At 60.7% G+C, this 55,938-nt stretch carries 54 protein-coding genes and 2 pseudogenes (2 of these 56 running past the window's edge); 23 read left to right on the top strand and 33 right to left on the bottom strand.

Annotated features, from left to right (window positions below; translation table 11 throughout):
* On the top strand, positions 1-714 hold the 3' portion of the coding sequence (locus tag HKK53_RS32115) for a MurR/RpiR family transcriptional regulator (RefSeq protein WP_169374087.1). 195 nt of this gene lie to the left of the window's left edge; only the last 714 of its 909 coding nucleotides appear in the window; the start codon falls outside the window, past its left edge; its stop codon occupies positions 712-714.
* Between the two features lie 3 nt (positions 715-717).
* On the opposite strand, the gene HKK53_RS32110 is transcribed toward HKK53_RS32115, so the two are convergent.
* Together HKK53_RS32110 and HKK53_RS32105 are read right to left on the bottom strand one after the other, a co-directional pair.
* Positions 718-936: a VOC family protein gene (locus HKK53_RS32110; RefSeq protein WP_442962275.1), complete on the bottom strand. Its 219-nt coding sequence runs from the start codon at positions 934-936 to the stop codon at positions 718-720.
* Positions 887-1,618 carry an SDR family NAD(P)-dependent oxidoreductase gene (locus HKK53_RS32105; RefSeq protein ID WP_169374085.1) on the bottom strand — a complete coding sequence of 244 codons (732 nt, stop codon included), beginning with the start codon at positions 1,616-1,618 and terminating at the stop codon, positions 887-889. The genes HKK53_RS32110 and HKK53_RS32105 overlap by 50 nt, the downstream gene beginning before the upstream one ends.
* 137 nt (positions 1,619-1,755) lie before the next feature.
* Here HKK53_RS32105 and HKK53_RS32100 point away from each other — a divergent pair, with 137 nt between their 5' ends.
* Together HKK53_RS32100 and HKK53_RS32095 are read left to right on the top strand one after the other, a co-directional pair.
* A complete protein-coding gene (locus HKK53_RS32100; RefSeq protein ID WP_169374084.1) occupies positions 1,756-2,643 on the top strand; it encodes an AraC family transcriptional regulator in 888 nt (295 codons plus the stop codon).
* A gap of 26 nt (positions 2,644-2,669) precedes the next feature.
* Positions 2,670-4,076 carry a M15 family metallopeptidase gene (locus HKK53_RS32095; RefSeq protein WP_169374083.1) on the top strand — a complete coding sequence of 469 codons (1,407 nt, stop codon included), beginning with the start codon at positions 2,670-2,672 and terminating at the stop codon, positions 4,074-4,076.
* Positions 4,077-4,100: 24 nt separating this feature from the next.
* Here the strand turns inward: HKK53_RS32095 and aepX are convergent, their stop codons facing one another.
* From aepX to HKK53_RS32060, 7 genes are all read right to left on the bottom strand, one after another.
* The gene (aepX, locus tag HKK53_RS32090; RefSeq protein WP_169374082.1) at positions 4,101-4,991 is read right to left on the bottom strand and encodes a phosphoenolpyruvate mutase; all 891 of its coding nucleotides are present in this window, start codon (positions 4,989-4,991) and stop codon (positions 4,101-4,103) included.
* A 48-nt stretch (positions 4,992-5,039) separates the two neighbouring features.
* Positions 5,040-6,428 (bottom strand): class II fumarate hydratase, encoded by a 1,389-nt coding sequence (gene fumC, locus HKK53_RS32085; protein ID WP_237150818.1) that lies wholly within the window; start codon positions 6,426-6,428, stop codon positions 5,040-5,042.
* Positions 6,429-6,483: 55 nt separating this feature from the next.
* Positions 6,484-7,329 carry a hypothetical protein gene (locus HKK53_RS32080; protein WP_169374080.1) on the bottom strand — a complete coding sequence of 282 codons (846 nt, stop codon included), beginning with the start codon at positions 7,327-7,329 and terminating at the stop codon, positions 6,484-6,486.
* Positions 7,330-7,384: 55 nt separating this feature from the next.
* Entirely contained in the window at positions 7,385-8,614 is a 1,230-nt protein-coding gene (locus tag HKK53_RS32075) for a pyridoxal phosphate-dependent aminotransferase (protein ID WP_169374079.1), read from the bottom strand.
* Positions 8,615-8,676: 62 nt separating this feature from the next.
* Entirely contained in the window at positions 8,677-9,912 is a 1,236-nt protein-coding gene (locus HKK53_RS32070) for an MFS transporter (protein WP_169374078.1), read from the bottom strand.
* A 53-nt stretch (positions 9,913-9,965) separates the two neighbouring features.
* Entirely contained in the window at positions 9,966-10,790 is an 825-nt protein-coding gene (locus tag HKK53_RS32065; RefSeq protein ID WP_169374077.1) for a hypothetical protein, read from the bottom strand.
* 34 nt (positions 10,791-10,824) lie between these two features.
* The gene (locus HKK53_RS32060) at positions 10,825-12,045 is read right to left on the bottom strand and encodes an MFS transporter (RefSeq protein ID WP_169374076.1); all 1,221 of its coding nucleotides are present in this window, start codon (positions 12,043-12,045) and stop codon (positions 10,825-10,827) included.
* 95 nt (positions 12,046-12,140) lie between these two features.
* On the opposite strand from HKK53_RS32060, the gene HKK53_RS32055 reads away from it, so the two are divergent.
* On the top strand, positions 12,141-13,043 hold the full coding sequence (locus HKK53_RS32055) for a LysR family transcriptional regulator (RefSeq protein WP_169374075.1): 903 nt from the start codon (positions 12,141-12,143) through the stop codon (positions 13,041-13,043).
* 27 nt (positions 13,044-13,070) lie between these two features.
* Here HKK53_RS32055 and HKK53_RS32050 read toward each other — a convergent pair whose 3' ends face one another.
* The 8 genes and pseudogenes from HKK53_RS32050 to HKK53_RS32020 form a co-directional block, all read right to left on the bottom strand.
* Positions 13,071-14,513, bottom strand: coding sequence for a SulP family inorganic anion transporter (locus HKK53_RS32050; RefSeq protein ID WP_169374074.1), 1,443 nt, complete (start codon positions 14,511-14,513; stop codon positions 13,071-13,073).
* Positions 14,514-14,706: 193 nt separating this feature from the next.
* A pseudogene (locus HKK53_RS32740) lies at positions 14,707-14,838 on the bottom strand (diaminopimelate epimerase); the annotation flags it as partial.
* A 43-nt stretch (positions 14,839-14,881) separates the two neighbouring features.
* The gene (locus tag HKK53_RS32045; RefSeq protein ID WP_169374073.1) at positions 14,882-15,511 is read right to left on the bottom strand and encodes a hypothetical protein; all 630 of its coding nucleotides are present in this window, start codon (positions 15,509-15,511) and stop codon (positions 14,882-14,884) included.
* Between the two features lie 130 nt (positions 15,512-15,641).
* Positions 15,642-16,100: a GNAT family N-acetyltransferase gene (locus tag HKK53_RS32040; RefSeq protein WP_169374072.1), complete on the bottom strand. Its 459-nt coding sequence runs from the start codon at positions 16,098-16,100 to the stop codon at positions 15,642-15,644.
* 278 nt (positions 16,101-16,378) lie between these two features.
* Positions 16,379-17,776 (bottom strand): purine-cytosine permease family protein, encoded by a 1,398-nt coding sequence (locus HKK53_RS32035; RefSeq protein ID WP_169374071.1) that lies wholly within the window; start codon positions 17,774-17,776, stop codon positions 16,379-16,381.
* A gap of 290 nt (positions 17,777-18,066) precedes the next feature.
* Entirely contained in the window at positions 18,067-19,938 is a 1,872-nt protein-coding gene (locus HKK53_RS32030; RefSeq protein WP_169374070.1) for an amidohydrolase, read from the bottom strand.
* A 130-nt stretch (positions 19,939-20,068) separates the two neighbouring features.
* On the bottom strand, positions 20,069-21,061 hold the full coding sequence (locus tag HKK53_RS32025) for a helix-turn-helix transcriptional regulator (protein ID WP_169374069.1): 993 nt from the start codon (positions 21,059-21,061) through the stop codon (positions 20,069-20,071).
* Between the two features lie 3 nt (positions 21,062-21,064).
* A complete protein-coding gene (locus HKK53_RS32020) occupies positions 21,065-21,799 on the bottom strand; it encodes a helix-turn-helix domain-containing protein (protein WP_169374068.1) in 735 nt (244 codons plus the stop codon).
* Between the two features lie 115 nt (positions 21,800-21,914).
* Here HKK53_RS32020 and HKK53_RS32015 point away from each other — a divergent pair, with 115 nt between their 5' ends.
* The 3 genes from HKK53_RS32015 to dapF all read left to right on the top strand — a co-directional run bounded on the left by HKK53_RS32015 (position 21,915) and on the right by dapF (position 24,966).
* Entirely contained in the window at positions 21,915-22,541 is a 627-nt protein-coding gene (locus HKK53_RS32015; protein ID WP_202027618.1) for a YebB family permuted papain-like enzyme, read from the top strand.
* Positions 22,538-24,001 (top strand): FAD-binding oxidoreductase, encoded by a 1,464-nt coding sequence (locus HKK53_RS32010; RefSeq protein ID WP_237150632.1) that lies wholly within the window; start codon positions 22,538-22,540, stop codon positions 23,999-24,001. The genes HKK53_RS32015 and HKK53_RS32010 overlap by 4 nt, the downstream gene beginning before the upstream one ends.
* A gap of 146 nt (positions 24,002-24,147) precedes the next feature.
* Complete coding sequence (gene dapF / locus HKK53_RS32005) at positions 24,148-24,966, top strand: diaminopimelate epimerase (RefSeq protein ID WP_169374067.1); 819 nt, start codon at positions 24,148-24,150, stop codon at positions 24,964-24,966.
* A gap of 9 nt (positions 24,967-24,975) precedes the next feature.
* Here the strand turns inward: dapF and HKK53_RS32000 are convergent, their stop codons facing one another.
* Together HKK53_RS32000 and HKK53_RS31995 are read right to left on the bottom strand one after the other, a co-directional pair.
* On the bottom strand, positions 24,976-25,371 hold the full coding sequence (locus HKK53_RS32000; RefSeq protein WP_169374066.1) for a cupin domain-containing protein: 396 nt from the start codon (positions 25,369-25,371) through the stop codon (positions 24,976-24,978).
* 73 nt (positions 25,372-25,444) lie between these two features.
* Positions 25,445-26,188, bottom strand: a complete 744-nt coding sequence (locus HKK53_RS31995) for an SDR family oxidoreductase (RefSeq protein WP_169374065.1) — start codon at positions 26,186-26,188, stop codon at positions 25,445-25,447.
* Positions 26,189-26,433: 245 nt separating this feature from the next.
* On the opposite strand from HKK53_RS31995, the gene HKK53_RS31990 reads away from it, so the two are divergent.
* Positions 26,434-27,075, top strand: a complete 642-nt coding sequence (locus HKK53_RS31990) for a TetR/AcrR family transcriptional regulator (RefSeq protein WP_169374064.1) — start codon at positions 26,434-26,436, stop codon at positions 27,073-27,075.
* A 342-nt stretch (positions 27,076-27,417) separates the two neighbouring features.
* On the opposite strand, the gene HKK53_RS31985 is transcribed toward HKK53_RS31990, so the two are convergent.
* Together HKK53_RS31985 and HKK53_RS31980 are read right to left on the bottom strand one after the other, a co-directional pair.
* On the bottom strand, positions 27,418-28,437 hold the full coding sequence (locus HKK53_RS31985; RefSeq protein ID WP_169374063.1) for a lysozyme inhibitor LprI family protein: 1,020 nt from the start codon (positions 28,435-28,437) through the stop codon (positions 27,418-27,420).
* A 157-nt stretch (positions 28,438-28,594) separates the two neighbouring features.
* Positions 28,595-29,128, bottom strand: coding sequence for a cysteine hydrolase family protein (locus tag HKK53_RS31980; protein WP_169374062.1), 534 nt, complete (start codon positions 29,126-29,128; stop codon positions 28,595-28,597).
* 483 nt (positions 29,129-29,611) lie between these two features.
* On the opposite strand from HKK53_RS31980, the gene HKK53_RS31975 reads away from it, so the two are divergent.
* Entirely contained in the window at positions 29,612-33,769 is a 4,158-nt protein-coding gene (locus HKK53_RS31975; RefSeq protein ID WP_169374061.1) for a beta strand repeat-containing protein, read from the top strand.
* 207 nt (positions 33,770-33,976) lie between these two features.
* On the opposite strand, the gene ggt is transcribed toward HKK53_RS31975, so the two are convergent.
* On the bottom strand, positions 33,977-35,704 hold the full coding sequence (ggt, locus tag HKK53_RS31970) for a gamma-glutamyltransferase (protein ID WP_169374060.1): 1,728 nt from the start codon (positions 35,702-35,704) through the stop codon (positions 33,977-33,979).
* Positions 35,705-35,852: 148 nt separating this feature from the next.
* On the opposite strand from ggt, the gene HKK53_RS31965 reads away from it, so the two are divergent.
* On the top strand, positions 35,853-36,368 hold the full coding sequence (locus HKK53_RS31965; protein ID WP_169374059.1) for a methylated-DNA--[protein]-cysteine S-methyltransferase: 516 nt from the start codon (positions 35,853-35,855) through the stop codon (positions 36,366-36,368).
* Between the two features lie 72 nt (positions 36,369-36,440).
* Here the strand turns inward: HKK53_RS31965 and HKK53_RS31960 are convergent, their stop codons facing one another.
* From HKK53_RS31960 to HKK53_RS31945, 4 genes and pseudogenes are all read right to left on the bottom strand, one after another.
* Positions 36,441-37,034: an NUDIX domain-containing protein gene (locus HKK53_RS31960; protein WP_169374058.1), complete on the bottom strand. Its 594-nt coding sequence runs from the start codon at positions 37,032-37,034 to the stop codon at positions 36,441-36,443.
* Positions 37,035-37,178: 144 nt separating this feature from the next.
* Positions 37,179-38,180 (bottom strand): annotated as a pseudogene (locus tag HKK53_RS31955) (chitinase); the annotation flags it as partial.
* A gap of 41 nt (positions 38,181-38,221) precedes the next feature.
* Positions 38,222-38,857 (bottom strand): lytic polysaccharide monooxygenase auxiliary activity family 9 protein, encoded by a 636-nt coding sequence (locus tag HKK53_RS31950; RefSeq protein WP_169374056.1) that lies wholly within the window; start codon positions 38,855-38,857, stop codon positions 38,222-38,224.
* 220 nt (positions 38,858-39,077) lie between these two features.
* Positions 39,078-39,515: a hemerythrin domain-containing protein gene (locus tag HKK53_RS31945; RefSeq protein WP_169374055.1), complete on the bottom strand. Its 438-nt coding sequence runs from the start codon at positions 39,513-39,515 to the stop codon at positions 39,078-39,080.
* 144 nt (positions 39,516-39,659) lie between these two features.
* Here HKK53_RS31945 and HKK53_RS31940 point away from each other — a divergent pair, with 144 nt between their 5' ends.
* Positions 39,660-40,088: a GNAT family N-acetyltransferase gene (locus HKK53_RS31940; protein ID WP_169374054.1), complete on the top strand. Its 429-nt coding sequence runs from the start codon at positions 39,660-39,662 to the stop codon at positions 40,086-40,088.
* A 121-nt stretch (positions 40,089-40,209) separates the two neighbouring features.
* Here the strand turns inward: HKK53_RS31940 and HKK53_RS31935 are convergent, their stop codons facing one another.
* Complete coding sequence (locus HKK53_RS31935) at positions 40,210-40,560, bottom strand: hypothetical protein (RefSeq protein WP_169374053.1); 351 nt, start codon at positions 40,558-40,560, stop codon at positions 40,210-40,212.
* 151 nt (positions 40,561-40,711) lie between these two features.
* Here HKK53_RS31935 and HKK53_RS31930 point away from each other — a divergent pair, with 151 nt between their 5' ends.
* The 9 genes from HKK53_RS31930 (at position 40,712) to HKK53_RS31890 (ending at position 45,708) form a co-directional block, all read left to right on the top strand.
* Positions 40,712-40,957: a hypothetical protein gene (locus HKK53_RS31930; protein ID WP_169374052.1), complete on the top strand. Its 246-nt coding sequence runs from the start codon at positions 40,712-40,714 to the stop codon at positions 40,955-40,957.
* A 21-nt stretch (positions 40,958-40,978) separates the two neighbouring features.
* A complete protein-coding gene (locus HKK53_RS31925; protein ID WP_169374051.1) occupies positions 40,979-41,308 on the top strand; it encodes a DUF6388 family protein in 330 nt (109 codons plus the stop codon).
* A gap of 35 nt (positions 41,309-41,343) precedes the next feature.
* Positions 41,344-42,048 carry a YoaK family protein gene (locus HKK53_RS31920; protein ID WP_169374050.1) on the top strand — a complete coding sequence of 235 codons (705 nt, stop codon included), beginning with the start codon at positions 41,344-41,346 and terminating at the stop codon, positions 42,046-42,048.
* A 188-nt stretch (positions 42,049-42,236) separates the two neighbouring features.
* A complete protein-coding gene (tusD, locus tag HKK53_RS31915) occupies positions 42,237-42,629 on the top strand; it encodes a sulfurtransferase complex subunit TusD (protein WP_054614132.1) in 393 nt (130 codons plus the stop codon).
* 1 nt (position 42,630) lies between these two features.
* Positions 42,631-42,993 carry a sulfurtransferase complex subunit TusC gene (gene tusC / locus HKK53_RS31910; RefSeq protein ID WP_169374049.1) on the top strand — a complete coding sequence of 121 codons (363 nt, stop codon included), beginning with the start codon at positions 42,631-42,633 and terminating at the stop codon, positions 42,991-42,993.
* A complete protein-coding gene (gene tusB / locus HKK53_RS31905; protein WP_169374048.1) occupies positions 42,993-43,286 on the top strand; it encodes a sulfurtransferase complex subunit TusB in 294 nt (97 codons plus the stop codon). Before tusC ends, tusB begins: the two co-directional genes overlap by 1 nt.
* On the top strand, positions 43,283-43,618 hold the full coding sequence (locus HKK53_RS31900; protein ID WP_169374047.1) for a TusE/DsrC/DsvC family sulfur relay protein: 336 nt from the start codon (positions 43,283-43,285) through the stop codon (positions 43,616-43,618). The genes tusB and HKK53_RS31900 overlap by 4 nt, the downstream gene beginning before the upstream one ends.
* Complete coding sequence (locus HKK53_RS31895; RefSeq protein WP_169374046.1) at positions 43,615-44,616, top strand: glycosyl transferase family protein; 1,002 nt, start codon at positions 43,615-43,617, stop codon at positions 44,614-44,616. Before HKK53_RS31900 ends, HKK53_RS31895 begins: the two co-directional genes overlap by 4 nt.
* Positions 44,617-44,706: 90 nt before the next feature.
* Complete coding sequence (locus HKK53_RS31890; protein ID WP_169374045.1) at positions 44,707-45,708, top strand: glutathione S-transferase family protein; 1,002 nt, start codon at positions 44,707-44,709, stop codon at positions 45,706-45,708.
* 129 nt (positions 45,709-45,837) lie between these two features.
* On the opposite strand, the gene cysG is transcribed toward HKK53_RS31890, so the two are convergent.
* From cysG to ftsK, 6 genes are all read right to left on the bottom strand, one after another.
* Positions 45,838-47,232, bottom strand: coding sequence for a siroheme synthase CysG (cysG, locus tag HKK53_RS31885; protein ID WP_169374044.1), 1,395 nt, complete (start codon positions 47,230-47,232; stop codon positions 45,838-45,840).
* Positions 47,233-48,513 carry a serine--tRNA ligase gene (gene serS, locus HKK53_RS31880; RefSeq protein WP_169374043.1) on the bottom strand — a complete coding sequence of 427 codons (1,281 nt, stop codon included), beginning with the start codon at positions 48,511-48,513 and terminating at the stop codon, positions 47,233-47,235. It lies immediately after the preceding gene.
* Positions 48,514-48,528: 15 nt separating this feature from the next.
* Positions 48,529-48,903 (bottom strand): fluoride efflux transporter CrcB, encoded by a 375-nt coding sequence (crcB, locus tag HKK53_RS31875; RefSeq protein WP_169374042.1) that lies wholly within the window; start codon positions 48,901-48,903, stop codon positions 48,529-48,531.
* Entirely contained in the window at positions 48,903-50,225 is a 1,323-nt protein-coding gene (locus HKK53_RS31870; protein WP_169374323.1) for a replication-associated recombination protein A, read from the bottom strand. The genes crcB and HKK53_RS31870 overlap by 1 nt, the downstream gene beginning before the upstream one ends.
* A 19-nt stretch (positions 50,226-50,244) precedes the next feature.
* A complete protein-coding gene (gene lolA / locus HKK53_RS31865) occupies positions 50,245-50,868 on the bottom strand; it encodes an outer membrane lipoprotein chaperone LolA (protein WP_169374041.1) in 624 nt (207 codons plus the stop codon).
* Between the two features lie 66 nt (positions 50,869-50,934).
* Positions 50,935-53,343 carry a DNA translocase FtsK gene (gene ftsK / locus HKK53_RS31860; RefSeq protein WP_169374040.1) on the bottom strand — a complete coding sequence of 803 codons (2,409 nt, stop codon included), beginning with the start codon at positions 53,341-53,343 and terminating at the stop codon, positions 50,935-50,937.
* Positions 53,344-53,649: 306 nt separating this feature from the next.
* Between ftsK and trxB the strand changes: the two genes are divergently transcribed.
* The 3 genes from trxB to HKK53_RS31845 form a co-directional block, all read left to right on the top strand.
* On the top strand, positions 53,650-54,609 hold the full coding sequence (gene trxB / locus HKK53_RS31855; RefSeq protein ID WP_169374039.1) for a thioredoxin-disulfide reductase: 960 nt from the start codon (positions 53,650-53,652) through the stop codon (positions 54,607-54,609).
* Between the two features lie 64 nt (positions 54,610-54,673).
* Positions 54,674-55,354, top strand: a complete 681-nt coding sequence (gene aat / locus HKK53_RS31850; protein ID WP_169374038.1) for a leucyl/phenylalanyl-tRNA--protein transferase — start codon at positions 54,674-54,676, stop codon at positions 55,352-55,354.
* Positions 55,355-55,411: 57 nt separating this feature from the next.
* On the top strand, positions 55,412-55,938 hold the 5' portion of the coding sequence (locus HKK53_RS31845; protein ID WP_169374037.1) for an arginyltransferase. It continues 181 nt past the right edge of the window; only the first 527 of its 708 coding nucleotides appear in the window; its start codon is at positions 55,412-55,414; its stop codon lies off the right edge, out of view.

Genomic DNA, 55,938 nt, shown 5'->3' with positions numbered 1-55,938 from the left:
TTGGCCAAAGCCATGGACCTCGGTGGCTACACCGGGATGAAGGCCGAGCTGGTCGCGACCTTGCAGCAGATGGTGTCGCCGGTGGACAAGCTGCGCAACGAACTGGCCCATCGCACTGGCGGCGCATTTGGCCTGCACGAGCAAATCCACAGCGCCAGCAGCAACCTCGCCACAGCAGCGACCAACAACCACGCTGACACCTTCGAGGCCTTCGTCACCTGCCTGATCAATGCGCGCAAGATCTACATCCTCGGCTTTGGCAACAGCGTCTACTTCGCCGGCCTCGCCGCCTCGACCCTGATGCCGTTCTGCGCCGACGCCACGGCAATCAGCATGGAAGGCGGCAACGAAAACGCCGCGTACCGTTTGGCCGCGATCACCGATCAGGACGTGTTGCTGGCGATCTCTCTGCCGCGCTATTCCCTCGACACCCTGCAACTGGCGCGCTTCGCCAGCGAACGTGGCGCCACGGTGCTGGCGATCACCGACTCCCCCGCTTCGCCGCTGACCAGCATCGCCGAACACACATTGTTTGCCCCGGCCGATCATCCAGTGCTGACCAGCTCCAACATCGCCGTCCTCGCGTTGATCGAAGGTCTGGTCGCGGGGGTGATGGCGCGGAACAAGGAAGCGGTGAAACTGGCGACTGAGCTGACGGAAAGCGTGATGGCTTACCTGCATATTCCCAGCAGCGGCAAGGTGCCGAAAAAATGATGTTCACGTTGACGGCGAGTGCTGCCAGCTCTTGTAGACAAACTCGAGACTGTACCCATCTGGGTCGAACACATTGGCGGCGTAGTAGCGTGGGTCGTAATACAGCCGTACGCTGGGCGCGCCATTGTCGGTAGCGCCGGCCGCCATTGCCGCAGCATAGGCGGCGTCGACTTCAGCGGTGCTGTTGGCGACGAACCCGACATGCGCGGCTCGGCCCTCCACCCCCCCTTCGCGCAACCAGAAAAACACCCGTCCCTGCGCGCCGAAGCCCTTGAGGTCCGGGTGGCCCGGCGAGCAGGGCTTCGAATTCGTCGTTCAGGCCGCCGCCCAACTCCGTGCGGATCGCGCCGGGCGAGACGGCATTGGCGCGGATGCGCCGCTCGCCGAACTCCTTGGCCATGTAGCGGGTCAGCACGTCCAGGCCGCCCTTGAACGCGGCATACGGTGCGACGCCAGCGGTGGCCACGCGGGTGGTCGCGCTGGTCAGGTTGACGATGCTCGCGCCCTCCTCCATCAACGGCAACAGGGCCTGGGTCAGGAAGAACGGGCCTTTGAGGTGGACGCCCAGCAGGCTGTCGAATTGCGCCTCGGTGACGGTCGCGATCGGGTTGAACAGACCGTGTCCGGCGTTATTGACCAAGCCTTTCAGGGTCGTCGTTTGCCAGGTCGATTGCAGCGCCTGCTGCACCGATTCGACAAACCCGCCGAAGGAACCGACATTGCCCACGTCCAGTTCAAGCGCCGCTGCCTTGCCGCCGTCAGCATGGATACTTTCCACGACTGACTCGGCCGCCTGTCGTTTGCTCTGGTAGGTCAGGATGACGCCCATGCCGCGCCGGGCACATAGGCGGGCGGTGGCGGCGCCAATGCCGCGGCTGCCGCCGGTGATCAGGATAACGTTCATGTGCTGCTCCGCTGTGAATGAAGTGAGTCACCACGGTAGCGATTGACCTGCGGATGGGCGCAGCCGTTTCTACTCGAAACCTGCCTGTTTCTGCTTTTTGCTTGCGCCGTGAGTAGTCATGGGATCAGATGTCCCCCATGAACAATCAGCTGAATGAACTTAGATCCCTCGCCGCCAGGGCTGAAAACCGCCGCACCGAGACCGGTATTCCACGGGTGGCGATGGTCCAGGGTGCGATCCCGGAACACCTGCTGGCTGCGGTCTACGACCCGATGATCAACCTGATCCTGACGGGCAGTAAGTCGATGACCGTCGGCGACCAAACGTTGCGCTATGACCCGGCGACGTACTTCGTCATGTCCATCGAGCTGCCGGCGGTGGGCCAGGTGCATCCAGCGGCGACCGGCGAGCCGTACCTGGCCGTCAGCCTGACCCTCGACCCTACCGTGGTGGCGAACCTGCTGGCCGATCTGCCCCCGGCAGTCGACCGTCACGAACAGGGTTTTTCAATTGCGGCGGTCACGCCGGAGCTGATGGATGCGTGGGTGCGGATGCTGCGCTTGATGGACCGGCCTGCGGATATCGCGGCGTTGAGCCCGGTCTACGAGCGGGAGATTCTCTATCGGGTGTTGCAAGGTCCCCACGGTGGAATGCTGCGGGAAATCGCCGCGCCGGATTCGGCGATGACCCGCGTGAGCCTGGCTATCCAGTGGATCCGCCGCGACTTCGCCGAGCCATTGCGAGTGGACGCCTTGGCGCAGAAAGCGGCGATGAGCGTGTCGGCCTTCCACCGCCACTTTAAAGCCGTGACCAACTTCAGCCCCTTGCAGTATCAAAAACGCGTTCGCCTGCTGCATGCCCGCACGCTGCTGGTGGCCAGCGCCCACAGCGTCACCAGCGCCGCGTTCGACGTCGGTTATGAAAGCGCCACCCAGTTCAGTCGCGACTATGCTCGCGTATTCGGTTTGCCACCGGCGCGGGACGCGGCGCGGATCCTGGCGGATACCCGAGGCGCGCCCCGGTGAATATGGACACTCTCTGGAGGCATCGCATGAACGTTCCAAGCAAAATTCTGGCAAGCCTGTGCCTTATCGTGCCGAGCATGGCCAGCGCCGAGTCTCGGCCCGAGCACATGGTTTACCTGCGTTCGATCGCCCCGAGCATCGAGCAAGACATCCGCTACGCCACGGCCCACAACTTCACCGGCCACCCGCTCGACGGTTACGAGGCGCCCGAGTGCCTGTTGTCAGCGGACGCGGCCAAAGCCCTCGCCCGGGTGCAAACCGCGCTGCATGCGCAAGGCTACGGGTTGAAGGTCTTCGATTGTTATCGCCCTGCTCGTGCGGTGGCCGACATGGGCAATTTCGCCAAGGTCCCGGGCGATCCGACCAAAGCCGAGTTCTATCCGCGCGTGAACAAGCAGGACTTCTGGCGTTTGGGTTATGTGGCGCGGGTCTCTGGGCATTCCAAGGGCAGCACGGTGGACCTGACCCTGACCGGCCCCAGTGCCCTACCCGCCGACACCTGGACGCCCGCGGCCAAACAAGTCGATTGCACCGCCCCTTATGGTCAGCGCTGGCACGACGGCGCGCTGGACATGGGCACCGGTTTCGACTGTTTCGACGAACCGGCGCACACCGACAGCAGCGCGATCAATGCGACCGCCAACGCCAATCGCCAGCGACTGACCAGCGCCATGGCCAAAGAAGGGTTTGTCGGTTATTCGAAGGAGTGGTGGCACTTCACCTGGAACGGCAATCCAGCGTTGAACCAGGTGATGGATTTTCCGATTACCCCGCTGGAACTCAGCAGCAGTCATCAGTTAATCATCGTCACCACCAAAAACTGGACCGACATCCAGGGCACCGCCCAGCGCTATGAGCGCCACGGGCAGACCTTTGAAAAATCCGGCGCGCCGTTTGCGGTGGTGGTCGGTAAAAGCGGATTGGCGTGGGGCAAAGGATTGACCGTCGTTGAGCAACGCAACGGGCCGATCAAGCACGAGGGCGACGGCAAGGCCCCGGCCGGGATCTTCAAACTGGGCTCGGCTTTCGGCTACGACAACAGCGCCGATACCCGACTGCCTTACCTGCCGCTGACCCCGACCGTCGAATGCGTGGATGACAGCCAGTCCACACGCTACAACCAACTGGTTGACGGCGCGACGCTGGCCAAGGACTGGAACAGCTCCGAAACCATGCGCCGCGACGATGACATGTACCGCCGAGGTATTTTTATCGAGCACAACACCCCGGCGGCGGCCGGTTCAGGTTCGTGCATTTTCTTTCATATCTGGCGTGGCCCGACTGCGCCGACGCTGGGATGTACAGCCATGGATCCGGCGGACATTGCGCGGCTGTTCGCCTGGCTGGACCCGCGCCAGATGCCGCTGCTAGTGCAATTGCCGGAGGCGGAATATGCGCAGTTGCGTGAGCGTTGGGGGCTTCCGGAGCGGTGATCCGCAGGCCCCCTCGCCACAGAACTACCGGGTGCCAGGCACCAGATCGAGTATTTCTTCGATCCCCAAGCAATGGTTTTCCATCTCCAGGGTGCGACCGTTGGCCAATATGCCGTCCGCCATATCGCGCATCGCCAGGTACGCGCTGCGCAACATGTGATTGGCGTAGATCACCGCGTTAAACCCGGCTTTCTCCAACACCTCAAACCGCAGATGCGCGTAACTGGTGGGCACACAAATCAGCGGCACGTGCGCACATTGGCGGCGAAACAGCCGGGCAAATTCGAGGATTTCCAGGCCGTCCTTTTTGCGGCTGTGGATCATGATGCCGTCGGCGCCGGCCTCGACGTAGGCCATGCAACGGGTGATGGCGTCGTCCATGCCGCGGTCGAGAATCAGGCTTTCGCAGCGCGCAATAATCATCAGCCCCTGACTGTCGCGACTGGCACAGCCGGTACGAATCTTCTCGCAGAACTCGTCGATGGACTCTTGCTCCTGGCTGACGGCATTGCCAAACAACGAGTTCTTCTTCAGCCCGCATTTGTCTTCGATGACCACCGCCGAGACGCCTGCCCGTTCGAGCATTTTGATATGAATCGCAAAGTGCTCGGATTTGCCGCCGGTATCGGCATCGAATATCAACGGCATCGAGCACACATCAAAAATCTCGCGAATGCCGTGCAAGCGGTTACTGGGAGACAGAATCTCGATATCCGGCAAACCGCGCTGGGTCGAGTCCGTCAGCGAACTCGACCAAATGGCGTCGTAGGTCACGCTTTGCCCTGGGCTCACTTCAAGTTTGGCGCGCTGTGCCAGTAAGGCGGAGATCGGGCTATGGGCTTCAAGTACGCGCAGGCAACGCTTGCTCTCGAACAGCGCTGCCAGGTGACTTCGGCGGGTTTCAGTATCCTTCATGAAAATCCAGCTCCTTTTTTTATTGTCAGGCGAGCGACTGCGCAGCGGTTACGGGTGGGTCATGTCCAGGGGCACAACGTAGCGGTCGAAATCCGCCGTGGACACCAGGCCCAGCTGTTCGGCCACCTCGCGCAACGACTTGCCCTGGTGATGGGCAGTCTTGGCGATGACCGCCGCTTTGTCGTAGCCGATGTGCCGGTTGAGCGCGGTGACCAACATCAGGTTTTTCTCGAGGTTGTCGTTGATCTTTTGAAGGTTCGGCTCGATACCGACGGCGCAGTTATCGTTGAAGGCCCGGCACGCGTCCGCCAACAAGGTGATGCTCTCCAACACGTTGTGCACCATCACCGGCTTATAGACATTGAGCTGGAAGTTGCCCTGGCTGCCGGCAAAGGCCACCGTCGCATCGTTGCCGAAGACTTGAGTACAGACCATGGTCAGGGCCTCGCACTGGGTCGGGTTGACCTTGCCCGGCATGATCGACGAACCCGGTTCGTTCTCCGGAATATCGATTTCGCCAATACCGCATCGAGGCCCGCTGGCCAACCAGCGCACATCGTTGGCGATCTTGAGCAAGGCCATGGCCAGCGTGCGGATCGCAGCAGAGGTGTTCACCAATGCATCGTGGGCCGACAGAGCAAAGAACTTGTTGGCGCAGGACTTGAACGGGTAACCGGTCAACTCGGCAATGGCCTGCGCGCACTCGTCACCAAACGCCGGATGGGCGTTCAGGCCGGTGCCGACTGCCGTGCCGCCAATGGCCAGGTCGTACAGGCCGGTCAGGTTGTGCTTGATCGACGCCAACGCATAATCGATCTGCTCGACCCAGCCACCAATCTCCTGCCCCAGGGTGATCGGCGTCGCGTCCTGCAAGTGGGTGCGCCCGACTTTCACCACTTCGCAAAACTGCAGCGATTTTTCGGCCAGGGTGTCGCGCAAACGGGAGACGTCCGGCAGCAGCGTTTCGAAGACCTCGCTGACCACCGCCATGTACATCGCGGTCGGAAAGGTGTCGTTTGACGATTGCCCGCGATTGACATGGTCGTTGGGGTGCACGGGCGACTTGCTGCCCATCACCCCGTCCAGCATCTCGATGGCGCGGTTGGAAATGACCTCGTTGGCATTCATGTTGGACTGGGTGCCGGAGCCGGTCTGGAACACCACCAGAGGGAAGTGTTGGTCCAGTTGCCCGGCAATCACTTCCTCCGCGGCCGCGACAATCGGCAACGCGATGGACTCGGGCAATTCACCCAGTTTCAGATTGGCCAGCGCCGCGGATTTTTTCAAAATCCCCATCGCCTTGATCATCGGCGTGCCCCATTGAAAACGGGCGCGACCAATCGGGAAATTGACGATGGAACGTTCGGTTTGAGCGCCCCAATATTTGTCGGAAGGCACCTCGATGGTACCCATTGAATCGGATTCGACACGCATGATGAATTCCCTGTGGAAAGCCGCTGACGGCGGGATCGGTAAATGACCGGTATGGACGTCAATCCCAGGCAGGCACTTCGCTGCGCAACACGGACGCCATCTTGCCCAGGTGCTCACAGGCCTTGGCCACGTAGTCCTTGGACAGACGCTCGATGCGCAGGTAGTTGATCGGCTGCCCGGTGGCGCTGGCGTAGAGTTCCAGCGCCTGTGCCGCATGCTTGAAATGACGGGCCTCGACGCTGCCGCAATGGACGCTGAGGAACGCGGCGACGCGATTGGCCTCACCCGACGGATAACCCCGCACTTCGCGCAGCCACTTTTTCCACATCGGGGTCATCAAGTTGTATTCGCCGGTGTTGAACAACTCGGTCATGGCCATCATTTCCAGCGCTTCGATCAGGTCCGGTGCCAGCGGTCTTTTTTCCCCGACCCAACTGGAAAACTCTTTGGTGACCGGGTCCAGGAAGCGGTCCTGGAGGCGCCAGTCATCGGAGCCGCAAATGGCCGACGCCATGCGGTAATACAACTTCGAATGGTGCGGATGCCCGTGCATTTCGCCGAGCCCCACGTCTTCAATGATGATTTCCCCGCAGTGCCGCGCCGCTTCCAGCATCTTCAACTTGGCCTCGTCGGTTAACGACTCGGACTCCTGCAGGATCCGCACAATAATGCTGGAGACCGCATGGGCCGCGCCATCCGGGCTGCGCCAGCCACAAAAGAACGTACACAGCGACGACTCGGTCCAGTTGCTGGACGTCATGTCGACATAGGTCTCGCAATACTTATCCAGCTTGTCGGGGTGGCGGTGAAAACCACTCAGCAGCGCTTCAACAAGATTTCTGTCCTCGACATCAACCAGTGCCTGTTTGACGTACCCGATAAAATTCCAGCTCAACTGTTCCACGGCTTATCTCCTTATTAGGTGGTTCATTGCTCTACGACAAGATGAATACCCGCCGTCAATCCGCGACGACTTCTGCCATGAACTGACCGAAGCGCGTCATGCCCTCGATCAACTCGTCACGCTCGACGGCGTAGGAAATCCGGATGCTGTTGGGGTCGCCACAGCCTGAGCCGGGGACCACGGCAATATGGGCCTCGGTCAATAACAGATCGGCGAGATGATCGACGTCGCGGATTTTCGTGCCGAGGTAACGGCAACCCAACTTTCGGGAGACGTCGATATAGAGGTAAAACGCCCCTTCCGGTGGCGCGCAGGTAATGGCATCGACATAACCGAGACAGGTACACGCCGCCTGCAGTTGGCCGTCGAGGAAGGTATTGACCTGGCGGGCAAAGTCCGGTGAGTCGGCGATCAAGGTGTTCAGCGCGGCATATTGGGCAAGGCTGCTGGGGTTGGACGTGGTGTGGCCCTGCAAGTTGTGCATGGCCGCAATGACCTCGGCCGGGGCACAGGCGTAACCCACGCGCCAGCCCGTGACGGCCTGGCTCTTGGAGAACGAATCGACCAACACCGTCTGGTTTTTCAGGGCTGGAAACAGCGACACGATGTTCTGATGTTCATGGGGGTGACGTACCAGTTTGCGGTAGCACTCATCGAACACCACCCAGAGCTGATGATCGAAGGCGAGCTGAGCAATCTTGCGCAACTCCTCCCGTTGATACACCGTGCCCGTGGGGTTGTTCGGGGTGTTGATCACGATCATTTTGGTGCGGGGCGACAAGGCTCTTTCGACGGCTTTGCAGGTCAGGCGATAGTCGTCTTCCTTGGTATCGACAAACACCGGAGTGGCGCCGGCCAACAGGATCTGTGTGGGCGAGGTTTCCCAGTACGGCGTCGGAACAATGACCTCGTCGCCGGGATTGAGCAGCACCATCGCCGCGTTGTAGAGCGCCTGTTTGGCGCCAGCGGTCACGGCCACTTCATTGGCCGCGTACGGGACGCCGCAACGCTGGCTGACCTGTTGCGCCAGGCGTTCCCGAAGCTGGGGCAAGCCAATGGGTGGCGTATAACGATTGCGCCCGCCGTTGATGGCGTCGATGGCGCCCGCCTTCATGTCCTCGCAGGCATCGAACGATAATTCACCCGCTGCAAAGTTGATGACCTTGATGCCGCTTTCTTTCAAGGCATTGGCTTTGCTGCGCATGCTGGAGGTGCCGGGCGCCTTGAGAATCAGGGCGCGATGGGATAACGACAATCGGCGTGCAGAGGGCTCACTGTTATTCATTCTTCTACCTGCGAAAACGACTTGAAAACCAAGCGACCTGGTCACGGGCGGTGGCCCGTCAACTATTCGCTCTGATACAACCGTGCATCCGCGTCCAGACCGCGTTGTACACACCAGGACAACGGCAGCGTCAGCAACAGGGTGGCGGCCAACAGCATCACCGCGACGGGCACACTGGTGATGTCACCGAGGCTGCCGAACAACACCGGCGCCAGTGCGCCAGCGCCGATGGTGCCGGTGTAAAACACCGCAAACGCCTGCTCGCGCTTACCCGGCCCGGCCAGATCGGGCACGGCGCCGTACAACACCGACGAGGTGCCGTTCAACGCCAGCCCCAACAGCGGCAACATCACCATCAGGCCGAAAAACGGCAGGTACACCGCCATGACGATCAGCACCGCCGTGGTGAACTCGGTCAGCCACACGGTCTTGACCATGCCGATGCGCGCGCCCAGGTAGCCGCACAGCAACTTGCCGAACGCGCCGCCCACAAACAGCATCGTCAAGGCCAGACCGATGCCCGCGGTGCCGGCGCCCTTGTCTTTCAGGAGAAAGGGCAAGAAGGTGAGAAAGCCCATGCGCACTGCGCTGTCCAGGGTGCCGGTCAGGATCAGGGCGCGCAGGCCGCTGGCGGAACCCTGCCCATGTATCGCCTTCGACGCTTTGCTTTTTGCCGACACCGACCCAGTACGCGCCGGGATCAACCACCACAGCAAAGCCGCGGCGGCCAGCCCAAGCAGCCCCAGCAGCGTGACACTGGCGCGCCAGCTGATGACCGTGAGCAACAGACCGATCAACCCCGGGATCAACGTTTTGCCGATATCGCCGGAGAAGTTGTACTGCGACAACGCTTGCTTGACCCCACCACCCGCCTCGTAACTGTCGGTGATCAACGACGAGGCCAGTGGATGTTGCGTACTGGCGCCCAATCCGCCCAACAGCAGCGCCAGCAACAGCACCGTCAACCCGCCCGCCTGCCCGGCCAGCAAATAGGCCAGGCCGGCGAGTGCCGTTCCGCCGACCAGCAGGCGCTCGCGCCCCCAGCGTTTGGCGGCGCGGCTGGCCAACAGCTGGAACCCGGCCATCATCCCGGCATAGGCCCCGCGCAGCAGGCCGATCTGGGCAAAACTCAGGCCGAACTGCGCCTGCCAGATCGGCAACAGCACATAAATAACGTCGGTCAACCCGTCATGCACCGCATGCGCGCCACAACCCGCCACCAGTGAGCGGCGACGCACAGAAGCATCGGCCGGTGGCGCGGCGCGCGGGGAAACTACTTCGTGTGTCAGATCGTTCATCGTCTTGTGCGGCTGGAAAGTGGATATTGATAGTCAAGCAGGCTGAGCCACCGTCACTGCAACAGCTGTGCGCAATCCTTCATCACCGTGGCTTTGCGGCGCAGGTACTCGGCGAAAATCTCCCGTGCGGTCTGGTGGTCAACGGCGATTTGCATGGCCTCGACAAACTCACTGACCGCCGCCACGGCATGGGCGAAATGGTTACTCTCGGTGCCGCCGGTGTGCACGGTGACCCAGGCGACGGTGGCGCGGGCCTTGGATTCCGGCACGCCCATGTCGCGCACGAACCACTGCTTGTACAACGGGTGGATAAATTCCACTTCACCGTGGGTGTACACCTCGTGGATCAAGGTTGTCAGCAAACCCTGCAACAAATCGCGATCGCGCAGGCGGCGGGTGTCGGTCCAGTCCTTGAAGGCCTGGGCCGAAGGCAGGCAGTTTTCCTTCAGCAGCCACTGGTCATCGCCGCACAACGGCGTGGCCATGTTGTAGAACAGGTCCGAGTGCACGATGTTACCCAGCGCACCCAGGTCTTCATCGGTGATCCGTTGCAGACTGCCGCAGGCCCGGTACAGCTGCTCGGCGCACTCGGAACCTTGCTCGGAGCGCGCCAGCAAGGTAATGCGGTTGGCCAGGCCGGACACACTGGTGGCCGAGTTGTTGGTCTTGGACCAACTGGCGAAAAACTTGCGCAAGGCGACCGGTGAATGACGACGCGAGGTGAGTTGCTCGAACGCATGTTCAATGTCCACCAACGCCTCTTCTTCACTCCAGAAGGCCTCGAACAGCGCATGCTTCAACACACTGGCAGGCATGTCGTTCAGCACCGGCTCGACGATCTTCAACAACTGGCTGTGGCGGGTCATTACGTTACTCATGGTCACCTCTTCTATTCCCTTATTGGATGATGAATCAGGCAGGTTCACCGGTTCGGCCGGAACCGTTGTGGCCGCGTGCGACCGGTGTATCGGGTGTTTCGGGTTTGAGGGGTTTCCAGCCAGTCAGGGCGATCAGCAGCGACAACAGCTGGAAGCCGATGATCAGCGCCACGCAGCCTTGCCAGCCCCAGCGACTCCAGATCATTGCCGGGACGATGGCGCCGAAACTGCCGCCCAGGTAATAACCGGTCAGGTACAGGCCGACAGCCCCGGCCTTGTTGTGCCGGGCGGTGGCCGTGATGAAAGCATTCGCCGACGCCTGGGCGAGAAACACCCCGGTCGAACTCAGGGCCAGACCCAGGACGATCAGCCACAGCGAAGGCATCAGGGTCAGGATCGAGCCGCAGACCCCGAGCAATACGGCGCCCGTGAGCAATTCGGATTGCGGTCGCAATTTGCTCAAGCGGCCGGCAATCGGGATGACCACCAGCGCCAGCAGGAACACCGCATAAATCGTCCCCAGCGCCGCCGCGCCCAGGTTGAACGGCGCCTGGCTGAGGTACAGCCCGGCGTAGGTAAAGGTCGCCACTTGGGAAAACAGCACACAAAAACCGACGCCATACGCCGCCAGCAAAGGCTTGTGGCACAGGTCGCGAAAGGTGTGCCGACGAACAGGCGATGCCTTGGCCGCCAGCACCGGATTGGCCGGCAACAAGACGTGGATGGCGATGCCGACCAGCAAGCTGATGATCGCCAACAGTTCAAAGGCCTCACGCCAGCCCACGTATTGCGTCATGATCCCCGCCACGAAACGCCCGGCAAAACCGCCCAGCACCGTCCCCGCCACATACAGGCTGGTGATTTCAGTGACGGTGCCGCCGCGCCAGCGGTCGCCGATGTACGCTACGCTGGTGGCGAAGACCACCGGGATGAGCATGCCTTCGATAAAGCGCCAGACCAGCAACTCGGCAAAGCTGTCGGCACGCGCGGCCAGCAACGCCGGCACCGCCAGTAGCAACGCCGCGACCACGATCACCGAGCGTTGCTCGAAGCGACCGGTCAAGCGGCTGATAAACGGGGCCGTGATAGCGACTGCCAGGGTGGTGACAGTGATACTCCAACCGGCCTGGCGAGCGCTCACCTGAAAACTCAGGGCAAACTCCTGGAGAATGCTCTGGGTTGAATAGAGGTTGAGAAAAGCCGCACAGCCACACAGAAACAGGGCGACGCGAGCACTGTGCAGGCGCAAATTCATGAGACCTCTCGTTTTAATACCGGAGGTCTTTATAGAATACGCAGCCGGCTGAACACCAATACCGAATTCGGACCGATCAATACCTAGGGATCAGGATGCTTGACCTACGCAAGTTACGTTACTTTTTGACGGTCGCCGAAGAGCTGCACTTTGGCCGCGCGGCGTTGCGCCTGCACCTCGCCCAGCCACCCCTGACCCGCCAGATTTCGGCGCTGGAAACCGAGCTGGGCTTTCGCCTGTTCGATCGCACCAGCCGCACGGTTACGCTCACGGCCCAGGGCCGGCATTTCCTGCCTTACGCCCAGGCCGTCCTCGATCAGGCCAGCCTGACCGAAGTCATTGCTGGCAAACTGGCCGCCGGTTCGGCCGGTCAGTTGGCCCTGGGTTACGCCAGTTCGATTGCGCTGTCGGACCTGTTCAGCCACACCCTGCAAGCCTTTGCCCAGCGCTTCCCGGACGTGCAACTGACCCTGGTGGAAAGTGCGTCCGGCAGTCTGTATTCGCAAGTGGTCGATGGCCGCATCGATATCGGCCTGAGCCGCCTGCTGCCTGAGCGCGGGCAAACCGAGGTTCAGGCCCTGTCGCTGGGCGGCGAACCGCTGGTGGCGGCCCTCTCCAGCGACAACCCGCTGGCCAGCCAGGACGAAGTCACCCTGGCCCAACTCAGCGCGCACCCCTTGATTCTGTTTCCGGCCGATTATGGCTCCGGGCTCAATGAATCCATCGAGCACCTGTACCGCAGCAACGACCTGCCCATCCGTCCGGGTCCGTCGGGGCGGCAAATCACCTCGATCATCGCCTTAGTGGCCGCCGGCCAGGGCGTCGCCCTGGTTCCCGAGTGCGCCAGGACCCTGGCCAAAAAAGGCGTGACTTACCGGCCACTGGCCGACCCCGCAGCCCGCGCGGAACTGCTGATACTCACGCGAACCCAGGGCCGCAGCCTGCTCGTCGAGGCCTTTATGGGCGTGGTCGAGGAACTGCTGCAGCGGGATCGATGAACCCGCTGTGCTCGATCGTCTCGGTGATCAGTAATCCCCGCCCGCCCGCTTGAGCATTTGCTTGCAGCGCTCCGACAAGTGAAACACCCGCAGATGCTTGCCGGCCTTGTCGTAGCGTTCGCGCAGGGTCTTCAGCGCAGCGATGGCCGAGTAGTCGACGAAGCTCAGGTGGCGGCAATCAAGCGTCACTAGGGCGGGATCGTTAGCGGGATCAAACTGATTGAGAAACGGCGCGGTTGAGGCGAAAAACAAGGTGCCGTGCAGGCGGTAGAGTTTGCTGCCGTCGGTTTCCAGGTAGGTATCGGCGTACAGCTCGCGGGCCTGCTGCCAGGCGAAGTTGAGCGCGGCAATGATGATGCCGCAGAGCACCGCGGTGGCGAGGTCGGTGAACACGGTGATGGTGGTCACGGCAATGATCACCAGCACATCGTTGAGCGGCACTTTGTTGATCACCCGCAGCGAGGCCCAGGCGAAGGTCTGCTGCGACACCACGAACATCACCCCCACCAGCGCGGCCAGCGGAATACGCTCGATCAGCGGCGACAGAAACAGCACGAACAGCAGAATCATCACCCCGGCGATCCCCCCAGAGAGCCGACCACGCCCGCCGGAGCTGAGGTTGATCACGGTCTGGCCGATCATCGCGCAGCCGCCCATGCCACCGAACGCACCCGACACCATATTCGCCGCGCCCAGCGCCACGCACTCGCGATCCGGGTAGCCGCGGCTTTCGGTGATTTCATCGGTGAGGTTCAGGGTCAGCAGGGTTTCCAGCAGGCCGACCAGCGCCATCAAAATCGCGTAGGGCGCGACGATGCGCAGAGTGTCCAGGTTCCACGGAATGTCCGGCAACGCCAACGTCGGCAAGCCGCCGGCGATGTGCGCCATGTCGCCCAGTGTGCGGGTCGGCAGGCCGAGCAAGTACACCGCCAACCCAACGCCGAGGATCGCCACCAAGGCGGGCGGCACGGCGCGGGTCAGGCGCGGCAGCAGGTAGACGATGGCCATGGTCAGCGCCACCAGCCCGCTCATCACGTAAAGCGGCGTGCCGCTGAGCCAGGTGTCGCCGCTCTTGAAATGCTCCAGTTGCGCTAACGCAATGATGATCGCCAGACCATTCACGAAACCGAGCATCACCGGGTGCGGCACCATGCGCACCAGTTTGCCCAGCCGCAACAGCCCGAACGCCATCATGATCAACCCACCCAACAGCACCGTCGCCAGCAAATACTGCACGCCGTGCTGCACCACCAACGCCACGATCACCACCGCCATCGACCCGGCAGCACCGGACACCATGCCCGGCCTCCCGCCGAACAGCGCGGTCAATGTGCAAATGATGAACGCGCCGTAGAGGCCCATCAGTGGATTGAGATGCGCGACCAGTGCGAAGGCGATGCACTCGGGCAGCAACGCGAAGGATGTCGTGAGCCCGGCCAGGGCATCGGCGCGTAGGCGTTGTGGTTTCATGGCTTACCTGAAAATGCGGGCCGGTGGGGTTGGCCGCGGGAGTTGCGGGGAATGAGGGGTGGGGATGTTACGGAAATGAGGGGGGTTGGGCCAGTGGTTGAAGGTGACCGATAGACCCGACGAAGGTCTCTTGCTGGATTGCTTGAGCCCGCAGTACCGGTTGTCACGGACATGGCTGCGATGAAACCTGCAATCAGTTGTCCGTGATTGCTCCTGAAAAAACGACCTCTACCTGTCCGATGAGAAAGACAGGTCCCGCTCTATCCCACCGAGCCGTTACGGTTCCGCCATCACATTCAACCTCGACGCGATTGTCTAACAAGCCCGACGAATTCCGTTAAATCCGACCAACCTGCGCCGGTCAAGACTTACTGATCGTCCAAAACGTAGATTGGATAGCTTTCAGGGTAGGGGCCGTACTGGGCTGCCCATTCGTCCTTACCGATCAGCGTATTGGAAACGCCATACTGGTAGACCTGCGATACCTTCCAGTCATTGAGAGTCTTTTCGACGAGGTATCTGAGTTGTACACCCTTATTTCGGACTTCCTCATCCTCTTCAGTGTGGCTCACAGACGATGGCGTCACGTTGGTGACTTTGACAGTCGCGATAGCCCGTGTCTCAGTCTCCTGCCTTATCTCGATTATCTCTCGTTTATAAACGGTCTTCGTGCACAGTCGCCCACGACTTTTGAAGGACTGCACCACTTCTCCCGTCGCAACTCTGCTCACATCAAATTCGTCTGAGCGTTCTTTGATGATTTTTTCGCAGTTAGCGTCCGCGACAGCGGCCATGGCACCAAGATAGCGCCACCATGTATTGAGCGCTTGTTCGGGTGAGCCTGTGTTGATTTCAAACTTATAGACAAACTTCTCAGCCGGGACTGGCGCTTGTACGGTCGGAGTCGCTGGCGATGAGGTGGTATTTCCCGGGTTTTCGCCTGGAGCATTGGCGATTTTTTCACAGCCCGAAAGTGACAGAAAAAGGGGCAGCAGCAAAAATGCTCGTCTCATAAAATCCATTTTTTCGAGGTGATAGTAGGGCTCGCATTCTGCCTAAGGATTCTCCCGAGGGCTACGCGTTAACGGGAAGTTTGCCTGGCTCACTAAAACTGACAGGCTTACGCTATCAACCCTGCTTCAAATCCAGCATATAAGTGTAATACCCCGTGTCCCGCACATATCCCAACGACTCATACAACCGCTGCGCGCCGAAGTTATCCGTGGCCGTTTCCAGCACCAACCCCTTTGCGCCTGTCGACAGCGCAAAAGTGCGGGCGGTGTTCATCAGCAACCTCCCGACCCCACGGCCGCGAGCAGCCGGTGCGGTGAAGAGATCGCTGAGCAGCCAGGTTCGGTGAGCGTCGATGGAGGAAAACGTCGGATAGAGCTGGACGAAACCCAGAGCAGCGCCATCATCGTCCAAGGCGAGAAAGATCGCGGATTCATCCAGGGCGATGCGCTCGGCGATGAAGTCTCGGGACTGTTGCAGGTTCGAAGGCTGGCCGTAGAAACTGCGATAGGCGTCGAAGAGTCGGGCAACTGGGTCGAGGTGGCTGGCGTCGGCGCGTTGGGCGTGGATGGCCATGGGGTGATCGTCTCCGTACGGGTTGAAAAAACATCAAACGCGAAGTTAAGCCATAACGCGATCTGTAGCAGCTGGCGAAGCCTGCGTTCGGCTGCGCAGCAGTCGTAATATCGGTCAGCGCGGTGCATCAGGAAGACCTCGCGTCCAGGTATGACGACTGCTTCGCAGCCGAACGCAGGCTTCGCCAGCTGCTACAACAGGGAGTGTGTTTGGCTTGATTCCGAGAAAGCGCAAACATCCAGCTACGAGTGTAAGCGCTTACTCCAGATTCGCTTCCATCAAGCCTTCGATCGCTGCTCCGAGTTCACCACCAACGCCGACGTCCTCGCCAACCCGTAATAAAGCACCCCCGGCACCACCAACCCGACAATCCACGAAATATCCACGCCACCGAGCTGCGCAACCATCGGCCCGGAGTAGAAGTGCGTGTCCACAAACGGCAACTGGATCAACACACCCACGACATACACGCTAATCCCCCGCCCGTTCCAGCGCCCATAACGCCCCGCCGGATCGGACAGCGCCGGGATGTCATAACGCTCCTTGTTGATGAAGTAGTAATCCACCAGGTTGATCGCGCTCCACGGTGTGAAGAACGTCAGCAGGAACAGGATGAAGTATTTGAACGAATTCAAGAACGAGTACTGCCCCAACAGCGCCAAGGTGGTGGAGGCCGCGACGATCAGCAGCACAAACACCATGCGCTGGCGGGCGGTGATCTCGAGGCGGCTGCGGAAACCACTGATAATCGTCGCGACGCACATGAAACTGCCATAGGCGTTGAGCGTCGACACCGTGACCTTGCCGAACACCACGCTCAGGTACAGCAGCGACGCTATCAGCCCGGTACTGCCAAAACCGACGATGGTCGCCACTTCATGCCCCCGGAAGTTCGCACCCGCCAACGCCGCCGCAAACACCCCCAATACCATGGAAGCCTGCGCGCCCAAGACCGTGCCGAGGCCGACAGCGGCGAAGGTTTTCCACGATGAGGTCTTGCTCGGTAGATAGCGCGAGTAGTCAGCCACATAAGGCCCGAACGCAATCTGCCAGGACGCCGAGAGCGACACCGCCAGCAGAAAAGTGCTCCAGCCGAAGTGACGGTTTTCCAGCAACAGACCAATGTCGTTGAGGGTCATCAACCGGGTAAACAGGTAGACGAAGGCGATGATGCCCAACACGCTCGCCACCCGGCCCACCCAGTGAATCACCCGATAGCCGAAGATCGTCAGAAACGCGATGCACGCGGCGAAAATCAGGATGCCGGCGCTGTCGCTGACATGGACCAACTGCGCAATCGCCTGCCCCGACAGCACCGCCCCCGTGGCGCTGAACCCGAGGTACATCAGGCACACCAGCACAATCGGAATCGCCGCCCCATAGACGCCGAATTGCACCCGGCTGGAGATCATTTGCGGCAACCCCAGCTTCGGGCCTTGGGCGGCATGCAGGGCGACGACGGCGCCGCCGAGCAACTGGCCGATCAGCAAGCCGATGAGCGACCAGAACACATCACCGCCCAGCACCACCGCCAGCGCGCCGGTGACGATGGCGGTGATTTGCAGGTTTGCGCCGAGCCACAACGTGAACTGGCTGTAGAGGCTGCCATGACGCTCGGCCTCGGGGATGAAATCGATCGAACGGGTCTCGATAAACGGACTTCGTTGTTGAGTCATTGCGGTGTGCTCTTCAGAAAAGTAGACGCCAATACCGAGCAAGCGAAGCCGCGTCCGATGTAGCAGCTGGCGTAGCCTGCGTTCGGCTGCGAAGCAGTCGTCAGTTCAGTTAACGCGGTTTGTCTGATGTACCGCGCGCTCTGGTTTTACGACTGCTTCGCAGTCGAACGCAGGCTTCGCCAGCTGCTACATAGAGCGATGCGTTCGTCCGCTACATAGCGCGATGCGTTCGGCTGCTGCCACGGTTCGCATGACGCTTCATTGATCGGTATTAATGGCGGGTGGTGTTTTTATTGTTGTTGTCCAGCGCTCAAAGCGGTGACGGAAATCGGCTGCCGATCAACGCCAACAAACGGCGCCTTGGCCCACACAACCTTGCCGCCAACCATCGTCAACAGCACGTTATTGCGCGCCAGCTCAGCCTCGGACACTTGCATGAAGTTTTTGTCCAGCACGATCAGGTCCGCAAACTTGCCGACCTCGACCGAGCCGACCACCGCGTCCAGCTTCAACTGCTCGGCGGCGTTCAGGGTGATGGTGCGCAGCACTTCCTCGCGGGACAGCGCCGGATCATCATTCAACCTGCCCGCGTACTTGGGGCCGTAACTGTGCGGGTTCTGCGGATCGCCCGAGCGGGTGACACCGACTTTCAGCGCGAGAAACTCGTCGAGCGGATCAACCGGCCAGTCGCTGCCATAGGCCACACGACCGCCCGCCCGGGCAATGCTGCCCGACGGTTCCATGCGGGCGAACCGCGCGGCGCCGAGGTGATCGCTGGTGCCATCAATCGTGGACGGCGCTTGTTGGGCCCACTGGAACGACATGTTGGCCGTCACGTCGAGCGCCTTGAAACGCGGATAGTCCGCCGGGTCCACTTCTTCGTTGTGGGTAATGGTCGGGCGAAACGCGTTGCCCGGCAGTTGATGGCGTACGTATTCGATGCCGTTCAGCGAATCGCGCACCGCGCGGTCGCCAGTGGCGTGAAGGTGCGGATCGAGGCCAGCCTCAACGGCCTTGAGCAGCAACGGATTGAGCACTTGCGGTGGGAAATACAGTTCGCCGAGATTCTTGCCCGGCGTCCATTTGGGCGCCTTCTCGGTGCCTGTGTTATGTAAATACGGCGTCAACATCGCGCCCGTGTCGGCCGGCGCGTTGATGATGCCGTCCATGAATACTTTGACGTGGCGCATGCTCACGCCCGGCGCGACGTTGGTTTCGCCCTGGTCGTAGGTGTTGGCCAGGATTTTCGCGTCGGCGATGGTTTTCGCCGGGTCTGCGGCCGCGGCGGCCGGGTCGAGCTTGATCGCCAGCAAGGCCCGGGCGGTCAGTTCACCCGACTGCTGCAAGGTCGTGAACGCTTTACCCATCTCGGGCCCCGACATGGCGTCGAAGAAACTGGTGATGCCTTGCTGGCGCATGGCGTCGAGCGCGGCGCGGGTCTGGGTCAGTTTCTCGGCATCGGTGGCGGGCGGGACCACGGCGGCCATGGTGTCGGCGGCGCCGTCCTCGCAGATGCCGTTCGGGTTGCCGGCGCTGTCGCGCACGTATTTGCCGTCGCTGGGGTTGGGGGTTTGCCTGGTGATGCCGGCGACTTCCAGGCCGCGGGAGTTGGTCAGCACGGTGTGGAAGTCTGTCGAGCGGACCTGAATCGGACGTTTGGTCTTCAGTGCGTCCAGGGTCGATTTGTCCGGATCGCCGTCGAGGCCGTCCATGCCCATGCGATCCCAACTGCCGACTTCGAGCCACACATCCGGGCCCTTGTCCTTGTCGGCATCCAGGCATGCCTGGATGGTTTCCTGGAACACCTTGCGCGTCATGGTTTGGTATTTCAAATCGCACAAGGTCATGGCGCGGCCGCCGTCCCCCGGATGCATGTGCGCGTCGATGAAGCCCGGCATCAGCATGCGCCCGGCCAGATCAATCAGCTGTGTCTGCTGACCGATGTAGGAAGTAACACCTTCATCGCTGCCGACATACACAATCTTGCCGCCCGTGACAGCAATCGCCTGCTGCACCGAATTCTTGCCATCGACGGTGTAGACATAGCCGTTGCGCAGCACCATGTCGGCGCCGCTCGAACCCTGGGTCTGACACCCCACCAATCCCACACCCGCCAATGCCGTGGTCGCGGCCACCGCGATAAATAGCCCGGAAAATTTCACTGACCCACCTCTGTTCTTATAGTTTTTGAAGTGCCCGGACAGACTGGCGCGCCAGCCCGTGGCAGGCAGGGCCTACCCTATAGCGCGCCGTCGAAATCCGGACCTCCGCAAATGAGGAGGGGTCAGGCAATTAGTGGGAGGTACGACGGGTGTCGTGGGACGGCGAACGCAGGACCGAACCCAGCTCCACCTTGCTCTTCACGCCGAGCTGCAAGTAGCAGTTGCGCAGATACGTGCGCACAGTGGCCGGGCTTAGCCCCAGGGTTTTGGCGATCTCTTTATAGGAATGGCCGGCGGCAAACAGCATCGCGGCCGTGCGCTCGCGAGGCGCCAGCACCGCCCCGCGCGATTGTGTTTCGAGGGACAGAATCACATGCTCGGCGTTAGGGCTCAGCGTCAGCGTGCAACGACCGAAACGGATCACGCACGGCGCTTTGGCCAGTTGCGCGATCACTTCAAAGGGCAGCGTTGAGCCGCTCCACCCCGGCAACTCACGCTGAATGGCGGCGCACAGGCTGGCGCCGACATACAGCAGGCTGCCATCGAGTCGGGCGATGCCAAAGTCGGTCGCGCCGCTGCCGGTGTCGAAGCGAATCATGTCCTGCACCTGGAATCGCCACAGTTGCAACAGGTGATCGCAAAACGCAGAAAACAACTCGGCCTCATCGTCGCTGAACCCCAGCGCATCAGCGCCACGGTACACGCAGACGAAAAACAGCAAGCCGCTCTCGGGCAATTCGAAGGTGATGCACATCGGGTGATAGAGGTCGTGACGTCGGGCGAAGTCGTTCACCTCTTCACTCGGGTCGGTATAGCCGCTTTCACGCACCACCGCGCCGAGTTGGCTCAGGGTGTCGTTGGAAAACCTGTCGATGTCCGCACAGGTGTGCCATTCGGCCGCGAACGATTCCGGCAGATTGATACGCCCGTGCATCCAGCTTTGGGGTGGCGCATCGGCGTCCGACCCCGACATCTCGCCCCACCAGGAGGACGCGAACGGCACCAGTTCGCTGAAGGCGTGCAGGCCGTCTTCAATGAATTGCGAGTCGCCGCAATCCCGGGCCAGGCGGCCGAGGTGGAGGATGCAGCGGTTGAAGGCGTTGAGTGTGGTCATCGAAGTCATCAGCTAGATCCGCTTAAGTTTTCTGAAAGCCTGGGGTTCCCATACACGCATGGCCAGTAAGAGTGCAGTTCCGCGCTTCTCGGACAAAGGGGCGGTCAGCGATTCGTTGTGAAGCACGGCCAGTTTGCTGCGCAACTTGTGCATTTCAACCTGCAATTGGGCGTAGGCAGACTTCGTCAGCATGCCATGGGCGAAGTCCAGGGTCTCGTCAGGTATATCGAACCGGCTGCCCATGAAATCAGGCAATCCCTGCTGCAGAAAGAATTGTCGGATCGGACCGCCCGGCAACCAGTCAAAATCTCGCGCGACGAGCAGCCTGATCCGGTTGCCCGGTTTGAGATTGGCCAAGCCCATCCGCTCCAGTACCAGCAGATTCTTGATGCACTCGGCTTTCGACAGATGGTAGGCAGAAACCATTTCTTCCAGCGACCAATGATTCAGGGCACAGACGGCCACCAGCAACAACTTCTCGTTGGAGACGAGTTGCGCTTCCTGTTCTCGCTTGAGCATTTTCAGGCGCGGCGCCGACGACTCGGCCTCCTGGAGCAACTCTGCCATCGTCAGGTCGAGCAAATCACAGAGCTGGGCAAGGCGCTCGACCGTCAGACGCCCGCTCGCCAGCAGGCGCTTCACGCTGGGCTCCGACAACTCAAGCGCTTGAGCGACGTCGCGATAGGTCATCCCGGCGGACTTGAGGCGCTGCTTGATCGTCACGATGAGTTGGGTGATCTGCGTCATGAAAGTACTGGAATCCGACACCAAAGGTGTCAGATTAGCGAAATACAAACGAACACGTTGCGAAATATGCAACCACCCTCCCATGCTGAGCGCTCGGAAGAACCTGGAGAGCAGCATGAGCATCAGAAAAGGGATATTGGCGGCGGACGCAGGTACGACGCCAGGCAGGCCACCGGAAGGTAATTTGCTTGTCGGAGACCTGGTGTTCATCCGTGTCACCGCGCGACCTTTCCTGGAAGTGGCCAACGCCACGAATTCGTGGACTAACCACGTCGGCGTGGTGGTCGACGACGGCGGCGATGATCCATTGATTGCCGAGAGCACGTTTCCATTGGCGCGAACGACGTCACTGACACGCTTCCTGGCACGATCCGACAACGGGCGCTGCGCCGTCGCGAGGCTGCCCCTCCCTCTCGACGATCAACAGCGCGCGATGCTGGTGGCTGCTGCCAGTCGCCGGATGGGCACGTTCTACGACACCGGTTTCAACATGAGCTCGCGACGCCAGTTCTGTTCCCGCTTCGTCCGTGAAGTCATCGACGAAGCAACGAACATTCAGCTCGGTGAAGTGGAAACCTTCGAAACGCTGCTGCGCCATAACGCCGATCCGAATCTGGCCTTCTGGCGACTCTGGTATTTCGGCCGGATTCCATGGCAACGGCGGACCGTCACACCCGCGAGCCTGTTGCAAAGTCCGAAGGTACGTGTCGTTTACGATTCACACGGCGCCAGCGCAGCATGATCGACAACACACGAGCGCACTCCCCTTGTCCTATCACTCGGCGCAAACTGCTGCAGGCGGGCATGGCCGGGATTGCGGTCGGTGTGCTGTCACCCGGATCGTTATGGGCGGCGCCTTCTGGTGTCCTGGTCAACGACGTGACAGGACTCAACCCGATTTGGGTCAACCGCCTGTTCGCCCCGCGTACCACAGACGAAATCCGGCAGTCGCTCGCCCTGTGGACAGGCCCGGTCAGTATCGGCGGTGGCCGCTACAGCATGGGCGGACAGATCGCCACCGAAGACAGCCTGCACCTGGATATGCGTCAGTTCAATCAGGTCATCCGTTACTCGCCTGAGAGCAGGGTCATACGCGTGCAGTCCGGGATACGGTGGCGCGACCTGCAGTCGGTGATCGACCCGCACGACCTCTCGGTAAAAATCATGCAGAGCTACGCCAACTTCACCGTGGGCGGTGCGCTGTCGGTCAATGCTCATGGGCGCTATGTCGGTGCCGGCCCGGTGATCAACTCGGTACGTGCCCTGCAACTGGTGCTCGCCGACGGTTCGTTAGTCGAAGCGTCCCGCACTGAAAATGCCGACGTGTTCCACGCGGCCATCGGTGGCTATGGCGCGCTGGGGATCATTACCGAGGTCGAGCTGGACCTGGTGTCCAACGTCACGATGGAACGTCAGGTGCAGCACCTGCCGGTGGCCGATTACCCGGATTTTTTCAATCACCAGATCCGCGGCAACGAGCAGGCCATCCTGCACAACGCCGACTTGGCCCCGCCCTATTTCGACCGGGCCACCGCCGTTACCTGGTGCACCACGGACAAAACGCTGACCGTCGCGGACAGGCTGGTCGCGCCAGGGCAATCCTACAAATTTGACCAGACGGTCATGTGGAGCGTGGCCAAGCTGCCTGGCGGACCGGTGATTCGCAAGGATGTCATCGATCCGTTGCGCTACCGCAGCCACCCGGTTGTACGGCGTAACTACGAAGCCAGCGCAGACGTCGCCTCCCTCGGGCCGCTCGCAACCCGCAACAGCACCTACGCCTTGCAGGAGTATTTCGTACCGGTCGCCCAACTCAACGGGTTCATCAAGCAAATGGCAGCCATCCTGCAGGCGCACCACGTTGACGCCGTCAACATCTCCATCCGGCATGCGCCGGCCGCCCCCGATTCGTGTTTGTCCTGGGCGCGTGAAGAAGTGTTTTCGCTCGTACTCTATTACTGGCAACACGTTCGCACAGCCGACCGCGAGGCAGTCGGCGTGTGGACACGCGAGCTTATCGACGCCGCACTCTCGTTTGGGGGAACCTACTATTTGCCCTACCAGTTGCATGCAACGCGAGCGCAATTCTCACGGGCCTATCCCCATGCACCACGCCTGTTTGCGCTCAAGGCGCACTTCGATCCGGGCAATCGATTCCGCAACAAACTCTGGGACAAGTACTACGCGGGGTCATCCGATTAACCGCCAGCGGCGACTGAACTTGCCCATCAAATCGTCATTGCCTGTATTTGGGCGCAGGAGAAGTACCGATTGAAAAAGTCATGCCAATGGGGCTAGATCGCCGTTAGTCGTCAATTCACCCTCTGTCTCGTCGCCAAGGACTCTTCATGCCACTGAGCTTCCACAAAATGCACGCCAATGGTGATGACTTCGTGATTGTCGACTCGCGAAATTCGCCCCTCTCAATAACCAGTGCCCTGGCACGGCGAATGGGCGATCGGCACCGTGGAGTGGGGTTCAATCAACTCGCGGTCATACTCGATTGCGATGATGCCGCCGCGCGCTTGATGTTCTGGAATGCCGATGGCTCCACGCTGGATGCCTGTGGCAGCGCAACACGAGGGGCGGCGGATAGGCTGATGCGCGAATCAAATACGACCTCGATAGTATTGCGAACCAACCGTGGACTGCTCACGTGCGAACGCACCTCAACGGGTGCCATTTCTGTCGCCATGGGAGAACCGCTTTTCGGCTGGTCGGCTATTCCACTGGCGCAGGAAGTGGACACGGCTGTGTTGCCACTGGCTGGCGACCCGGCAGCGTGCAGCATGGGAAATCCGCACTGCACTTATTTTGTGGACGACCTGACAGCCGTTGATATAGCGGCCATCGGACCGACCATTGAAACCGACGCTCTATTTCCACTGAAAACGAATGTACATTTCGTCCAGGTCATCGACCGCACGCACATTCGGCTGCGCATCTGGGAGCGCGGCGGTGGCATCCCGCTCGGCTCGGGCTCCTGCTCGTGTGGCGCGGCGGTCAACGGCATTCGCCGGGGCTTGCTGGACAACTGCGTCGAGGTTGAATGTGATGGCGGGACCGTTACGGTTCAATGGGATGGCGTGGGGGCTGTTTTTCTCATTGGACCGGTAGAGACGAGTTTCTCGGGAACACTGACGGATCGATTTTTACAGGCGCTTTAGCTGCGCTGTTCAATCAACCGGAATCACCGCTGGCTTCCCCTTCTCCTTCAACAAAAACACCAAAAACTTCGCCGGCTTGTCCTGACTCGCATTGCGCCCCACCGTATGCACGTCTTCAGGCCCTTCATGAAAACTCTGCCCCGGCATCAGCGTCACCTCTTTGCCACCCTTCACGCCCATGACGATGGAGCCTTCGAGCACATAGATGAAGCCATGCGCGTCGTGCCGATGCACCGGATCGGCGCCGCCTGGCGGGTATTCCACGGTGATCATCAGCACTTCTTTTCCGGGGTAGTCGGCAAGCGCCTGTTCCATCACGGGTTGGACCACCGGTGACGCGGGAGCGGCCATTGCCAGTCCGGTGCACAACAGCGGCAGTAAGGCGAAGAGAGGATGCAGGTTCATGGGGCGTTCCTCATCGGAGTTGGCTAAAGCGTGGGGGCGATCCGTTGCAAGGAATCGCCACCCGCCTTTCCCGCTAGGTGTTTTTCAGCCAGGCATCGAAGCGTGTCGCGCCAATGATCGGATCGACGCCGGGGGTCAGTGACTCGTCGTCGATGACCGCACCAAAATAGGTGGCCTCGGCGTCCGCGATCACCTCGCGTGGGTCGTCGTTGTGTTTCAACCAGGTTTTGACGAATGAGGCGATTGGCAGCCGTTCAGGGCCGGCCACTTCCTCTGTCTGGCGGGTGGGCGGTTGTTCGGCGATGTTGGCCAGGGTCGCCGCGACGTCGGCCGAGGCGATCGGTTGCAGGTCGGCGGCGGGCAATCGGGTGGTGTTGCCTTCGTTGCCGGATTGGGCGATGGCGCCGATGAATTCGAAGAATTGCGTGGCCCGCAGGATCGAGTAGGGAACGCCCGAGGCCTTGATCAGTTTTTCCTGGGCCATTTTGGCGCGGAAGTAGCCGCTGTCGAGCATCATTTCCGTGCCGACGACGGACAAGGCGACATGGTGTTTGACCCCGGCGGCTTTCTCGGCGGCGAACAGGTTGCGCCCGGAAGTCTCGAAGAACTCCAGCACGGCGGCGTCTTCAAATGACGGCGAGTTGGCGACGTCGACCACCACGTCGGCACCGGTCAGCGCCGCTTCGAGGCCTTCGCCGGTCAGGGCATTGAGGCCGGTGCTGGGTGAGCCGGCCAGTACGTCGTGCCCGCGCTGGCGCAGGTTATTGCAGAGCTGGGTGCCTATCAGGCCCGTTCCGCCAATGACGACAATTTTCATGGGAATGCCTCCAGGTTGTACGGTGCACCGCAGGGTGCAGCTGTCGGCGGGTGATCAGCGACTATCAAGCCAGGGCCGAAGCCAGATTCAGTTTAGGACACGGATCGCGGAATGCCCTGTGGCTCGGCATCTCCTTGCCGTGTAATCGGACGAATCGCCTCTGGCTCATTCGCTGTATAGTTTTATATATTACGAAACCGACTTCCCAAGACGTCCTCCATGCCCTTCTCCCTCGTTCACTCCCGATGACCAGCATTCGCCAACGCAATCAGCACCTGATCCTGGCCGCCGCCAGCGAAGAGTTTGCCGCCAGGGGTTTCGACGCTACCCAGACCCGGGACATCGCCGCGCGCGCGGGGGTGCCGAAGGCGAATCTGTATTACTACTTCCAGACCAAGGAAAACCTCTACGCCAAAGTGCTGCTCGGGTTTGTCGAGCCGCTGCTGGAGGCCTCGGCGGTGTTGCGCGAGAGCGATGATCCGGTGGAGGGTTTGCAGGCCTACATCGCGGCGCGGATACGCATTGCGCGGGAGCATCCGCACATTGCCAAGGTGTTCAGTGGCGAGTTGTTGCTCGGCGGACGGCAGTTACCCGAGGAGTGTCGGGATTTGTTGTATGCCGAGGCACAGCGCAATGTCGAATGCCTGCGCAGCTGGATTGAGCGCGGACTGTTGGCGCCGGTGGATCCGGAGCATTTGATGCTGTTTATCTGGTCGGCGACGCGCACCTATACCAACCTGGGCTGGCAGATGGCGCATATCACCGGGCGCCAGGTGCCGGAGGATGGGGATTATCGGAATGCGGCGGCGACGATTACCCGGTTGGTGTTGGGGGGCGTGGTGCCGGAGCGGATTGGGGCGATTGGGGGGTTGATGTTTGCGACGTGATTTGGGGGGGCGGCTGCGCAATGCAGGCGCGAGGCTTGCCCGCGAAGAACGATAACGCGGTGTGTCAGACACCACGCCTTAACCGTAGGAGCGAGACTTGCCCGCGAAGGCGGTGTGTCAATAGCGAAGATGTCGACTGACACGCCGCCTTCGCGAGCAAGCTTTGCTCCTACAGGAATTGGTGTTGGCTGCCAATTTTGTGGACGACGCAATACAAATGTAGGAGCGAGGCTTGCCCGCGAAGGCGGTGTGTCAATGACGATGATGTCGACTGACACGCCGCTTTCGCGAGCAAGCTTTGCTCCTACAGGGTCTGGCAGCTATCCAGCAGTACGCCCCTCGCTAGGGCATCTGGTCCAGCGGCAAGGACCCGGCCGCCGCTCGTTTGTCATACCAACGCTTGAGTGTTTCGGGCAGGCGCCCTTTCCAGCCTGCCACGTTGGTGTAGTAACGGGCGCGAAGATTGCCCTTCGAATCGCTCACTATCAACACCAGCCAGAAGCGCGAGTCTGTGGTGTGCATGAAAATTGAAGCGTTGATACCGCCGAGCCCGCGTACCCACATTTCATCGACTTCGGCGCCCGGAACATCGCTGGACGCCTCGCCCAGGGTCCGCGAACTGCTGCTCTCGACCAACCGTTGGTAGTCGTCCTTGAGCAATGTGCGCAGCGCGTCGTCTTCCTGTTGAGTGCGCACTAGTCCGACGCTGAGCAAATCGTTTTCCAGCGCCAAAGACTGTTCCGATGCCACGTATCGTCCGGCATAAAACACGCCCATCCCGGCGCCGCAATCCGAGTCACTGCCCTCCTGACTGACATCCAGCACGCCGTTCATGGCGATGAAGGTCAGCGCACAATCGCCCTCGGCGTAATGCGCGGTCGTGCCTTTGAGGGTGGCGATGCCATCCAGGTTGCCCATGTTGGCGCCGTTTGCAGCCAAGACTTCGAACGTGACGTGGGTCGAATCTTTACGCCGGGTCTTCAACTCGCCACCGGTCTCTACGCCCCACGGAATCATCTGCCAAGTGGCGTCCCACGAAAACGGCGTGGCCATGTGGCCAAGTTCGGTGATGCGCATTCGATACTTGTGCCGCAGGCAAGAAAGGTTATCGGCGCACTGATTGCGCTGCTTCAGCCACTGGCGCTGGTCGGTCTTCAGCGCTTTGGGATCAGCGACTTTCGCAAGCGTGACGCTCCACAGTTCGCCCAGTTTTTTATCCAGGTTGGAGGTGTAAGCGTCGGCGCAAATGGTTTTTTCGCTGGGGCTGGTTGCGTTGGCGCAATCGAAACTGCTGGCATGGGTGACGGTGGAGAACGCGAGAGGTGCCAGTAGCGCGGCGCCAAGGGTGGTGAAACGAGGCATGGGTAGATTCCGTTCTTCAGGCGGGTGTCGGTAGGCGCGGGGCCTGTGGATCAAGCTTTTTGTGGATTGGCGGGAATTGGGTGGAGCTGCTGCGCAGCCCGACGGGGGCAAGCCTCCTCGCCACAGGCAAGCCCCCCGACCACCGGTTTGGGTGGTTTCAGAGACGGATTTCGGCGGTCGGCAAAACGTCGATCCGCGCCACGGGGCCGGTCAAGTGCGCGAGGTCGGCGTTGTGCTCGGCGATGATGTCTTCGGCGGCGAGGTTGCCGTTGTCGACGGTGGAATGCGCGTCGCTGGCGAGTACCACGTCATAGCCCAGCTTCAGGGCCTGGCGCACGGTGGCGTTGACGCAATAGTCGGTTTGCAGGCCGCAGATGATCAACCGATCAGTGCCCTGGTCTTGCAGCAAGGCTTGCAGGTGGGTCTGGTAAAACGAATCCCGGGTGGTTTTGCGCACGCGCAGGTCTTGCGGGGCAGTCTCCAGGCTGGCGGCCAACTGCCAACCCTTGGAGCCGTGTTGCAGCAGGTCGCCCTTTTCTTCGTGCTGGATAAGGACCACCGGGAGGTTGGCTTCCCTGGCCTTGGTACTCAGGCTATTGATGTTCTCGATGACGCGTTTGATGTCGAAGCATTCGTACTCGCCGGTGCACAGGGCGTGTTGGACGTCGATGATCAGCAGTGCGGTGGTCATGGCAGGGAGCCTTAAAGTAATCCATCAGATTAAGGGGGACGCAACCGGGTCCCTGAGGGCCGAATGAGGATCGCGCGCAGTCGATAATGCCGCAAATCGCTGCTTGATAGAACTGCTTCGTACCAACGTTTTTCTACGCGCGGGAGCGCTTCCCCACCGCCGCTAATCTGAATTAAAAAAGCATTAAACCACATTAAACATGACAGTAATTTGTTATTCCATTGTAACGAGCAATATCATTTCAATAACACCACAATAAGAGTAGGCAATATGGATAGTTTGCTTTAGGGTGAATCATCGATATCGAGAAGTTTCGCCAGGACTGTGACCTGTTTAATAACAGGGCTGCGGCTTTGCCGCTGGCTATCAATGGATTTCAGCCAGTGACTGTGAGTAATCAACTGATCGTTCTTTATTGAACGGGATGGACACTTACACTCCTGATTCCCGCTGATGCTGTTATATCCATTGAGTACACTTGATATGAATGACAACAAAGTCCTGGTCTTGCGCACGTGTGCCAATGACATGTCGGACCACGCTGGCCAGGTCTGGCCTGAAGCCGGGCCCGTGGTGTGCAAGCACTGGCAGCCCAGCAAAAAGCTCGAGAACGGCCTGGTTGGGCTGTTGTGGGGCGAGGGTTCTTCTACTCAGCTAAGTCTGCGAGCCGATGCCAGATGGATTGTGTGCGAAGTTGACGCGGCGCACATCATCAAACTTGAAGAAGACGGCATGATCAAGTTCCCGGAAGCGGAAGTTGTTCACACCGGCACTCAGGAAAGTGCAATCGATTATCTCTTAAAAAACATCGACAACTATGAAACTGCCAACACCACTGCAACTGAAATAATACTGGAATCATCCAATAAACCATTAAACCGCGAATTCGAAAGTCGCCGAGCGCAGGGATACAGCCCTTCCGGTATCGGCGCTAAAGTCGACGCTTCGCAAAAGTTCGAAACGGCTGTTTACGGCAGCACGCTGACCGGTGGCCATCAAAGTTATCTGCTGGCCGGTTATGGCAGCACTGAAACGGCGGGCGGCCAGAGTTCGTTGATTGCCGGCTACGGCAGCACCTTGACCGCCGCCGACAGCAGTTCGTTGACCGCAGGCTATGGCAGCACGGAAATGGCCGGCAACGACAGCGCGCTGATCGCCGGGTATGGCAGTACCCAGATCGCCGGCCAGAAAAGCACCCTGACCGCCGATTACGGCAGCACGCAAACCGCCCAGGACGACAGCACCCTCACCGCCGGTTATGGCAGCACGGCAACGGCAGGACGCGACAGCTCACTGACCGCAGGTTACGGCAGTACGCAGACCGCCAAGGATGGCAGCGCGCTCACGGCGGGCTATGGCAGCACTGAAACCGCCGGCGCGGAAAGCTCCTTGATCGCCGGTTATGGCAGCACGCAAACAGCGGGCCAGGACAGCACGCTGACGGCTGGCTACGGCAGCACCGCCACGGCTGGGTCGGAAAGCTCGCTGATCGCCGGTTACGGCAGTACCCAGACCGCCGGGCACGACAGCACGCTGACGGCGGGTTATGGCACCACGCAGACCGCTCAGGAAAGCAGTTCACTCACCGCCGGCTATGGCAGCACCGCCACCGCGGGTCACGACAGTTCATTGATCGCCGGTTATGGCAGCACGCAAACCGCTGGTTACGAAAGCACGTTGACCGCGGGCTACGGCAGCACCCAGACCGCGCAGGAAAGCAGCTCTCTTACGGCGGGCTATGGCAGCACCGGCACCGCCGGGTACGGTAGCTCGTTGATCGCCGGTTACGGCACGACCCAGACCGCCGGCTACGAAAGCAGCCTGACCGCCGGCTATGGCAGCACCCTCACCGCCCAGGAAAGCAGTTCACTCACCGCCGGCTACGGCAGCACCGAAACCGCCGGCGGCGACAGTTCGCTGATCGCCGGTTATGGCAGCACGCAAACCGCCGGGTACGACAGTACATTGACTGCGGGTTACGGCAGCACCCTCACTGCTCAGGACGGCAGTTCCCTCACGGCGGGTTATGGCACCACGGAAACTGCCGGGCATGAAAGTTCGCTGATCGCCGGCTACGGCAGCACGCAAACCGCCGGTCACGACAGCACACTGACGGCGGGCTACGGCAGCACCCTCACCGCCCGGGAACACAGCTCGCTCACCGCCGGCTATGGCAGCACCGAAACCGCCGGTTTCAAAAGCACCCTGACCGCAGGTTACGGCAGCACGCTGACCGCCCGGGAAAGCAGCGCGCTCACCGCCGGTTACGGCAGTACCGAAACCGCCGGCAGCGACAGCTCGCTGATCGCCGGTTATGGCAGCACGCAAACGGCTGGCTACGAAAGCACCCTGACGGCCGGTTACGGCAGCACCCTCACGGCCCAGGACAACAGCTCCCTTACCGCCGGCTATGGCAGCACCGAAACCGCCGGCTACGAAAGTTCGCTGATCGCCGGTTACGGCAGCACGCAAACCGCCGGGTACGACAGCACGTTGACAGCGGGTTACGGCAGTACCCTCACCGCTCAGCACAACAGCACCCTCACTGCCGGTTATGGCAGCACCGAAACCGCGGGCCAGGACAGTTCGTTGATCGCCGGCTACGGCAGCAGCTTGACCTCCGGCATCCGCAGCTTTCTCACGGCGGGATACGGCAGCACGCTGATCAGCGGCTTGCGCAGTGTATTGACGGCTGGTTATGGCAGCACGGAAACCGCCGGAGCGGAAAGCTCCTTGATCGCCGGTTATGGCAGCACGCAAACAGCGGGCCAGGACAGCACGCTGACGGCTGGCTACGGCAGCACCGCCACGGCTGGGTCGGAAAGCTCGCTGATCGCCGGTTACGGCAGTACCCAGACCGCCGGGCACGACAGCACGCTGACGGCGGGTTATGGCAGCACGCAAACCGCTCAGGAAAGCAGTTCACTCACCGCCGGCTATGGCAGCACCGCCACCGCGGGTCACGACAGTTCATTGATCGCCGGTTATGGCAGCACGCAAACCGCTGGTTACGAAAGCACGTTGACCGCGGGCTACGGCAGCACCCAGACCGCGCAGGAAAGCAGCTCACTCACGGCGGGCTATGGCAGCACCGGCACCGCCGGGTACGGTAGCTCGTTGATCGCCGGTTACGGCACGACCCAGACCGCCGGCTACGAAAGCAGCCTGACCGCCGGTTATGGCAGCACCCTCACCGCCCAGGAAAGCAGTTCACTCACCGCCGGCTACGGCAGCACCGAAACCGCCGGCGGCGACAGTTCATTGATCGCCGGTTATGGCAGCACGCAAACCGCCGGGTACGACAGTACGTTGACTGCGGGTTACGGCAGCACTCTCACTGCTCAGGACGGCAGCTCCCTCACGGCGGGTTATGGCACCACGGAAACTGCCGGGCATGAAAGTTCGCTGATCGCCGGCTACGGCAGCACGCAAACCGCCGGTCACGACAGCACACTGACGGCGGGCTACGGCAGCACCCTCACCGCCCAGGAACACAGCTCGCTCACCGCCGGCTACGGCAGCACCGAAACCGCCGGTTTCAAAAGCACCCTGACCGCAGGTTACGGCAGCACGCTGACCGCCCGGGAAAGCAGCGCGCTCACCGCCGGTTACGGCAGTACCGAAACCGCCGGCAGCGACAGCTCGCTGATCGCCGGTTATGGCAGCACGCAAACGGCTGGCTACGAAAGCACCCTGACGGCCGGTTACGGCAGCACCCTCACGGCCCAGGACAACAGCTCCCTTACCGCCGGCTATGGCAGCACCGAAACCGCCGGCTATGAAAGTTCGCTGATCGCCGGCTACGGCAGCACGCAAACCGCCGGGTACGACAGCACGTTGACAGCGGGTTACGGCAGTACCCTCACCGCTCAGCACAACAGCACCCTCACTGCCGGTTATGGCAGCACCGAAACCGCGGGCCAGGACAGTTCGTTGATCGCCGGCTACGGCAGCAGCTTGACCTCCGGCATCCGCAGCTTTCTCACGGCGGGATACGGCAGCACGTTGATCAGCGGCTTGCGCAGTGTATTGACGGCTGGTTATGGCAGCTCGCAAACCGCCGGTTACGAAAGCACGTTGACCGCCGGATACGGCAGCAACCAGATCGCCAGTCATCAAAGCTCCCTGATCGCCGGTCCCGGCAGCACGCAAATCGCCGGACACAAAAGCATGTTGATCGCCGGCAAGGACAGCTCACAAACCGCCGGTTATCGCAGCACGCTCATTGCCGGTGCCGGGAGCATCCAGACCGCAGGCGATCGCAGCAAATTGATCGCCGGCAAGGACAGCACGCAAATCGCCGGCGACCGCAGCAAGCTATTGGCGGGCAGCAACAGCCACCTCACGGCGGGTGATCGCAGCAAGTTGACGGCGGGGGATGACTGCACGTTGATGGGCGGCGATAAGAGCGTGTTGACGGCGGGCAAGAACAGCATTCTGGTGGGCGGTGCGCGCAGCAAACTGATTGGCAGCCTGGGTTCAACCCTGACCGGCGGCGAGAACGCGACGCTGATTTTTCGCTGCTGGAACGGCAAGCGCTACAAGAATGTCGTGGCGCGTACCGGCAAGGATGGCGTCGAGGCACATGTGCCTTATCAGGTGGATGAAGCGGACAACATCGTCACCAAACCCGATGAGTAACCCTCTAACCGTCATTGCACCGTTGTAGCAGCTGCCGAGCAACGCGAGGCTGCGTTCGGCCGCGAAGCCGTCGTCAAACCATGCACTGCGGTGTATCAGGAAAACCGCGTGCGCAGGATTTACGACGGCTTCGCCGCCGAACGCTGCCTCGCGTTGCTCGACAGCTGCTACAAGCGCCACCCTCAGATTGAGGGTGGCGTTTGCGACTTAGTAGCCCAGCGACAAACCGGTATTGCGGCGTGGATCGTTCGCGCCGTAGTAGCGGTTTTTGCCCACCGGTTTGCCGCCCAGCGAAGGCGCGCCGACCAGGATTGCCGCCACATGGTTGGCGTCCTGCGGCCCGGCAAATTTATGCCCCCAGCTTTCGAGCAGCTTCACCGTGTCCGGGCTGGTGGTGAAGGTCTCCAGGTTGGTCTCTTCCGGCAACCATTGCTGGTGGAAACGCGGCGCGTCCACGGCTTCCTGGATGTTCATGCCATAGTCGATCACGTTGAGGATGGTCAGCAACGTGGCGGTAATGATGCGGCTACCGCCCGGCGTCCCGACCACCATCACCACTTTGCCGTCCTTGGTGACGATGGTCGGGCTCATGGACGACAGTGGTGCCTTGCCGGGTGCGATGGCGTTGGCTTCCCCTTGCACCAGGCCGTACATGTTTGGCACGCCGATTTTCGAGGTGAAGTCGTCCATTTCGTCGTTGAGGATCACCCCGGTCTTGCTCGCCATGACGCCGGCGCCGAACCAGTCGTTGAGGGTGTAGGTCATCGACACCGCGTTGCCCCATTTATCGACGATGGAGAAATGCGTGGTGTTGCTGCCCTCATGCGGCGCTACGCCGGGTTTGATTTCCCGAGACACACCGGCCTTCTGCGGCTGGATCGCGGCGCGCAGTTTGGTGGCGTAGTTCTTGTCCAGCAGGTGAGCGATCGGATTCTTCACGAAATCCGGGTCGCCGAGGTAGCTGTTGCGGTCCACATAGGCGTGACGCATCGCTTCAATCTGGTAATGCATGCCCTGGGCCGAGTGATAACCCAAGTCCTTCATCGGATAGCCGTCGAGGATGTTCATGATCTCGCAGATCACCACCCCGCCAGAGCTTGGCGGTGGCGCCGAGACCACGTGGTAGCCGCGATAATCGCACTCCACCGGGGCCAGTTCGCGGGTCTTGTACTTGTCGAGGTCGGCCTGGGTGATGATGCCTTTGTTGGCCTGGCTGGAAGTGACGATGGCGTCGGCTACCCAACCTTTATAGAACCCATCGGCGCCCTTCTCGGAAATTTCCCGCAGGGTTTTGCCCAGGTCCTTTTGTATCAGTTTCTGCCCGACCTGCATTGGCTCGCCATTGCTCAGGAAAATCGAGCCGGAGTCGCGCATGTCCTTCTTGAACACGTCGGTGGCGGTTTCCAGCAGATCGACGTCGCCCTGCTCCAGGACGAAGCCTTCTTCGGCGAACTTGATCGCCGGGGCGATCACTTCCTTGCGCGGCTTGGTGCCGTATTTGCTCAGGGCCAGTTCCATGCCGGACACCGTGCCCGGCACGCCGACGGCCAGGTGACCACGGGTGCTCAGGTCCGGGACGACGTTACCGTCCTTGTCCAGGTACATGTTCGCCGTTGCGGCCAATGGCGCTTTTTCGCGGAAATCAAGGAAGGTCTTGCGCCCGTCCGCCAGTTGAATGGTCATGAAACCACCGCCGCCCAGGTTGCCCGCCGCGGGATAAACCACCGCCAGTGCATAGGCCACCGCGACCGCGGCATCCACGGCGTTACCGCCGTTCTTCAATTCATCCACGCCCACATGCGTGGCCAAGTGCTGGGCCGTGACTACCATGCCGTTTTCGGCAGCAACCGGCGCCACGGAGGCGGCGTAAGCACTGAGGCAGCTGAGCGCCAATGAGGTCGCCATCAGGGTTCTGGCAAAAGGTTCGAACTTCATGATTCGGTCTCTTTGTTGTTTTTAGGCTCTGCAATAACAGAGGGAACGCTTCAAGAGCAGTAGCCAGTATGGCTGGGATTGCGTATTGCGCCTCCCTGATCAGGCAGTATGCTGGCCCTCTGTTCAGCTGTTTTCGGAGTTCGCCGGCATGAGTTATACCTTCACCACCATGGCCTCCCCGGTCGGCGAGTTGAAGCTGGTCGCGAACGGTTCAAGACTGGCGGCCATCCTCTGGGAAAATGACAAACCGAACCGCGTGCGCCTCGGGCCGATGACTGAGGCGGCGGACAATCCGATCCTGTTGCGCACTGTTGAACAATTGCAGGAATACTTTGCCGGCACGCGCAATCAGTTCGATCTTGAGCTGGATTTCGCCGGCACGCAGTTTCAGAAAAAAGTCTGGCAGGCGCTGCTGACCATTCCGTTTGGCGAAACCCGCAGCTACAGCGAGATCGCCCAGCAGATCGGCAATCCCAGTGCGGTTCGCGCGGTGGGTGCGGCGAATGGCAAGAACCCGATTTCGATTGTGGCGCCGTGCCATCGGGTGATTGGCGCTTCGGGGAAATTGACGGGGTTTGCCGGGGGACTTGAGGCGAAGGAGCGGTTGCTGACGCTGGAAGGTTGCGAGTGGTCCGGGGCCAGCCGCACGGGTGAGCTGTTCTGACAGCACTAAAACGGTAGCCGTGTAGCAGCTGCCTCGCGGTGCTCGACAGCTGCTACACGGGTTGGCCGTCGTTCAAACCGGGGCGAAAATGTTTTTCATCGCCGCATACTGCAGCAGCATGATGGTTTTCGCGTCGCAGATTTCCCCACGATAAAACGCCTCAAGTGACTCATCAAACTTCCACTCCAGCACTTCGAGCTCTTCGGTTTCTTCCTCCAGCCCGCCGCCATCGCTGACTTTCGACGCCGCGTCATATTCGGCGATGAAGAAGTGCAGTTTTTCGGTGACCGAGCCGGGGCTCATGTACGACTCGAAGACTTTTTGCACATGGTGCACGCGATAGCCGGTTTCTTCTTCGGCTTCCGCGCGGATGCGTTCTTCGGGGTCGGCGCCTTCAAGCAGCCCCGCCGCCACTTCGATCAGCAAGCCATCGTGACCGTTGACGAACACCGGCAACCGAAACTGACGCGTCAGCACCACGGTTCTCTTTTCGCGGTTGAACAACAGGATCGCCGCGCCATTGCCACGGTCATAGACCTCGCGATTCTGACGCTGCCATTCGCCGTTATTGCGCTGATAGTCGAAGGTGATTTTCTTGAGCAGATACCAGTTGTCCGACAGCACCTGAGATTCGATGATGTTGACCCGTTCGGCTGTATTCGCCATCACAACGCATCCATTTTTTCGTGAGTGGAGGCGCATGGTAGACGAAAACCAAAAAGCCCGGCATCTCTGCCGGGCTTCTTTTTACCGCTGGTTGGCGGCTTCAGGCGCCGCGAGCTCATCCTCGTGGGAGGCGAGTCGCTTGCCGTTGATCAACGGCCCATAGCGACGGCTGAACTCCCAGTTGTACGGGACGTGGTCCTTGTTGACACCATTGTCCCAGTTCACCGACCAGGTCATCAGGCCCTTGATCGACAGCCCTTTGGCGTCGAGACGCTTGAAGGCGTTCACCACTGCCGCCGGATTGATCACGTAACCGGTGGCTGCCGCGTCGACGTTGGCGGGCAGGCCGATGACGAATTTGTCCGCCGGGATTTTGGTAAAGCCGCGAGTACCGCTCACCAGACTTTCGGTCAGGTAAAACAGGAAGTCCTCTTTCATCGCGTCATTGTTCTGCGCAATCCAGGCGCCGTTGCCATTATTGGCTTCCTGTACCCAGATCCCGTCGCCGCCCTGGTTGTAGTACTGCGGGGCGATGAAGTCGTAATAGCCTTCCAGCGCCTGAATGTAACCGACGTATTTGCCGGCGGTGGTCAGGTAGGGAAACTCCGGGGCCATGCTGATGATGAAGTGCTTGCCTTCTCCGGCGTAGTGGTCCTTGACCAGTTTTAGCGCGGCGGGCAGGACGGTCTTGTTGTCGGCAAAATCAATCGCGCTCTGTTCAAGATCGATGTCCAGCCCATCAAAACCGTAGGTTTCCACCAGACGGATGATTTCGTTGGCCAGCGGCTGTTCGTTGCCTTTGTGCAGCTCGATGTGCGCGTCGGCGCCACCGAGGGAAATCAGCACCGCCCGGCCCTGACTGTTGAGCACGCCAACTTGGCGGCGGAACTCGGTGTCGGACAAGTTGTACGGCTTGAAGGTCGGGATGCCGTTGCCCTTCATGAAGGCCACGGCCACCACGTTGTAATCCTTGGGCACATCTTGCAGGGCGATGTTGGCGAACTGGCCACGCTGGTAACCGTCACTCGGACCGGCAGGCCAGTTGTGCCAGAAACCCATGAGGATCTTTTTGCCGGCAATGCTCGGCATCAACGAAGCGGCGTCGCTGACAACGGATTTCAATAACGTGAAGTCGAATTTTGACATGTTCTATTCCTTCAGAACGTAGGGGGGATTAACGCTGCGAGTTACTTGAAGTCCACGTCGAACGCTTGGTAGAAGGCGTTGCCGGTATTGGCCACGATCCACACCAGCACGAGGACGTGATGGCCCTTTTTGTTACCGGGCAATTTCACTTCGTGGTTGACCTTGGCCTTCATCTCGGCGGAATGGCTGTAGTACGGAACTTGGGTATAGAAGTCGTCGAAGAACGATTTCGGCTCCAGTTGCGCACGGCTGATGCGCTGTTTCGGGTCCCAGCCATCCTTGGTGATGAACCAGCTGTAGCCACGGGTGACGTGAGGCGCGGTGTATTCCCAGGTGACTTTGAAGGTCTGGCCCGGGTCGACGTTCAGCAGCGGCCAGGCGAACGGACGGTTGAGCTTTTTGCTCAGTTCCTCGTTGGTGAAGTTGATGCAATCACGGGCGTCGACCTTGCCGCCGCTGAGGATATGGCCGTCGGCCGGTGGCACGTCACTGGCGCTGTCGGTTTGATACGGCGCCGGGAACGGGCCGGCGACCAGCGACGGGAAGTTCTTGCCACCTTCCATTTCGTTGACTTGCCAGGTGCCCAGCAGTCCCAGCTCGACGGCCACCGCGCCGCGGCTGGATGGGGAGGTGACACGACCGTGTCGCAGTTCGGGTTGAGTCAGTGGTTTGTTCATGTTTTTCACTCCGTTGATTTAAGAACTCTCCTTCCTGCGGAGAGGCCTTCAACCTAACGGAGCTGCTTTTTTTGTCCACCGACGCATTTGACGCTCAGGGTGATGCCTGGCGGGTCAGTGCTCGCAAATACTGGATGCATATCCAGTATTCCAAGCCAAATCCTACGCCCCCTGTAGCAGAAGGCCTACACCGCAAGCTTGTGATCCGGCGCTTCGCGCTTCAAGAAAGCTGTGCCTTGTATTCCTTTTCATATTGGCCGGCGAGGGCTTCTTTCTGCTGCTCGTCAAGCAACTTGCCGGCCATCTGGAAGAACTTCTGTTCTTCTTCCTTCAAGTGGTGATGGACCTTCTCCGACAGTTTCTTCGCGGTAGCCAGCCACGCCGGGCTGGACATCTCGGTCTCATCCAGGAACTCCATCATTTCGTCCATTTCATGGTGTTCGGAAATGGCGTGACGGCTCAGGTCGACACCGTTGTCGAACTCCATCAGCGGGATGTAGAAATGCCGCTCCTCGGCGGTTTCGTGGGCCTGGAGCTCGGCCTTGAGCTGTTTGTAGGCCTCGACCCGCTCCGGGGTGTCGCCGCTGGTCTGGATCAGTGCATCGGCGTAACCGCGCTGGCGGTCGTGGCTTTCGCGCAAGGCTTCGAAAATATTCATGGGCTGTCCTCATGGCCGCGTTCAGGAAATGACGCTCTTGAGGCTAGACACCTGCGCGCGAGCGGCGGTTCCACCGGTGTTCGGGGATGGAACAATGACGAGGCGCCGGATAATCTCCGGGTTCACCGCCATAAGGACATAGCCATGACATTGCGTATCGAACGCTCGCAGGACCCGACCAACGAAGAACGCGAGGCAATCCTCGCACCGTTGCGTCTCTATAACGCCGCGCAAGCGGGGCCAGCCAGTCCGCAACCGATTGCGTTGCTGGTGCGTGACGACAAGGGCGAGATTCTTGGCGGGCTTTATGGCCGGGTGTTTTATCAGTGGCTGTTTATCGAGTTGCTGTCCGTGCCGGAACAGGCTCGGGGACAGGGCTTGGGCTCGACACTGATGCACATGGCCGAAGAGCTGGCGCGGGAGAAGGAATGCGTGGGGATCTGGCTCGACACCTTCGATTTCCAGGCACCGGATTTCTACAAAAAACTGGGCTATCGCGAATTCGGCCACATCGCTGATTATCCGCCGGGGCACCAGCGCCACTTCTTACAGAAGCGCCTGACGCCGGCGTAATGCACAAGCTTCTGTAGGAGCGAGCGGTGCGACGATCCGACTTGCCCGCGAAGGCGGCAGAACATACATACCGCGTTATCGTTCTTCGCGAGCAAGCTTCGCTCCTACAGAAAATCCACTGCTACAAACAGGTCGCCAACGCCGCCAACCGGCGCTTGGCCACGAAATCATCGTGCTGCGCGTAGTAATTCAACTCGGTTCCGGAAGCATCGCTGCTCAAGTCCACGAAGGACTCCGCCGAACGCGTATAAACCGTCGAACCGCCCTTCTTGCCCGGTTGCAGATAAGCCCCGGCATCCACTCCGAACACCGCTTCGTCCTGCCAGGCGAATTGCACGCACTGGGCAACGACTTTTTCCGGTTTGTCCGAGTTCAAGACTTTGGTCGGGGCCTTGGTGCGGGAGTCATCCATCGCCGAGCCGGCGCATCCCGCCAGCAGGGTGGCGGCCAGCGCCACCATCAGAATTCGCATTGTGTTCGCTCATCAATAAAAAGCGGACTGTATCACCGTGGCGCGGCGTATCGTTCTGCTTTACTTCATTTATAGCGCGACACCACGTGACGATTCGCGCACCCTGTCGCGCATTAAACAGCGCACATGACATCTTTTTCTGGAAATCCACATGACACCCAACGCCGAATACTACAAACCGACCGCCGAATACGCTGACAAGCTGATCAGCCAGATCGGTCAGACCCCGTCCTGGATCGCCAAGCGCATCGGCGTCACCGACAAGCGGATTCGCTACATCCTCGACGGCGAAAGAACCGTCAAGGGCGAAACCACGCCGATCCAGATGACCTACCCCGAGCAATTCGCCCTCGAGTGCCTGGCCGCCGCGGCCAAGGCCAAGAAGCAGTCTTCGTAACCCGGCCTTCAAGGAGCGACCATGGCAGCCACCGAACAGCAACACGAGCAGGCGCTGAAGAAGTTTCTCGATGAGCGCCCCGAGCTGCGTCACGAACTCGACAACCTCAACCCGCTGCTCGCCCAGGCCAAGGGTGAAACCCCGGCCCAATACCGCGACGAGCGCTTGCACGAAGCCTTCGAAGCCGAGGCCGAGCGCCTGGATTTGTTCGCCTGGGAACTGACCCTGCAACTGACCGCCGCCACCGCCGAGGACTATCAGGCCCAGCGCATGGAAGTGCATAAGGAAGTGGCGGAAATGGCCGGCATGGACTGGCTGGACTATTGCGAGTTATATGGATTGAGCAAGTGACCATTACGGTCGCTGCCTGAGGACGACCTGCCCCGATGCTGCCATCCGCCTCCTCCCACCGGGCCAGCCCCGGTCATCTGCATGTCCAGAAATGGCGCGGGCGCATCGGCATGTCGCTGGTGGCCGCACTGTCGGTGCTCGCCGGCATGACCGACGCCATCGGCTTCATGGCCAGCGGCGACTTTGTCTCGTTCATGAGCGGCAACACCACCCGGCTCGCTGTCGCGATCAGCGATGGCGACCTGGGGCTGACATTGCGCCTGTTGATCCTGGTGGCGACATTCATCATCGGTAATGCGCTGGGCATTGTCGTCAGCCGACTCGGTGGGCGCCGGGCATTGCCGTTGCTGCTGTGCATCGCCACCCTGCTTTGCGGCGCGGCTGCCTGGCCCTATGACGACCAACTGCCGGCGCTGCTGGCAGCGATCATCGCCATGGGCATGCTCAATGCCGCTGTGGAAGAAGTGAACGGACTGCCGGTCGGCCTGACCTACGTCACCGGCGCCCTCTCGCGTTTCGGCCGTGGCCTGGGGCGCTGGCTGCTGGGCGAGCGGCGCAACGGCTGGCGAGTCCAGCTGATTCCCTGGACCGGCATGTTCGCCGGCGCGGTACTCGGTGCGGTGCTGGAACATCACTTGGGGCTCAAAGCGCTGTTTGTCAGCGGTTTGCTGGCGGGATTGATCGGGTTGCTGTCGTTGAAAATCCCGCGGCGCTGGCAATTGGGCTACATGCCGCGCTGACACAATGATCGTTCCCACGCTCCGCGTGGGAATGCAGCCCGGGACGCTCTGCGTCCCATTGGAACGCGGAGCGTCCCTTGAGGCATTCCCACGCGGAGCGTGGGAACGATCAGCGAGAGGGAAATCGCCCTTCGCCGCTCCGGCGATAAAGCTTTATCATGGCCGCAGTTTTGCTGATCGAGTCCGTCATGAAGTTCGCCATCGCGCTGTTTTCCGCCGCCCATGCGCCCTCCTCGCGCCGTGCCTTGCTGTTCGCCCAGGCCGCGCTGGCCGGCGGGCATGAGATTGTCCGGCTGTTTTTCTATCAGGACGGCGTCTACAACGCGTCCGGCAGCGTGGTTACGCCCCAGGACGAACAAGACCTGCCCAAGCAATGGCGGGCGTTTGTTGCCGAGCATCAACTGGACGGCGTGGTGTGCATCGCGGCGGCCTTGCGCCGTGGCGTGTTGAACGACGAAGAGGCCAAGCGTTACCAGCGCGAAGCGGTCGCCGTCGGCGCACCGTGGGAATTGTCGGGCCTGGGCCAGTTGCATGACGCGGTGCAGGATGCCGACCGCCTGATCTGTTTCGGAGGCGCTTGAGATGGCTAAATCCTTATTGGTGATCAGCCGCCAGGCACCGTGGTCCGGGCCGAGTGCGCGGGAAGCGCTGGACATCGTGCTGGCCGGCGGCGCGTTCGACCTGCCGATCGGCCTGCTGTTTCTCGATGACGGTGTATTGCAACTCGCCGCGAGTCAGGACGCCAAGGCCCTGCAACAAAAAGACCTGAGTGCCAACCTGCAAGCCTTGCCGATGTTCGGTGTCGAAGACCTGTTTGTCTGCGCCGACAGCGCCGCCGAACGCGGCCTGGACCCGGCCGGTCTGGCGCTGGAAGAAGCTCAGGTGTTGTCCGCCGCCGAAATCACCGCCCTTATCGACCGTTATGACCAGGTGATCACCCTCTGATGTCGACTTTGCATGTGTTGTCTCATTCCCCGTTCGGCGACGACCGCCTGAGCAGCTGCCTGCGCGTGATCGGCGCCGATGATGCGCTGTTGCTGTCTGGCGACGCGGCGTACGCCTTGCAGCCCGGCACCGTGCCGTTCAACGCGCTGAACACTCGCGGCCTCAAGCTGTTCGTGCTGGCCGAAGACGCCCAGGCCCGCGCACTGAATGTTCCGGACTGGGCCGAAGCCATCGATTACCCGGCCTTCGTCGAACTGTCGATTCACTACGACAAGGTCAACAGTTGGCTATGAATTCCCTGACCGTCGGCGCCCGCGTCATCGAGCTGGACAAGGACGGTTTCCTGGTCGAACTGAGCGACTGGTCCACCGACGTGGCCAGCGCCCTCGCCGCTGCCGAAGACATCGAGTTGAGCCCCGAGCACTGGGAAATCCTCGAACTGCTGCGGCGGTTCTACGCCGAATTCCAGTTGTCCCCGGCGACCCGCCCGCTGATCAAGTACACCGCGTTGAAGCTCGGCCCGGAAAAAGGCAACAGCCTGCACCTGAACCGACTGTTCAAAGGCACCCCTGCCAAACTCGCCGCAAAACTGGCGGGCCTGCCCAAACCGACGAATTGCTTATGACCGACTATCCAGCACTGACCCTTGAAACGCCTGCCGAGCACCCGTTCGCCCAGTTCGTGCGAATCCTTGGCAAAGGCAAACGCGGTGCCCGCGATCTGACCCGTGAAGAAGCTCGGGAAGCCATGGGCTTCGTGCTGGACGACAAAGTCGAGGACACCCAGCTCGGTGCGTTCCTGATGCTCTTGCGGCACAAGGAAGAAAGCGCCGAGGAGATGGCCGGTTTCACCGAAGCCTTGCGTGAACGCCTGAAGGCGCCGGCCTTAAAGGTCGATCTCGACTGGCCGACCTACGCCGGCAAGAAACGTCACCTGCCCTGGTTCCTGCTGGCAGCCAAGTGCCTGGCGCAGAACGGTGTGCGGATTTTCATGCATGGCGGCGGCGCGCACACGGCCGGTCGGCTGTACAGCGAGCAATTGCTGAATGAGTTGAACATCCCGCTGTGCCGCAACTGGCAGCAGGTTGGCGATGCGCTGGATAACGGCGGCTTGGCGTTCATGCCTTTGGTGGATTGGGCACCGCAACTGCAACGGATGATCGACCTGCGCAACACCCTGGGCCTGCGTTCGCCGATCCATTCCCTCACGCGGATCCTCAATCCGCTGGGCGCGCGCTGTGGCTTGCAAAGCATTTTCCATCCGGGTTACCAGGCTGTGCATCGCGACGCCAGCGGCTTGCTCGGCGACACCGCGATTGTGGTCAAAGGTGACGGCGGCGAAATCGAGATCAACCCGGACGCCGACAGTCACCTGTACGGCACTGCTGGCGGTGAAAGCTGGGATGAGGAATGGCCGCAGTTGTCGGCGCAGCGCCACGTTAAACCGGCGACCCTCGACCCTGAACACTTGAAAGCCGTGTGGCGCGGTGAGGTGGTCGACAGCTACCCGCAAATGGCGCTGATTTCGACCATGGCCCTGGCCTTGCGCGGCCTCGGTCAGACCCGCGAGCAAGCGTTCGAAACCGCCCAGCACTATTGGGATGCCCGGAATAGATCGATTTAACCGATCATAAAGGCGCAACCTTTGCGCTTTTTGTTCGAACTCATGCGCATAGACTCGGCTCCAACGCTTATCGGTTGAGGAGTCTTGAATATGGGTTTGTTAGTTGAAGGCCAGTGGCACGACCAGTGGTACGAAAGCAGCAAGGACGGCGCGTTCCAGCGCGAACAGGCGCAGCGCCGCAATTGGCTGACCGCTGATGGCCAACCGGGCCCAACCGGTGTCGGTGGCTTTGCCGCCGAGGCCGGGCGCTATCACCTCTATGTGTCGCTCGCCTGCCCGTGGGCTCACCGCACACTGATCCTGCGCAAACTCAAAGGCTTGGAAAAGCTGATCGACGTCTCGGTGGTCAGTTGGTTGATGCTGGAAAACGGCTGGACCTTCGATCAGAGCCTGGGCTCGACCGGCGACAAACTCGATCACTTCAAATTCATGCACCAGCGCTATACCGCCGATACCGCCGACTACACCGGCCGCGTCACCGTGCCGGTGTTGTGGGACAAACAGCAGCAGCGCATCGTCAACAATGAATCGGCGGAGATAATCCGCATGTTCAACAGCGCGTTTGATGACCTGACGGGCAATGACCTGGATTTCTACCCGGCGCCACTGCGCGGGGAAATCGATGCGCTGAACGAACGGATTTATCCAGCCGTTAACAACGGCGTGTACCGCGCCGGGTTTGCCACGTCGCAGAAGGCCTATGAAGAGGCGTTCGATGAGGTGTTTGCCGAACTGGATCGACTGGAGTTGCTGTTAGGCGAGAACCGTTATTTGGTCGGTGAATACCTGACGGAAGCGGACATTCGGCTGTTCACCACGCTGATTCGCTTTGATGCGGTGTACTACGGGCACTTCAAGTGCAACCTGCGGCGGATTGCCGATTATCCGAATCTGTCGAACTGGCTGCGGGAGATGTATCAGTGGCCGGGGATTGCCGAGACGGTGAGTTTTGAGCACATCAAGCACCACTACTACGGCAGCCACAAGACCATTAATCCAACGGGGATTGTGCCGAAAGGACCGAAACAGGATTTCAACGCGCCCCATGATCGGGCGCGGTTGAGTGGGAAAGGGGTTTGGCGTAACGCCTGACAGATGATCGTTCCCATGCTCCGCGTGGGAATGCATCCCGTGACGCTCTGCGTCACATCCAAAGCGGAACGCGGAGCGTCCCTGGCGGTATTCCCACGCGGAGCGTGGGAACGGTCAGTTACCGGGTGTTCAGACCTGCGCCTGAGCCCCTTCAAACCACGCCAGTTTCTCGCGCAGTTGCACCACTTCCCCAACGATCACCAGCGTCGGCGCATGCACTTCATGCTCCGCCACCAGGCGTGGAAGATCGGCCAACGTACCGGTAAACACCCGCTGATTGACCGTGGTGCCCTGCTGGATCAACGCCGCCGGGGTATCTGCGCCGCGACCGTGCTTGATCAATTGCTCGCAGATGATCGGCAAGCCCACCAGGCCCATGTAAAACACCAGGGTTTGCGCCGGGGCGACCAGGTCGGCCCACGGCAAATCGGTGGAACCGTCCTTCAGGTGCCCGGTGACGAACCGCACCGACTGCGCGTAATCGCGGTGAGTCAGCGGAATCCCGGCATACGCCGCGCAACCACTGGCTGCGGTAATACCCGGCACGACCTGGAACGGAATGCCATGGGCCGCCAGTTCTTCGATCTCTTCACCGCCACGGCCGAAGATGAACGGATCGCCGCCCTTCAACCGCACCACACGTTTGCCAGCCTTGGCCAGATCCACCAACTGCTTATTGATCTGATCCTGCGGTACGGCGTGATCGGCACGACGTTTACCGACATAAACACGCTCGGCATCACGACGGCACAGATCCAGGATCGCCGGCGCCACCAAGCGGTCGTACAACACCACATCGGCTTGCTGCATCAGGCGCAAGGCGCGGAAAGTCAGCAGGTCCGGATCACCGGGGCCTGCGCCGACCAAATACACCTCGCCGGTTTTTGTCGGCGGCTCACCCGCGATTTTCGCCAGCAGCAAGCGCTCGGCTTCAGCGCCCTGCCCGGCCAGTTGCCGGTCAGCAATCGGGCCCTGGAACACATCCTCCCAGAACGACCGACGCTGCTGCACATCCGGAAGCAGGTTTTTGACCTGCGTGCGAAAACGCGCCGCCAGACCGGCCAGTTGACCGTAGGTGGAAGGAATCCAGGTTTCGATTTTGGCCCGGATCAGCCGCGCCAGCACCGGCGCATCGCCGCCGCTGGAGATGGCAACGATCAGCGGCGAACGGTCGACAATCGCCGGAAAGATCACGCTGCACAGGGCCGGCGCATCCACCACGTTGACCGGCACGCAGCGCCGATGGGCATCGGCGGACACTTGCGCGTTCAGCGGTTGATCGTCGGTGGCGGCAATGATCAGCCCGCAACCGTCCAGGTCCGCTTCGACGTAGCCACGCGACAGGCACTCGCCACCGCTACCGACCACCAATTCACGCAGTTGCGCTTCGATTTCAGGTGCGACCACCCGCAGCAGCGCACCGGCTTCGGCCAGCAGGCGGGATTTGCGCAAGGCAATTTCCCCGCCGCCGACGACCAACACACGACTGCCGCGCATGTTATGAAACAGCGGCAGATAATCCATTTAGCCGATGACCTCGAGGCCACCCATGTACGGCTTCAATACCTCAGGCACACGGATCGAACCGTCGGCCTGCTGGTAGTTTTCCAGCACGGCCACCAGAGTACGACCGACCGCCAGGCCGGAACCGTTCAGGGTGTGCACCAGTTCAGGCTTGCCGGTTTCCGGGTTGCGGAAACGTGCTTGCATCCGACGGGCCTGGAAATCGCCGCAGTTGGAGCACGACGAAATCTCGCGGTACTTGTCCTGGCTCGGGATCCACACTTCCAGGTCGTAAGTCTTCACGGCGCTGAAGCCCATGTCGCCGGTGCACAGCGCCAGGGTGCGGTAAGGCAGCTCCAGCAATTGCAGGACTTTCTCGGCGTTGGCGGTCAGGCCTTCCAGCGCCTCCATCGAGGTCGATGGCTCAACGATCTGGACCATTTCAACTTTGTCGAACTGGTGCTGGCGAATCATGCCGCGAGTGTCACGGCCCGACGCGCCGGCTTCGCTGCGGAAGCACGGGGTGTGGGCGACGAACTTGATTGGCAGCAGTTTCGAATCGACGATTTCACCGGCAACGATGTTGGTCAGCGACACTTCGGCGGTCGGGATCAGGTACAGATCGGCTTCGCCTTCGCGGGTGATCTTGAACAGGTCTTCTTCGAACTTCGGCAATTGACCGGTGCCTTGCAGGGCCGGAGCTTGTACCAAGTAAGGCGTGTAAGCCTCTTCGTAACCGTGTTCGCTGGTGTGCAGGTTGATCATGAACTGCGCCAGGGCACGGTGCAGACGCGCAATCGGGCCGCGCAGCAGAGCGAAACGCGCGCCGGACAGCTTGGCGGCGGTTTCAAAGTCCAACCAGCCGAACTTCTCGCCCAGGGCCACGTGGTCCTGAATCGGGAAATCGAACGCAGTCGGGGTGCCCCAGCGGCGCACTTCGACGTTGCCGTCTTCATCGGCGCCAATCGGTACGGATTCGTGGGGCAGGTTCGGGATGCCAAGCAGGATCGAATCCAGGTCGGTCTGGATCTGGTCCAGTTCAACCTTGCCGGCGCTCAATTCGTTCGCCATGCGCTCGACGTCAGCCATCAACGGCGCGATGTCTTCGCCGCGCTGCTTGGCCTGGCCGATGGATTTGGAACGCGCATTACGTTCAGCCTGCAGTGCTTCGGTGCGGGTCTGGACGGTCTTGCGCTGTTCTTCCAGCGCTTCGATGCGCGCAACATCCAGTACAAAGCCACGGGATGCCAGGCGGTCCGCTACGTCCTGAAGGTTGCTACGTAACAGTTTGGAATCGAGCATGTCGGTCTCTCGTTATCAAAGTTTGGTCAAGGACAGGCCAGCCCAGGTGGCGAGCAGCCCGCCGAATACGCTGATCGCAGCATAGCCCAGGGCCAGCGGCACTTGCCCGCTTTCGAGCAGGCGCACCGTATCCAGTGAAAAGGATGAAAAAGTCGTCAGCCCCCCGAGGAAGCCGACCATCAACCCGGCGCGCACCTCGATCGGCACCTCCGGGCGTATCAAAAACAGACCGTATAAAACGCCGATCAGCAAACAGCCGACGATATTAACGGCCAGCGTCGCGGTATAGAAGTGCCGCGGCCAATTAGCGTTGATCCAGTTACCGGTAGCAAAGCGCAACAGCGTGCCGGCGATCCCGCCGATGGAAACTGCAACGATCAAGGGAAGCACTATTTTCTCCGCTGCCGGGGGCTCAGACGATCAAGTTGGGCGAGGTGGTTGAGCTTCTCGCCGATTTTCAACTCCAGGCCTCGCGGCACCGGCTGATAGAACGGTTGTGGCTCGAGCTCTTCCGGGAAGTAGTCTTCGCCAGCAGCGTAAGCATCCGGCTCATCATGGGCATAACGGTATTCATCGCCATAACCCAATTGCTTCATCAGCTTGGTCGGTGCGTTACGCAGGTGCAGCGGTACTTCGAGCGAACCGTGTTCGGTGGCGCTGCGCATCGCGGCTTTGAAGCCCATGTACACCGCGTTGCTTTTCGGCGCGCAGGCCAGGTAGGTGATGGCCTGGGCCACCGCCAATTCGCCTTCGGGGCTGCCGAGCCGTTCCTGCACTTCCCACGCTGCGAGGCACAAGCTGAGGGCGCGGGGGTCGGCGTTGCCGATGTCTTCGCTGGCCATGCGCACCACGCGCCGGGCCAGGTACAGCGGATCGCAACCGCCATCGATCATGCGCGCAAACCAGTACAGCGCGCCGTCGGGGTTGGAACCGCGCACCGATTTATGCAGTGCGGAAATCTGGTCGTAGAACGCTTCGCCGCCCTTGTCGAAACGCCGACGGGTGTCGCCGAGCAAACTTTGCAGCAGATCGATGCCGATCTCGCTGTCGTCTTCGGCCAGGTCCGAGGCGTTTTCCAACAGGTTGAGCAAACGTCGGCCATCACCATCGGCGGCGGACAGCAGCATCTGGAAGCCTTCATCGCTGAGGGTCAGTTGCCGCTTGCCCAGGCCCCGCTCTTCAGTCAGCGCGCGATGCACCAGTTTGCGCAGGGCCGCTTCATCGAGGCTTTTGAGCACGTAGACGCGCGCCCGGGAGAGCAAGGCGTTGTTGAGTTCGAAGGATGGGTTTTCGGTGGTCGCGCCGATGAAAATCAGCGTGCCGTCTTCAACGTACGGCAGGAAGGCATCCTGCTGGGATTTGTTGAAGCGGTGCACTTCATCGACGAACAGAATGGTCCGTCGACCGTACTGCCCGGCCTGCTGCTTGGCGATTTCCACCGCCTGACGGATTTCCTTCACCCCAGCCAGTACCGCCGACACCGTTTCGAAATGCGCATCCGAGACTTCCGCCAACAGCCGCGCCAAGGTGGTTTTACCCACCCCCGGCGGGCCCCAGAAGATCATCGAATGCAGGGCACCCTGCTCCAGGGCTTCGCGCAAAGGCTTGCCGCGAGCGAGCAGGTGTTCCTGACCGACGTACTCATCCAGATTGGCCGCACGCAAGCGGGCGGCCAAGGGTTGAGCAATCGGGGCACTGCGAAACAGGTCCATCACGTACGGTTGAAACCTCTTATTCCTGGATCACATCGGCACCCTTCGGGATGTCGAACTTGAACTTGGACGCCGGGATCGGCTCATTGGCCTTCACGCCGGTGAACAAGAGGTTGGTGCGCTGGCCGACGCTGTCGATCATTTGCATGTCATTGACCAGGCCGTTGCGGAACGACAGGCGCAGGCTGTCGAACAGGGTGTCCTTGCTTTTCGGCTTCAGGGTGAAGTCGATCACGCCGCCAGCTTCCTTGGCGCTGATGTCGAAGCTCTCTTTGATCTTGGACACGTCACCGGACAGCAACAGGGCCGGGGTCTGGCTCAGGCGCAGGTCGAGGGTCTTGATGGTGGCCTGCTGCAAGTCCGGGTCCCACAGGGTTACTTTCTTGCCATCAGAGATCACGACTTGCTCCGCCGGCGCATCGGTGTGCCAGTAGAACAGGCCTGGACGCTGCAGCGACATTTCACCCGCAGTTTCCTGCAACTGGGTGCCGCCACCATCGAGGGTCAGCTGCGAGAACCGCGCGGTCAGGGTCTTGGATGTTTCCAGCAATTGGGTCAGGCGCGCCACGTCCTTGTCGTCGGCGTGGGCGGAAAGTGTGGTCAAAGCCAGTACCGGCAGCAACAGCATGCGGATAAGACGCATGGGAGTCCTCTTGAATATTCGTGGGGTTCGGGTGGCGCGTCACTGCACCACCCTTTTTACTTCAACTCAGTCGCGTACCGGGCCTGGGGCCAGAACTTCACGCGAACCGTTGGTGTTCATGGACGTCACGACCCCAGCCATTTCCATGGCTTCGATCATGCGCGCGGCGCGGTTGTAGCCGATTTTCAGCTTGCGCTGGACCGCCGAGATGGACGCACGACGGCTTTCCAGCACGAACTGCACGGCTTCGTCGTAGAGCGCGTCGGATTCGCTGTCTTCATCGCCACCACCACTGCCGCCGTCGAAACCGCTACCGGCCTCTTCAACACCGGCGAGGATGTCATCGTTGTATTCCGGTGCGCCACGCAGCTTCCAGGCTTCAACCACCCGGTGCACCTCGTCATCGGACACGAACGCGCCGTGAACCCGAATAGGCAGGCTGGTGCCCGGCGGCATGTAGAGCATGTCACCGTGGCCCAGCAGTTGCTCGGCGCCGCCCTGGTCGATGATGGTCCGGGAATCGATCTTGCTCGACACCTGGAACGCCATGCGGGTCGGAATGTTGGCCTTGATCAGGCCGGTGATCACGTCAACCGAAGGACGCTGGGTCGCGAGGATCAAGTGGATACCGGCGGCACGGGCCTTCTGGGCGATACGGGCAATCAGTTCTTCAACCTTCTTGCCGACGATCATCATCATGTCGGCGAATTCGTCGACGACCACGACGATGGTCGGCAGCTTGGTCAGCAACGGTGCTTCATCGTGAATGCTTTCGCGCTTGTACAAAGGATCGGTCAACGGCGTACCGGCGTCCTGGGCTTCCTTGACCTTGGCGTTGAAGCCCGACAGGTTACGCACGCCCATCTTCGCCATCAGTTTGTAGCGACGCTCCATCTCCGCCACGCTCCAGCGCAGAGCATTGGCCGCGTCCTTCATGTCGGTGACCACTGGGCAGAGCAGATGCGGAATGCCTTCGTAGATCGACAGTTCAAGCATCTTCGGGTCGATCATGATCAGCTTGGCGTCTTCCGGGCCAGACTTGAACAGGATCGACAGGATCATCGCGTTCACACCCACCGACTTACCGGAACCGGTTGTACCGGCCACCAGCAAGTGCGGCATTTTCGCCAGGTCGGTGATGACCGGCTTGCCACCGATGTCGTGGCCCAGGGCCAGGGTCACCGGGGACTTGAAGTTATCGTATTCCGGGGTCGACAGCACTTCGGAGAAGCGCACGATCTGGCGGTCTTCGTTAGGAATCTCGATACCGACGGTGGTCTTGCCCGGAATCACTTCCACCACCCGCACGCTGGTCACGGCCAGGGAACGTGCCAGGTCTTTCGCCAGGTTGGAAATTCGGCTGACCTTGACGCCTGCGGCCGGCTGGATTTCGTAACGGGTAATGACCGGGCCGGGGTGAATCGAATCCACCGAGACTTCGACGCCGAATTCCTTGAGCTTGATTTCCAGCAAGTGGCCGACGGCTGCCAGCGACTCCGGGGAATAATTGAGTTGTTTCTTTTCGGCCGGGTCGAGGATCGAGATCGGCGGCAAGGTGCCTTCGACGGCGCTGTCGACGAACAACGGCGCCTGCTTCTCTTTTTCCACGCGCTTGCTCGGCGCTGCCGGTTTCGGCGGCGCTGGCGCAATCACTGGCGGCACCTGCTTCTCGCGGTCCGACATGTGCTTGCTCAGGGCCTGCTCGCGCTCGATCAGGCGTTCCTTGACCTTGGCCTGCTCGCGCTTGTCGGTGACCGTCGGGGCGACCACGTCATGCACGCGATCATCGACTTCACGCAACTGCGCGACCAGCTGTTTGCGCTCGACCCGTGCTGCCCACCAGCGATTGGCGGCGCCCTGGATCAGTTCGAGCAGGTCGAGGGTAATTTTGCCGGTGACGTCCATCACCTTGAACCACGACAGGTCGGTGAACACCGTCAGGCCGAACAGGAACAAGGCGATAAACAGCAGCGTGCTGCCCTGAATGTTCAGGGCATTGCGGGCCAGGTCGCCGAGGCTTTCGCCCAACGCGCCGCCAGCGCCGGCCGGCAGACCGGTCGCCGCATGGAAATGGATATGGGCCAGGGCCGCGCCCGACAGCACCAGGAACACCAGGCCGATCAGGCGCCAGGAGAACAGCCAGCCGCTCCACTGCCATGGTTCGTGGCGTTGGCGGAAGATCTGATAGGCCTTGATCGCCAGCAATAACGGGAAGATGTAGGCGAAGTAACCCAGCACCATGAACAGGATATCGGCGCTGTAGGAGCCGGCCGGCCCGCCGAAGTTCTGCACATCGTCGATCTTGCTGTTGTGGCTCCAGCCCGGATCGTCCTTGCCATAGGTCAGCAAGGCCATCATCAGGAACAGGCACAAGGCGCCGATGGCGATCAACGCACCTTCCTTGAGTCGGTAGTGCAGATGCTGGCGCCAGAGCGGAACGACGGCTGGTTTGGGTGCTGCGGTGGATTTCTTCAAAACGCTACTTTTCCTGCGCCTATGGCGCGTCCATCTGTTGAATGACTATAAAAACTGCCCAATCCAGGCAGGTAAAAAAGTTAACTGGTGCAACTGGGACTACTTTTAACACTGCACCCCGGTGTTTCAAAACAGGGCAGGCACTGCTTTTTTAATACAAGCGCTGTTACAAGCAGGCATTGTACGGGTTTGTTCGCCCGATGCCATGCTTGCGGCCCTTGGGTGTAGCATAGCCAAAAGCACATGACACACGGTTCAATTTGAGCACGCATTCTCTTTTGTGACAAAGGCTTATGAGGTGTTTTTATGAGCGAAGCCAAGCATTCACGCCTGATCATTCTGGGTTCCGGCCCTGCGGGTTACAGCGCCGCCGTTTATGCCGCTCGCGCCAACCTCAAACCCGTGGTCATTACCGGGATACAGGCAGGTGGCCAGCTCACCACCACCGTCGAAGTCGACAACTGGCCCGGCGACGTCGAAGGCCTCACCGGCCCGGCGCTGATGGAACGCATGCAAAAACACGCCGAGCGCTTTGACACAGAGATCGTTTACGACCACATCCACACCGCCAAGTTGCAGCAGCGCCCTTTCGAACTCATCGGCGACAGCGGCATGTACACCTGCGACGCCCTGATTATCGCCACCGGCGCCTCGGCGCAGTACCTGGGCCTGCCCTCGGAAGAAGCCTTTGCCGGCAAAGGGGTTTCGGCCTGCGCGACGTGCGACGGTTTCTTCTATCGCAATCAGGTGGTCGCCGTGGTCGGCGGCGGCAACACCGCGGTTGAAGAAGCGCTGTACCTGTCGAACATCGCCAAGGAAGTCCATCTGGTGCATCGGCGCGACAAGCTGCGCTCGGAGAAAATCCTCCAGGACAAGCTGTTCGAGAAAGCTACCAACGGCAATATTCGCCTGCACTGGAACCAGAACCTCGATGAAGTGCTGGGCGATGCCAGCGGCGTGACCGGCGCCCGCCTGCGCGACAGCCATTCCGGCGAGACGAGCGAATTACCGCTGGCCGGCGTGTTCATCGCCATCGGTCACAAGCCCAACACCGATCTGTTCCAGGGCCAACTGGCCATGCGTGACGGCTATCTGCTGGTCAAGGGCGGCAACGAAGGCGATGCCACCGCCACTGAGATACCAGGTGTGTTCGCGGCCGGTGACGTGGCCGATCACGTTTACCGCCAGGCCGTCACCTCCGCCGGTGCTGGTTGCATGGCTGCGCTGGACGCCGAGAAATATCTCGACGATATTCCAACCGTTTGACGTTCCAATTCACGGCGGACCGACAAACCCGCCACTGCCCTCCCCTTCTGCAAGCCCGGATGCCATGCTGACTTGGTTACAACGCAACACCCTGACTTTTCCGCCCCTGGAAAAAGCCATGCGCGATCCCAACGGGTTGTTGGCAGCAGGCGGTGACCTGTCCGCCGACCGACTGATCCAGGCCTATCGCCACGGTTGCTTTCCCTGGTTCTCCGAAGGCCAGCCGATTCTCTGGTGGTCGCCGGATCCGCGTACGGTTTTGTTTCCCGACGAACTGCACGTGTCCCGCAGCCTGAGCAAACTGCTGCGCCAACAGCGTTATCAAGTGACCTTCGATCAGGATTTTGCCGCAGTCATCGGCGCCTGCGCCGCACCACGGGAATACGCTGACGGCACCTGGATCACCGAAGCCATGCAGGACGCCTATCTGGAGCTGCACCGGCGTGGCTATGCGCATTCGGTCGAGGTCTGGGACCAGGGCGAGCTGGTCGGCGGCCTGTACGGCCTGGCCATGGGGCAGCTGTTCTTCGGCGAATCAATGTTCAGCCGCGCCGACAACGCTTCCAAATATGGCTTTGCCACATTGGTGCGACATCTGAAAGACTCGGGTTTTGTGCTGATCGATTGCCAGATGCCGACTGACCATTTGCATAGCCTTGGCGCTCGGGCGATCCCTCGCAGAGAGTTCGCCGGTTACCTGGCGCGACATTTGGATCAACCCAGCCATGGCACCTGGGTTTGCTGAGCGACTTTTGCGCGCGTGGCTTACACTTAATGCAAACGCTTATCCCGAGGGTTGATCATGACCGAGTTGGCGCGCTTGAAGTTTTATGCCACTCAGCCCCACTCTTGCAGTTATCTGCCCGAGGAGCAGGCCACCACCCTGTTTCTCGATCCTAGCCAGCCCATGGATGTGCATGTCTACGCAGACCTGTCGGAAATGGGTTTTCGTCGCAGCGGCGATCATCTCTACCGGCCCCATTGCCAGAATTGCAATGCGTGCGTACCGGCGCGCATTCCCGTGGCGCAGTTTTCGCCCAACCGTCAGCAAAAGCGTATTTTCAAGCGTAACGCCGATGTGCAGGTGCGCCCGGCCCGGCCGAAATTCAGCGAAGAGTATTTCGATCTCTATCAGCGCTACATCGAACAGCGTCATGCCGATGGCGACATGTACCCGCCGAGTCGCGATCAGTTTTCGACGTTCCTGGTGCGTGACCTGCCGTTTTCCCGATTCTACGAATTTCGTCTCGACGGCCGGCTGGTGGCCGTGGCGGTAACCGACTTGCTGCCCAACGGCCTGTCGGCGGTCTACACCTTCTACGAGCCCGC

The sequence above is a fragment of the Pseudomonas sp. ADAK7 genome (assembly GCF_012935675.1).
GTDB lineage: Bacteria > Pseudomonadota > Gammaproteobacteria > Pseudomonadales > Pseudomonadaceae > Aquipseudomonas.
Note: the sequence above shows the minus strand (reverse complement) of the source record. Positions and strands in the feature narration are given on the sequence as shown.

Excerpts from the sequence above, each read along its gene's own strand:
- HKK53_RS31985 (WP_169374063.1), bottom strand. The coding sequence starts at position 28,437 with ATGCCTCGTTTCACCACCCTTGGCGCCGCGCTACTGGCACCTCTCGCG.
- tusB (WP_169374048.1), top strand. The coding sequence starts at position 42,993 with ATGTCGACTTTGCATGTGTTGTCTCATTCCCCGTTCGGCGACGACCGC.
- ggt (WP_169374060.1), bottom strand. The coding sequence starts at position 35,704 with ATGAAGTTCGAACCTTTTGCCAGAACCCTGATGGCGACCTCATTGGCG.
- dapF (WP_169374067.1), top strand. The coding sequence starts at position 24,148 with ATGCCACTGAGCTTCCACAAAATGCACGCCAATGGTGATGACTTCGTG.
- HKK53_RS32000 (WP_169374066.1), bottom strand. The coding sequence starts at position 25,371 with ATGAACCTGCATCCTCTCTTCGCCTTACTGCCGCTGTTGTGCACCGGA.
- HKK53_RS31945 (WP_169374055.1), bottom strand. The coding sequence starts at position 39,515 with ATGAATATTTTCGAAGCCTTGCGCGAAAGCCACGACCGCCAGCGCGGT.
- HKK53_RS31965 (WP_169374059.1), top strand. The coding sequence starts at position 35,853 with ATGAGTTATACCTTCACCACCATGGCCTCCCCGGTCGGCGAGTTGAAG.
- HKK53_RS31895 (WP_169374046.1), top strand. The coding sequence starts at position 43,615 with ATGACCGACTATCCAGCACTGACCCTTGAAACGCCTGCCGAGCACCCG.
- HKK53_RS32040 (WP_169374072.1), bottom strand. The coding sequence starts at position 16,100 with ATGGCCATCCACGCCCAACGCGCCGACGCCAGCCACCTCGACCCAGTT.
- HKK53_RS32025 (WP_169374069.1), bottom strand. The coding sequence starts at position 21,061 with ATGACTTCGATGACCACACTCAACGCCTTCAACCGCTGCATCCTCCAC.
- trxB (WP_169374039.1), top strand. The coding sequence starts at position 53,650 with ATGAGCGAAGCCAAGCATTCACGCCTGATCATTCTGGGTTCCGGCCCT.
- HKK53_RS31950 (WP_169374056.1), bottom strand. The coding sequence starts at position 38,857 with ATGAACAAACCACTGACTCAACCCGAACTGCGACACGGTCGTGTCACC.
- HKK53_RS31935 (WP_169374053.1), bottom strand. The coding sequence starts at position 40,560 with ATGCGAATTCTGATGGTGGCGCTGGCCGCCACCCTGCTGGCGGGATGC.
- lolA (WP_169374041.1), bottom strand. The coding sequence starts at position 50,868 with ATGCGTCTTATCCGCATGCTGTTGCTGCCGGTACTGGCTTTGACCACA.
- HKK53_RS32050 (WP_169374074.1), bottom strand. The coding sequence starts at position 14,513 with ATGAAACCACAACGCCTACGCGCCGATGCCCTGGCCGGGCTCACGACA.
- HKK53_RS32070 (WP_169374078.1), bottom strand. The coding sequence starts at position 9,912 with ATGAACGATCTGACACACGAAGTAGTTTCCCCGCGCGCCGCGCCACCG.
- HKK53_RS31960 (WP_169374058.1), bottom strand. The coding sequence starts at position 37,034 with ATGGCGAATACAGCCGAACGGGTCAACATCATCGAATCTCAGGTGCTG.
- aat (WP_169374038.1), top strand. The coding sequence starts at position 54,674 with ATGCTGACTTGGTTACAACGCAACACCCTGACTTTTCCGCCCCTGGAA.
- serS (WP_169374043.1), bottom strand. The coding sequence starts at position 48,513 with ATGCTCGATTCCAAACTGTTACGTAGCAACCTTCAGGACGTAGCGGAC.
- HKK53_RS31990 (WP_169374064.1), top strand. The coding sequence starts at position 26,434 with ATGACCAGCATTCGCCAACGCAATCAGCACCTGATCCTGGCCGCCGCC.
- HKK53_RS32020 (WP_169374068.1), bottom strand. The coding sequence starts at position 21,799 with ATGACGCAGATCACCCAACTCATCGTGACGATCAAGCAGCGCCTCAAG.
- HKK53_RS31870 (WP_169374323.1), bottom strand. The coding sequence starts at position 50,225 with ATGGACCTGTTTCGCAGTGCCCCGATTGCTCAACCCTTGGCCGCCCGC.
- HKK53_RS32105 (WP_169374085.1), bottom strand. The coding sequence starts at position 1,618 with ATGAACGTTATCCTGATCACCGGCGGCAGCCGCGGCATTGGCGCCGCC.
- cysG (WP_169374044.1), bottom strand. The coding sequence starts at position 47,232 with ATGGATTATCTGCCGCTGTTTCATAACATGCGCGGCAGTCGTGTGTTG.
- HKK53_RS32065 (WP_169374077.1), bottom strand. The coding sequence starts at position 10,790 with ATGAGTAACGTAATGACCCGCCACAGCCAGTTGTTGAAGATCGTCGAG.
- HKK53_RS31975 (WP_169374061.1), top strand. The coding sequence starts at position 29,612 with ATGAATGACAACAAAGTCCTGGTCTTGCGCACGTGTGCCAATGACATG.
- HKK53_RS31940 (WP_169374054.1), top strand. The coding sequence starts at position 39,660 with ATGACATTGCGTATCGAACGCTCGCAGGACCCGACCAACGAAGAACGC.
- aepX (WP_169374082.1), bottom strand. The coding sequence starts at position 4,991 with ATGAAGGATACTGAAACCCGCCGAAGTCACCTGGCAGCGCTGTTCGAG.
- HKK53_RS31900 (WP_169374047.1), top strand. The coding sequence starts at position 43,283 with ATGAATTCCCTGACCGTCGGCGCCCGCGTCATCGAGCTGGACAAGGAC.
- HKK53_RS32035 (WP_169374071.1), bottom strand. The coding sequence starts at position 17,776 with ATGACTCAACAACGAAGTCCGTTTATCGAGACCCGTTCGATCGATTTC.
- HKK53_RS32055 (WP_169374075.1), top strand. The coding sequence starts at position 12,141 with ATGCTTGACCTACGCAAGTTACGTTACTTTTTGACGGTCGCCGAAGAG.
- HKK53_RS31930 (WP_169374052.1), top strand. The coding sequence starts at position 40,712 with ATGACACCCAACGCCGAATACTACAAACCGACCGCCGAATACGCTGAC.
- HKK53_RS31920 (WP_169374050.1), top strand. The coding sequence starts at position 41,344 with ATGCTGCCATCCGCCTCCTCCCACCGGGCCAGCCCCGGTCATCTGCAT.
- tusD (WP_054614132.1), top strand. The coding sequence starts at position 42,237 with ATGAAGTTCGCCATCGCGCTGTTTTCCGCCGCCCATGCGCCCTCCTCG.
- HKK53_RS32010 (WP_237150632.1), top strand. The coding sequence starts at position 22,538 with ATGATCGACAACACACGAGCGCACTCCCCTTGTCCTATCACTCGGCGC.
- HKK53_RS32100 (WP_169374084.1), top strand. The coding sequence starts at position 1,756 with ATGAACAATCAGCTGAATGAACTTAGATCCCTCGCCGCCAGGGCTGAA.
- HKK53_RS31890 (WP_169374045.1), top strand. The coding sequence starts at position 44,707 with ATGGGTTTGTTAGTTGAAGGCCAGTGGCACGACCAGTGGTACGAAAGC.
- HKK53_RS32095 (WP_169374083.1), top strand. The coding sequence starts at position 2,670 with ATGAACGTTCCAAGCAAAATTCTGGCAAGCCTGTGCCTTATCGTGCCG.
- HKK53_RS31925 (WP_169374051.1), top strand. The coding sequence starts at position 40,979 with ATGGCAGCCACCGAACAGCAACACGAGCAGGCGCTGAAGAAGTTTCTC.
- HKK53_RS32015 (WP_202027618.1), top strand. The coding sequence starts at position 21,915 with ATGAGCATCAGAAAAGGGATATTGGCGGCGGACGCAGGTACGACGCCA.
- HKK53_RS32060 (WP_169374076.1), bottom strand. The coding sequence starts at position 12,045 with ATGAATTTGCGCCTGCACAGTGCTCGCGTCGCCCTGTTTCTGTGTGGC.
- HKK53_RS31980 (WP_169374062.1), bottom strand. The coding sequence starts at position 29,128 with ATGACCACCGCACTGCTGATCATCGACGTCCAACACGCCCTGTGCACC.
- HKK53_RS32075 (WP_169374079.1), bottom strand. The coding sequence starts at position 8,614 with ATGAATAACAGTGAGCCCTCTGCACGCCGATTGTCGTTATCCCATCGC.
- HKK53_RS31995 (WP_169374065.1), bottom strand. The coding sequence starts at position 26,188 with ATGAAAATTGTCGTCATTGGCGGAACGGGCCTGATAGGCACCCAGCTC.
- tusC (WP_169374049.1), top strand. The coding sequence starts at position 42,631 with ATGGCTAAATCCTTATTGGTGATCAGCCGCCAGGCACCGTGGTCCGGG.